Source organism: Bacteroides sp. LFL-34 (genome assembly GCF_027257075.1).
GTDB lineage: Bacteria > Bacteroidota > Bacteroidia > Bacteroidales > Bacteroidaceae > Bacteroides > Bacteroides ovatus.
On sequence record NZ_JAPQKZ010000051.1, the window covers coordinates 1 to 42,889 of the forward strand.

Annotated in this window: 32 protein-coding genes and 2 tRNA genes; 22 read left to right on the top strand and 12 right to left on the bottom strand. The window is 41.0% G+C overall.

Annotation, left to right across the window (positions count from 1 at the left end):
- Positions 1 to 147: 147 nt before the first annotated feature.
- From N5O98_RS22625 to proB, 3 genes are all read right to left on the bottom strand, one after another.
- A complete protein-coding gene (locus N5O98_RS22625; RefSeq protein WP_004299773.1) occupies positions 148 to 1,194 on the bottom strand; it encodes a hypothetical protein in 1,047 nt (348 codons plus the stop codon).
- A gap of 34 nt (positions 1,195 to 1,228) precedes the next feature.
- The gene (locus tag N5O98_RS22630) at positions 1,229 to 2,254 is read right to left on the bottom strand and encodes a hypothetical protein (RefSeq protein ID WP_004310505.1); all 1,026 of its coding nucleotides are present in this window, start codon (positions 2,252 to 2,254) and stop codon (positions 1,229 to 1,231) included.
- Positions 2,255 to 2,724: 470 nt separating this feature from the next.
- Complete coding sequence (gene proB, locus N5O98_RS22635) at positions 2,725 to 3,807, bottom strand: glutamate 5-kinase (RefSeq protein ID WP_004310504.1); 1,083 nt, start codon at positions 3,805 to 3,807, stop codon at positions 2,725 to 2,727.
- A 105-nt stretch (positions 3,808 to 3,912) separates the two neighbouring features.
- On the opposite strand from proB, the gene N5O98_RS22640 reads away from it, so the two are divergent.
- Positions 3,913 to 5,061, top strand: a complete 1,149-nt coding sequence (locus N5O98_RS22640) for a pyridoxal phosphate-dependent aminotransferase (RefSeq protein WP_004310503.1) — start codon at positions 3,913 to 3,915, stop codon at positions 5,059 to 5,061.
- Here the strand turns inward: N5O98_RS22640 and N5O98_RS22645 are convergent.
- The 8 genes from N5O98_RS22645 to ribD all read right to left on the bottom strand — a co-directional run bounded on the left by N5O98_RS22645 (position 5,030) and on the right by ribD (position 13,703).
- Positions 5,030 to 5,263: a DUF2007-related protein gene (locus N5O98_RS22645; protein ID WP_004299777.1), complete on the bottom strand. Its 234-nt coding sequence runs from the start codon at positions 5,261 to 5,263 to the stop codon at positions 5,030 to 5,032. The two genes, N5O98_RS22640 and N5O98_RS22645, sit on opposite strands and share 32 nt — an antisense overlap.
- A gap of 76 nt (positions 5,264 to 5,339) precedes the next feature.
- Positions 5,340 to 6,182 (bottom strand): glutamate racemase, encoded by an 843-nt coding sequence (gene murI, locus N5O98_RS22650; RefSeq protein WP_004310502.1) that lies wholly within the window; start codon positions 6,180 to 6,182, stop codon positions 5,340 to 5,342.
- Positions 6,183 to 6,290: 108 nt separating this feature from the next.
- Positions 6,291 to 6,806, bottom strand: a complete 516-nt coding sequence (locus N5O98_RS22655) for an OmpH family outer membrane protein (RefSeq protein WP_004310501.1) — start codon at positions 6,804 to 6,806, stop codon at positions 6,291 to 6,293.
- A 56-nt stretch (positions 6,807 to 6,862) separates the two neighbouring features.
- Positions 6,863 to 7,378 carry an OmpH family outer membrane protein gene (locus N5O98_RS22660; RefSeq protein ID WP_004310500.1) on the bottom strand — a complete coding sequence of 172 codons (516 nt, stop codon included), beginning with the start codon at positions 7,376 to 7,378 and terminating at the stop codon, positions 6,863 to 6,865.
- Positions 7,379 to 7,401: 23 nt separating this feature from the next.
- On the bottom strand, positions 7,402 to 10,056 hold the full coding sequence (gene bamA, locus N5O98_RS22665) for an outer membrane protein assembly factor BamA (RefSeq protein ID WP_004299781.1): 2,655 nt from the start codon (positions 10,054 to 10,056) through the stop codon (positions 7,402 to 7,404).
- Positions 10,057 to 10,086: 30 nt separating this feature from the next.
- On the bottom strand, positions 10,087 to 10,821 hold the full coding sequence (locus N5O98_RS22670) for an isoprenyl transferase (RefSeq protein WP_004310499.1): 735 nt from the start codon (positions 10,819 to 10,821) through the stop codon (positions 10,087 to 10,089).
- 25 nt (positions 10,822 to 10,846) lie between these two features.
- Positions 10,847 to 12,505, bottom strand: coding sequence for a DUF6242 domain-containing protein (locus N5O98_RS22675; RefSeq protein WP_004310498.1), 1,659 nt, complete (start codon positions 12,503 to 12,505; stop codon positions 10,847 to 10,849).
- A gap of 142 nt (positions 12,506 to 12,647) precedes the next feature.
- Positions 12,648 to 13,703 carry a bifunctional diaminohydroxyphosphoribosylaminopyrimidine deaminase/5-amino-6-(5-phosphoribosylamino)uracil reductase RibD gene (gene ribD, locus N5O98_RS22680; protein ID WP_004310497.1) on the bottom strand — a complete coding sequence of 352 codons (1,056 nt, stop codon included), beginning with the start codon at positions 13,701 to 13,703 and terminating at the stop codon, positions 12,648 to 12,650.
- A 36-nt stretch (positions 13,704 to 13,739) separates the two neighbouring features.
- Between ribD and prmC the strand changes: the two genes are divergently transcribed.
- From prmC to N5O98_RS22785, 21 genes are all read left to right on the top strand, one after another.
- Positions 13,740 to 14,576: a peptide chain release factor N(5)-glutamine methyltransferase gene (gene prmC, locus N5O98_RS22685; RefSeq protein ID WP_004310496.1), complete on the top strand. Its 837-nt coding sequence runs from the start codon at positions 13,740 to 13,742 to the stop codon at positions 14,574 to 14,576.
- Positions 14,573 to 15,055, top strand: a complete 483-nt coding sequence (locus tag N5O98_RS22690) for a regulatory protein RecX (RefSeq protein ID WP_004299786.1) — start codon at positions 14,573 to 14,575, stop codon at positions 15,053 to 15,055. The genes prmC and N5O98_RS22690 overlap by 4 nt, the downstream gene beginning before the upstream one ends.
- 78 nt (positions 15,056 to 15,133) lie before the next feature.
- A complete protein-coding gene (gene pyrE, locus N5O98_RS22695) occupies positions 15,134 to 15,772 on the top strand; it encodes an orotate phosphoribosyltransferase (protein ID WP_004299787.1) in 639 nt (212 codons plus the stop codon).
- Positions 15,773 to 15,867: 95 nt separating this feature from the next.
- Positions 15,868 to 16,278 carry an SRPBCC family protein gene (locus tag N5O98_RS22700; RefSeq protein ID WP_004299788.1) on the top strand — a complete coding sequence of 137 codons (411 nt, stop codon included), beginning with the start codon at positions 15,868 to 15,870 and terminating at the stop codon, positions 16,276 to 16,278.
- 10 nt (positions 16,279 to 16,288) lie between these two features.
- The gene (argH, locus tag N5O98_RS22705) at positions 16,289 to 17,629 is read left to right on the top strand and encodes an argininosuccinate lyase (protein WP_004305025.1); all 1,341 of its coding nucleotides are present in this window, start codon (positions 16,289 to 16,291) and stop codon (positions 17,627 to 17,629) included.
- Positions 17,630 to 17,722: 93 nt separating this feature from the next.
- Positions 17,723 to 17,795, top strand: a tRNA-Gly gene (locus tag N5O98_RS22710).
- A 16-nt stretch (positions 17,796 to 17,811) separates the two neighbouring features.
- A tRNA-Leu gene (locus N5O98_RS22715) sits at positions 17,812 to 17,895 on the top strand.
- Positions 17,896 to 18,176: 281 nt separating this feature from the next.
- Positions 18,177 to 18,719, top strand: a complete 543-nt coding sequence (locus N5O98_RS22720; protein ID WP_004314638.1) for an RNA polymerase sigma-70 factor — start codon at positions 18,177 to 18,179, stop codon at positions 18,717 to 18,719.
- A gap of 70 nt (positions 18,720 to 18,789) precedes the next feature.
- On the top strand, positions 18,790 to 19,776 hold the full coding sequence (locus tag N5O98_RS22725; protein ID WP_008645190.1) for a FecR family protein: 987 nt from the start codon (positions 18,790 to 18,792) through the stop codon (positions 19,774 to 19,776).
- 161 nt (positions 19,777 to 19,937) lie between these two features.
- On the top strand, positions 19,938 to 23,261 hold the full coding sequence (locus N5O98_RS22730) for a TonB-dependent receptor (RefSeq protein ID WP_269496039.1): 3,324 nt from the start codon (positions 19,938 to 19,940) through the stop codon (positions 23,259 to 23,261).
- A 15-nt stretch (positions 23,262 to 23,276) separates the two neighbouring features.
- A complete protein-coding gene (locus N5O98_RS22735; protein ID WP_004310492.1) occupies positions 23,277 to 24,917 on the top strand; it encodes a SusD/RagB family nutrient-binding outer membrane lipoprotein in 1,641 nt (546 codons plus the stop codon).
- Between the two features lie 33 nt (positions 24,918 to 24,950).
- On the top strand, positions 24,951 to 26,072 hold the full coding sequence (locus tag N5O98_RS22740) for a glycoside hydrolase family 18 (protein WP_118161269.1): 1,122 nt from the start codon (positions 24,951 to 24,953) through the stop codon (positions 26,070 to 26,072).
- A 32-nt stretch (positions 26,073 to 26,104) separates the two neighbouring features.
- Positions 26,105 to 27,247 (top strand): DUF1735 and LamG domain-containing protein, encoded by a 1,143-nt coding sequence (locus N5O98_RS22745; RefSeq protein ID WP_004310490.1) that lies wholly within the window; start codon positions 26,105 to 26,107, stop codon positions 27,245 to 27,247.
- 346 nt (positions 27,248 to 27,593) lie between these two features.
- On the top strand, positions 27,594 to 28,136 hold the full coding sequence (locus N5O98_RS22750) for an RNA polymerase sigma-70 factor (RefSeq protein ID WP_008770350.1): 543 nt from the start codon (positions 27,594 to 27,596) through the stop codon (positions 28,134 to 28,136).
- A gap of 149 nt (positions 28,137 to 28,285) precedes the next feature.
- On the top strand, positions 28,286 to 29,257 hold the full coding sequence (locus N5O98_RS22755) for a FecR family protein (protein ID WP_004310488.1): 972 nt from the start codon (positions 28,286 to 28,288) through the stop codon (positions 29,255 to 29,257).
- Between the two features lie 180 nt (positions 29,258 to 29,437).
- Positions 29,438 to 32,800, top strand: a complete 3,363-nt coding sequence (locus N5O98_RS22760; protein ID WP_008770349.1) for a SusC/RagA family TonB-linked outer membrane protein — start codon at positions 29,438 to 29,440, stop codon at positions 32,798 to 32,800.
- Between the two features lie 12 nt (positions 32,801 to 32,812).
- Positions 32,813 to 34,414: a SusD/RagB family nutrient-binding outer membrane lipoprotein gene (locus N5O98_RS22765; RefSeq protein WP_004310486.1), complete on the top strand. Its 1,602-nt coding sequence runs from the start codon at positions 32,813 to 32,815 to the stop codon at positions 34,412 to 34,414.
- A 42-nt stretch (positions 34,415 to 34,456) separates the two neighbouring features.
- Positions 34,457 to 35,470 (top strand): glycoside hydrolase family 18, encoded by a 1,014-nt coding sequence (locus N5O98_RS22770; protein WP_004310485.1) that lies wholly within the window; start codon positions 34,457 to 34,459, stop codon positions 35,468 to 35,470.
- Positions 35,471 to 35,494: 24 nt separating this feature from the next.
- Positions 35,495 to 36,508, top strand: a complete 1,014-nt coding sequence (locus N5O98_RS22775; RefSeq protein WP_004310484.1) for a BT_3987 domain-containing protein — start codon at positions 35,495 to 35,497, stop codon at positions 36,506 to 36,508.
- A gap of 11 nt (positions 36,509 to 36,519) precedes the next feature.
- A complete protein-coding gene (locus N5O98_RS22780) occupies positions 36,520 to 37,734 on the top strand; it encodes a DUF1735 and LamG domain-containing protein (RefSeq protein WP_004310483.1) in 1,215 nt (404 codons plus the stop codon).
- Between the two features lie 128 nt (positions 37,735 to 37,862).
- Complete coding sequence (locus tag N5O98_RS22785) at positions 37,863 to 40,214, top strand: glycoside hydrolase family 3 N-terminal domain-containing protein (protein WP_004310482.1); 2,352 nt, start codon at positions 37,863 to 37,865, stop codon at positions 40,212 to 40,214.
- A gap of 285 nt (positions 40,215 to 40,499) precedes the next feature.
- Here N5O98_RS22785 and N5O98_RS22790 read toward each other — a convergent pair whose 3' ends face one another.
- Positions 40,500 to 42,584: a BT4734/BF3469 family protein gene (locus N5O98_RS22790; protein ID WP_004310481.1), complete on the bottom strand. Its 2,085-nt coding sequence runs from the start codon at positions 42,582 to 42,584 to the stop codon at positions 40,500 to 40,502.
- Positions 42,585 to 42,889: the final 305 nt, after the last annotated feature.

Here is a 42,889-nt window from a genome sequence, read left to right on the forward strand (position 1 = left end):
ATGCTGGGAACACATAAATCAAAGAAATCTTCAAAAGATCGCAGCTTAAAGAAAGTGAACAGATTTGTATAGTGATGAACAAAAAAAGAGGTGCATCGTGCATTACGACACACCTCCTTGTTATTCGAACTCCTATTTGGCATTATCTCATTGCCATGGAATGTCTTGTTCAATATCTTCTCCCATTTCTCCTGATTCGACTTCAATTCCTATGTCACTAGGTGTTCCTATATGTTCAATATTGGTTAGTGCGATAGAATGGGTATAGTTTCTCTTGAATGTGATACTGCTACTGATGATTGTCTTTTCTTCTGCTCCTGGAGTCTCTTCCCAAAATACTTCCACTTTTACATTCTCTGTTAAATGTTGATTATCACCAGTAGGTATATTGGCAGTGAGATTTCTCATGCTGACCATTTTTAATTCAGATTCAACAGTCTTATGAATATCTGCATTAGCATTCAAATAGATGCTTGGTGCGTCTTCAAGTTTTATTCTAAGACGTCCTTTCTCTAAACCTGTTTGTTTGAATTTTACTCCGAAAAAACGGCGATAGAGCATGATGTGATTTTGCATGCCATCTGTCACTTCCACTTTATCGTTTAATCCATGATAACGTTCGATGAACGGGCGGTTGCAGGCGTCTTGTGATCCGTTTCTCGTTTGTATTCTCGGGTTTTCAATGTTGTATAAGAATTTGATTCCATCTGCTTGTTCGGCAGTCAGGAATTTGTTCAGGCATTCCCCTTTGATTTTTCCGCTACGTTCCAAATCGAAAGGGGCTCCGAAGAAGCCTTTTTCGTCTTTTATGATTGAGTCCTTTGCATTTGCAATCATAGAGCAAGAGATGCGGTAAGTGTATCCATCAATAACTTTTATTTTTAGGTTATTGGGATCTTTCGCCTTGTCTAACTGGAAAATACCATAAGCGTATGGTTTTGAAGATGGATTCTGTCCCTCTTTGGGTGTCATGGTAATGGCGATTCCCACTAATGTTTCACTTTCATTAATTTTGGTTGGAGTTGTAGCACGTGCCATGGGCAGTTCGGTTGAGAGGTAGTCTCCGTCCAGTTGTAAGTTAAGTTCGGAATACGTAGTAGGAGGTGCCTGATACAGATCTTTCTCCTTAATACATGATTGTAGAGTAAAAGCTGTGAATAGACAGCCTGCGATCATAAGATGTTTGATTTTCATATGAATCTTTTTTAGTAGTTGTTGAGTATGATAATTATTTCCCTATTTCTTGTTCTGATTCTTCCATTTCTGCTTCTTCACCAAAAGAGATAGTAGCATCCCCTATATGCTCATCTATCTTGACTATTTTGATTATGTTCTTTTTGTTTCTTTTCATTTTAATACTCTGATTGGTATATAGAGAATACCATTTCTCTTCATTGGCCGGGCGGTAGGAAATAGTGAAAGCGATTGTTTCTTCTTCCTTAAGTTTGGCCGTATAATAGTTGGATATATCGTACATAGAGATAATTCGTTCCTCCGTCCGGGATGTTCCATCTTTGGAATATAGTAGATAAAATGGAGCAACGTCCGCTGCTTTAATTTTGATGGAGTCACCCGGTGCAAGTTCGTCTGTAACGAATTGTATAGAATAATAAGCACGTTTCAATGTCATTGAAACGGAGGTATTCATATTGGGATTTGAAAAGTCCAATTGCTCACTGCCGAAAAAGCGTCTGACGGTAGGGTGAGTACTAGTACTATCGCATTTTATATGCATTTCTCCTTTGTAAATATGTTGGTGAAATGCCCCATTGATATTCAGGGGATTGATTGAAATCTTTAAATCGTTGTTGACTAACCCGTTCACCTCTTTCTGCAGAGTAGATGAAAAAGGAAGTCCATAAAGTATGCTGTCACTTTGTATTGTATAATATGGGCGGTCTTTATATCCCAGGAAGCTGCAGTCAAAGCGATACACATATCCTTCGATTAACCCGATTTCTACTCGATATGGATTATCGAAAAGGCCTGAAGCATAGGGCTGAAAAGAAGTCAGGCCTTTTCCTTTCCAAAAAACATTAACTGCATATATTCCGTCAGCCACCGTGGAGGTGGAACGGCTTAAAGGTTGTTCGGCTACTTCAAGAAAAGGAGCTATATTTAAACTGACATTAAACTTTCTGCCGACAGGAAATGACGGTGTACTGTTTACTTCAGGTTCATTCTTACTGCTCTCACAAGATATAATTGAGAATGTTAAAAATATGAGTATAAGGTTCCAATGTTTTAGTAGCATGGGGATTATATTGTTTGTTTAGAGGGCAAATATACTGCTATTAATAGTTTTTTGCAAATAAAGTCCCTGTATTTATGTTGCAGATGTCTATCTATAATACATTATATAACTGAAAATAAAAGCGCTTATCTTCACTAAAGAAGCTAATATTCTACCTGAATAAGAGCTTCATTTGGGTGCAGAAATGAGGTAAACTCATACAATTATAATTCAAAAAAACTTCCGTAAACATTCTCAACTATACTTATCCCTATGAGAAAAAATACTCATAGGGATGAGAAGAAATACTCATTACAATGAGAACTTTTTCTCATTGCAGTGAGAATATCCCCTTGCTAGAATAGGATGAAACAGTTTATTACCGTGCAGTCATGAACAAGATTCACCTCTGTGTACTCTGTGGTGAAAACCGTACAGAAACAAGCTAATTTTAGTCTAAAATCGGATAAAACAGAAATTCTTATTATTAATTATTCAATGTATAGATAGTCATAATGTACTACTGGTTTCTTTCCATGCTTGCCAATCGCTTCTTGTGCCTGTTTGGAGTCACAGTTCACTTTTCCAACGCCAACCTGGTTTCCTTGAAAGTCCATGATACGTACAATGTCATCTTTCTCAAATTCACCTTCAATATGAGTGATTCCGATGGGGAGGATACTGACAGCCTTTTCAGAGTTTAGAACTTCTGTCGCACATTCGTTGATGTGAATTTCCCCTTTGGCAAACCCTTCACTATGGGCAATCCACTTTTTGACGCTGGATACCGGTTCGTCTGATGGTATAAAACGTGTACAAAGAGTTTCTTCAGGATGCTGTAATAAATCTACCAGAATATTATCCCGCTTCCCGTTGGCAATAATCACTGTAATTCCTTCATCAGCAACTTTGCGGGCAATATTGGTTTTCGTCAACATCCCCCCCCGTCCGAAACTGGACTTAGTTGTCTGAATATAGTTGGATAAGTCTTTGCCGTGACCGATCTCCCGGATAACAGAAGAGTTTGGATCGGAAGGAGAACCATTGTAAATCCCATCAATATTACTTAGGATAATGAGTGCCTGCGTGTCCATCATCGAAGCGATGAGTCCGGACAATTCATCATTATCGGTGAACATCAGCTCACTGACGGAAATCGTATCGTTTTCGTTGACAATAGGAATGACATTATTTTCAAGCATTACCGTCATGCAATTTTTCTGATTCAGATAATGGCGGCGAGTTCCAAAACTTTCCTTCGTTGTCAGTACCTGGCCGACAGGTATATTGTGCTCACGGAAAAGTTCGTAGTAACGGTTGATTAGTTTGGCCTGACCCACAGCAGAAAATAATTGGCGCTGATCTACACTATCGAGTTTTTTCTGCGGATGCACTTCACTGCGTCCGGAAGCAACAGCTCCCGAAGAAATCAAAATGATTTCTACCCCGGACTTATGTAATTCCGCTATCTGGTCAACAAGTGCCGACATACGGGTAACGTCCAGCGTTCCGTCGCGGCGTGTCAATACATTGCTTCCTACTTTTACTGCGATTCGTGTAAATTCCTGTTTCATCCTTACTAACGATTTGAAAGCACAAATATAGAGCTTTTTGCCGATATGCTACCTAAACAGGCTAAAAAGAATTATCTTTGCAGCCAGATAGAGAAAAGATAAACAATGAAACATACAAATCCACAAGTAGAACAGATGACCTCCTTCATCGTAATGGATGTGTTGGAGAGGGCAAACGAATTACAGAAACAAGGTGTTGATATTATTCATTTGGAAGTTGGTGAACCCGATTTTGATGTACCGTCTTGTGTGTCGGAAGCAGCAAAAGCGGCTTATGATCGTCATCTTACTCACTATACACATTCTTTGGGGGACCCGGAACTCCGGCGGGAAATTGCTGCTTTTTATCTACGGGAATATGGAGTGACGGTAGATCCGGATTGCATTGTGGTGACTTCCGGCTCTTCTCCATCCATTCTTCTTGCGTTGATGTTGCTCTGTAATACGGATAGTGAAGTGATTCTTTCCAATCCGGGATACGCTTGTTACCGTAATTTTGTGTTGGCTACCCAGGCTAAACCCGTTTTGGTTCCTTTGTCTAAAGAATATCTGCAATACGACATAGAAGCTATTCGTAAATGTGTGAATCCACATACAGCGGCTATCTTTATTAATTCTCCGATGAATCCGACCGGAATGTTGCTGGATGAAAAATTCTTGAGAGAAGTGGCAGCACTGGGAGTTCCTGTTATTTCGGATGAGATTTATCATGGACTTGTCTATGAAGGACGTGCGCACAGCATTCTTGAATATACCGATCAGGCTTTTGTCCTGAACGGATTTTCTAAACGTTTTGCGATGACAGGTCTTCGGCTGGGTTATTTGATTGCACCTAAATCTTGTATGCGTTCTTTGCAGAAGTTGCAGCAAAATCTATTTATTTGTGCGTCCAGCGTTGCCCAACAGGCTGGGATTGCTGCATTGCGGCAGGCTGATTCGGATGTGGAACGGATGAAACAGATTTATGATGAGCGTCGCCGGTACATGATTACTCGTCTTCGGGAAATGGGGTTTGAGATTAAAGTAGAACCTCAAGGAGCATTTTACATTTTTGCCAACGCACACAAATTTACTACCGACTCTTATCGCTTTGCATTCGATGTACTCGAACATGCGCATGTCGGCATTACTCCCGGGGTGGACTTTGGTACGGGAGGTGAAGGATATGTACGCTTCTCCTATGCAAACTCATTGGAGAATATCAAAGAAGGACTGGACCGTATCAATCGCTACCTTTCTCGTCTCGGCTTCTGATTAGCTCGGTGGCTGCTTCGTATTCTTCCTCTGTCACGAGGACGGATACGGAAGGAGCGATATAGGGTGCTAATGTCCCCATAATTCCATCTTTGATTACACAACGGATATTATTGCTTTCTAATAACCCTTTAATGATCTCGGCTTCCCAGGGGGATCCGGAGAATACTTCTATTGCCTTGCTATAATCTTCTTCTTTCATGATCTTACTTATTAGGGGTTGTTATCTACAAATATAACAAAAAAGAGAGAGAAATGGTTATTTATTTTCTTAAAAATTATTCGAGTGTGATATGTTTTACGCTAATCTGCTGTTTCAGGAAAGTAGAGGCCGATTCTGAAAACTTTTCTTCCGCTTCGGTCGTGTAAAACTGGCAGTTGCCATTCTTGGTACATTTGGCATCCATTTCGGGATGTCTTTTCAGATAGTCTTTCAGGCTTTCTGCAACATACTCTCCTTGTGCAATTACACTGATATGATCCGGGATGTATTGCCGGATTTTAGGTAGGAGTATAGGGAAATGGGTACATCCGAGGATGACAGTATCTATTTGAGGATCCTTTGACAGTAATTGGTCGATGTACTTCCGGATAAAATAGTCTGCTCCTTCGTCTTGTGATTCGTTATTCTCAACTAAGGATACCCACATCGGACATGCTGTCCCGCTAACCTGAATTTCAGGAAATAGTTTATGTATTTCTAATGGATACGATTCGGATTTGATGGTGCCTGCTGTTGCCAGTACGCCGATATGCTGATTCTTGCTAATCTCTCCAACACATTCTACAGTGGGGCGGATGACTCCGAGCACACGGCGGGCAGGATCGATTTGGGGTAAATCATTCATCTGAATGCTGCGCAAGGCTTTGGCGGAAGCAGTATTGCAAGCTAATATAACCAGATGGCATCCCATATCAAACAGTTTGTTGACGGCTTGCCGGGTAAATTCGTATACGACTTCGAAAGAACGTGTCCCATAGGGGGCACGTGCATTATCTCCCAAATAGATATAATCATATTCCGGTAATACTTCTCTAATCTTGTCTAAGATGGTCAGACCTCCGTATCCGGAGTCGAATACTCCGATAGGTCCGGGCGTATGGGATAGATGTTGCTTCATGACACACTTGATTTATATACGCAAATGTACACCAAAAAAAGGGAAAGAGAAAGAAGATGATCCTTCTTTCTCTTTCCCTTTTGGTATTTCTTTATTCTTGGTCAGCTCTTATTTGATACCAAGATTTGCTTTTACCTTGCTAGTCAAGTTGATGCTCTGTGATTCGTTTACATAAGGAATCGAAGTTCTTGCCAGGTCGAAGATATAGATCACACCTTCAGCAGCACCTACTGCTTTGATAGCATTGTCCAACTTCTGGTAGATAGGAGCCATGGCATCATTTTGTGCTTTCGCCATTTGCTGTTGAGCATCTTGTTGGAATTGCTCTTGTCTTTGCATCATATCTTGCAATTCTTTTTGTCTTCTTTCAGCGATGTTAGGAGGAAGAGAATCCTTAGCGATAGCTTGTTGGAATTCCTGATATTTCTTGTTGAATTCTTCCTGCGTTCTCTGTAGTTCGGCAGTAAGTTGTTTTTCTAAAGTCTGAATATCATTTTGAGCTTTGGTGAATTCCGGCATCACAGTGATGATTTCCTGTGCATTAATGTGGCCGAATTTCAGGTTCTGTGCAAATACACCCATTGGGAGTGCAAGCAACATTACAAGTGCAATTTTTTTTAGCATAGTTCTATAATTTATTTGAATGATTTTTAGTTATTTCCAGCTGCAAATGTATGAAATTAATTTGAATATCCTAATTTTCTTAGGATTTCATCACTAATATCTATGCGTGGATTTGCAAATATTATACCTGTAGCAGAGGCTCTGTCAATTACCATATCATATCCATGTTGCTGTGATATAGCTTTCACTGCTTCATAAATATCATCCTGAATCGGAGTAATCAACTTGTCTCTCATCTTGGCTAATTCGCCTTCCGGACCGAAGTAGTTACGCTTCAGCTCGGCTGCTTCTTTTTCCTTCGCTACGATTGCATCTTCTGTCTTTGTTTTTTGTGCGGCAGAAAGAGTGGAAGATTTTGCCTGGTAATCCTGGAACATCTTCTGTGCTTCTTTAGCCAGAGCTTCTACTTCACTCTGGTATTTCTTCGTAGCTTCTTGCATTTGCTCATTAGCGCTTTGAGCTGCCGGAATATTCTTCATAATATATTCCGTATCGATCAGTGCAAATTTCTGTGCATTTGCTGCCATGCTGACAGCAAATAGCATCATGATTAATAGAACAGACTTTCTCATAACGTTTAGTTTTTGATGATACATTAGAATTCTTGTCCTAAGATAAAGTGGAACTGGCTTCCTCCATATTGTTTAGAACCAAATACTTTGTCGAAACCGTAACCCCAGTCAATACCCATCATACCAATCATCGGAAGGAAGATACGAACACCGACACCGGCAGAACGTTTCAACTCGAATGGATTGAATTTCTTGATATCATGCCATGCGTTACCTGCTTCAAGGAAACCTAACACATAAATGTTAGTACTTGTTTCCAGCATCAACGGATATCTCAATTCGATACCGAGACGTGCATAGGCATAACCTTCAGAACCGTATGGTGTTAATGAGCTGTTTTCGTAACCACGCAAAGCGATACTTTCAGTTGCATAAGTTGAATAACCGGTCATACCGTCACCACCTACGTCGAATGTACCGAACGGAGATTTCTTGTATTGGTTATAGTGACCTAACAGACCGAATTCCGTACGTGTCATTAATACCAGACATTTAGGATGAGCAACCGGATCCATCAGCGGAGTATATGTTTTGCCTTTGAATTTCCATTTGTGGTATTCTATCCATTTATGAAGTTTATTCATGTTGTCCTGGGTAATGCTACCTGTTTCAGGGTTGCTGTAATATCCCTTATAGTCTTTACCGTCCATCAACGAGTAAGGCGGTGTGAACTGAACTGACAGTGAGAAATCTGAACCCGAACGAGGGAAGATTGGGTTGTCAATAGAGTTACGAGCCAAAGTCAATGAAATGCTAAGGTCATTACATTTACCGTTGGTGACCGGGAAGTATTGCCAGTCGCTCAAGTTATAACGTTGGTAAGCTAATTCTGCAGAAAGAGTGAAATAGTCATCCGGCCATTTCAGACGTTTACCCCAACCTACGGAAAGTCCCCACATCTTGATAGACTTATCAGGGTCATAATAGTTTTCGTAGTTGTTATAGTTACCATAGTTGTACATACCATAACCACCGTAGCCACTATACATACTGTTGTAGTAGTTGTTGAAGTAGCTGGAGTTGTAGTAACGGCTACTGATATCTGTCTGTACAGAGAAGAATGCCGATACAGAGAATGAATTCGGACGTTTACCGCCAAACCATGGATCGAAGAATGAAATACTGTATGATTGGTAGTATTTAGCGTTCGTCTGTCCGCTGATAGTCAATGTCTGACCATCACCTTGAGGAAGTATACCACGGTAGTTTTCACCCGGGTGCAACAAGTTGGCTACAGAGAAGTTGGTAAACTTCAAGCTCAACTTACCGATAATACCCGTCTGTCCCCAACCTGCAGAGAATTCCACCTGGTCGTTAGCTTTGGAAGTCAAAGGCAAACCTATGTCAACAGTTCCGTTCATCGGATCCGGTTGAATATCTGGTTGCAGTTTTTCCGGGTCAAAGTGTCCCATCTGCTGAATTTCACGCAAAGAACGCATCAAGTCTTCTTTGCTGAACAATTGTCCCGGACGAATACGAAGTTCACGGCGAACGACGTTTTCATACAAACGGTCATTACCACTGATCTTGATCTTATTGATAGTAGCCTGACGGCCTTCATAGATTCTCATTTCGAGGTCGATAGAGTCGCCAACGATATTTACTTCTACCGGGTCGAGGTTATAGAACAGGTAACCGTTGTTGTAGTATAAGTTACCGATAGCGTCATCATCTGTAGAAACACGTTCGTTCAATAACTTCTGGTTGTATACGTCACCTTTCTTCATGCGGAGCAGGAAGTTCAACTGTTCTGACGGATAGAGAGTGTTACCTACCCATGTAACGTTACGCAGATAATATTTTTGTCCCTCGTCTATATTCAAATAAACGTTTACAGTCTTTTCGTCATACTGTGAAACGCTGTCTTTTACAATCATTGCATCACGGTATCCCAACTCATTATATTTGTCGATAATCAGTTGCTTGTCTGCCTCGAAGTTCTCCGGCACGAATTTCTTGGTGCGGAACAGGTTACGAAGTTTACCTTTCTCATTGGTTTTCTTCATAACTTTCTTCAGCTTGGAAGTCTTGATCGCATGATTACCAACGATTTGGATTTCGTGTACTTTGATTTTTTCTTTCTTGTCGATATCAATGTCGACGATCACCTGATTTTCGCTGGATGGATCGTCTTTCTGCGAGATGATTACTTCTGCATTTTTGAATCCCTTATCGTCGAAGTAACGTTTGATTAATGTCTTGGCACGGTCTACGGTATTCGGAGTAATCTGCATACCTTTTACCATTCCCAGCTTGCTTTCAAGATCGGTACGTTCCGACTTCTTCACACCATGATAGCGTACATCTGCGATACGCGGGCGTTGTGTCAGACTGATTTTTAACCAGATTTTGTCACCTTCAATTTTCTCGGCTGTGATTTGTACATTTGAGAACAAGCCATGACGCCAATAACGTTTGATTGCTCCAGTAATTTCGTCACCCGGCACAGTAATTGTCTGTCCTACCGATAGTCCGGATAGTCCAATCAATACATAGTCTTCATAATTCTTTACGCCTTCGACTTTAATATCTGCTATCTCATACTTTTTGGGTGTTCCGGAGTATAAGATGACAGGTTTCGAGTCTTCATCAGTGTTAGCATTTTGCGCAATGCCTGTTGTCGCAAAGCAGCACAGGCAGACAAACGTTATGAATATAAAGGAAATACGATAATGCATTTATGTTATAATTTGATGTTTCGAGTTATATTAGCTGATCTGTTCACTGGTTTTGCCGAATCGGCGTTCCCTTTGTTGATATTCCCAAATGGCCTTGTAGAGTTCTTCTTTATCGAAGTCGGGCCAAAAGGTGTCACAAAAATAAAGCTCCGAATAAGCGCATTGCCATAGAAGGTAATTGCTTAGCCGGATTTCTCCTCCCGTGCGGATCAGTAGATCCGGATCGGGCATAAATTTAGTATCCAGATGAGATGAGATACATTCATCCGTTATCTGTTCGGGAGACATTTCTCCTGCTTTTATCAGTGTTGCTATTTGCCGTACAGCTTCGGTTATTTCCCAACGGGATGAGTAACTAAGAGCTAGTACCATATACATTCCACTATTCTTGGATGTGCGTTTTATACATGATGTCAAACTTTTCTGAACTTCAACAGGCAACTTCTTGAAATCACCGATTACGTTGAAGCGAATATTGTTCTTCATCAGTGTCTCTTCTTCAATAGATTCTAGCAATAGATTCATCAAAGCCGCTATCTCGTCTTGCGGCCGATTCCAGTTCTCGGTTGAGAAGGTATAAAGTGTCAGGTACTTAATCCCCAGTCTGGCAGCATCTTCAGTAATCTTCTGTACCGTTTCTGCGCCAGCACGGTGACCGTAAGTACGTTCTTCCCCTCGTTGTTTTGCCCATCGTCCGTTCCCATCCATAATGATGGCTACGTGTTGTGGTATCCGAGTTTTGTCTATTTGTTCTATATAGGACATCTTCTTATTTTAAACGTATACGTTTTTATTTCCCGGCATGTTCCGGATCTTTATCAAACCATAGCTGATTCAAGCGACCACGCCATACTTCTGAATTATGACTATATGGGCGTTTTACTGTGGTAGTAGCTCGTGAGCTGTCTTCTTTTTCTACTTCTTCATCAAAGCTAACATTGTCGTCTTTGCCGAATATGAATACTAAATAATTATTGGCTCTGTTCTGGGCATCTTTTTCTGTGTCCACTACCATGGAAAAGTTCTTTCTGCCTCTAAATTCGGGGAACTTAATAGGATCATATCCAGTGTTCTCTTTAGACCAATTTTGATGAGGGAATGAGAACTTTTTATTAGCTTTTTCCCAATCACGTCCTGACGGTGAAGTATAGAATGCTTCAAATCCGTCTCCAAATAGATAAAATTGAGAATTATAATGAATAATAATAGGGTTTTTTAGTTCCGGGCAATATCTATAGGTTGAACCGGCAGGGAGATCTCCCCATCCGCTTACTATAATATTTTCTTTAATAGGGGTATCATTGTCGTCCAAAACTGGCTCTCTGTTCTCATTCAATTTGTTGACCTCTTGAGATTCTTCAGAATACATCCATGCGACAGCTATCGCAATGTCAGTGCCATCATTTGAAAGAGTGGTAGATTTTTCCGCTTCACCAATTAATAGCACACCTTGAGTTCCATTCCTATTCTCATAATTGGTATATGAGGTGATTTTACTTGGAAATTTTTTTCTGGTTTCTCCATCAAGATATTTTTTGTTGTTGTCATATAGAGCGTATTCCTCATTTACTCCATCAGTACTGGTTGTGAAAATATACTTATTATCATTAACTTTTTTGATATAACTAATCCTTGTATTCTTTTCAGAGTCAAAATTCTCTTTGATAGGCGCTAAGAACAGTTCAATATTGGTTAAAGAAGTTAGCGCACTCCAATTAATACCATCTTCTGATGTATAGGCGTATACAGTATTGTTATTATCTTTAAACGTTGCATACAACATATCTTTGAATTCGATGATAGAGGTGGGTAATGTTTTTATAGAATTCTCTATTCCTACTATCGAATTAGGAGACCAATTGTTTAAACCACTAACTGTGTTCTTGTATACTTTAAGTCCTGATGTCGTTTCTGTATATGTTAAGACATTAGACCCTAAAATAATGGATCTTTGAAGACCAATTATATTATTGTCGCCAGCTCCTTCTATATACTCCCATCTCAACGAATCCGGATCATGCTGATGCACATTTACCTTAATAGTATATTCCTTAGTTTGATTAGGAGATATTCCCGCTAAGGCTTCTGTCGACCATACCTTTATCTTAAGTGGATTCCGAAGATCGATCGAATCATTGATGTTTAAGACGGAATCGTTTCCGCTTTTGTCCTTCATTGTAACGACGCCTGATGCCGTTGTTAATGTTTTGATTAAAATCTTGTCAATGATGGTATCGGCATGAACAGGAAGAGAGTCTTCGTTATAGATTTCACATGATAATTGGTCAATTGTGAATTTATAACTCCCAAGGCCTGCTGTGTCAAGTGCAAACGCATGTATAGTTGCATCCGGGCTATATTCGATGTTATTATCGTCATCAAGACATGACGTTATAACAAATGACACCATGAAAAAACTCGCAATGAATGATAAAAACTTTATTTTCATTTGAAAGATTGTGTTTATTTACAAGTTGCAAAAATAGAAACATTTTTTCCGATAATGAACATTACAGGTAAGTTTTATATAAAATTATAGATAATAACACTGTTTTTATCGACGTAAAACCCCCTGAATAGAACTATCTTAGCTATATTCGACGAACATAATGCCAAATTTGTCTTTCGAAGTGTTCTTCTATCGAATAACTAAAATTATCGTCCATTTGAGGTGCTTTAACACCGGAGTGTAACCGGCCGGGGCACTTTTCGATATAGGCTTCATCCCATAGCTCATTATCAATGAATGATTGCAGCAATTGCCTGCCTCCTTCCACCAATAATGATTGTATTTTTCGTTGATACAATGCTTCCATGATCTGTTTCAATGGGTTATGGTTAAAGTTGATGGTGATATATGTGATGTTCTTTTTTTCTGGCTGTTGCTTTTCAGTAAAGATTAATGTAGGCACGTTGCCATCGAATATTTGTGAATCATTAGGTAGGGATAGCGTGCGATCTAACACAACGCGTATCGGGTTGTGCCCATACCAGTTGCGTACCGTAAGTGACGGATTATCCAATAAGGCAGTTCGCCTGCCTACCATAATCGCATCCGCCTCCGCTCTTTTTTTATGCACTAGCATGGAAGTAAGAGGAGAGGAGAGGCTTACCGGTTTTCCGTCTGTACGTTCTATATCAATAAAGTGATCGGCTGATTCTGCCCATTTCAGTGTAATGAAAGGACGGTGAAGCGTATTAAAAGTGATAAAACGGCGAATCAGCGATTTACATTCTTCCTCTAATACACCGACTGTCACTTCTCGTCCGGCATCCCGTAATTTCTGAATTCCCCGTCCGGCCACTTCTGAAAAAGGGTCTTGACAACCGATAACAATGCGTGGTATCTGCTTCTCTATAATAAGATTAGCACAAGGAGGCGTTTTCCCATAGTGGGAACAAGGCTCCAGACTGACATAAATCGTAGAATGTTTTAATAATGATTCATCTTTGACAGAACGGATCGCATTAACCTCCGCATGCGCCTCGCCACAGCGAATGTGGTAACCTTCGCCGATAATTCGCCCGTCACATACGATAACGGCCCCTACCATCGGGTTTGGAGATACGTTGCATAACCCATTCTTTGCAAGCTCAATGCAACGTTTCATGTATTTTTCTTCTTCCATTTTGGTGCTCTTCGCCATATTATTCTTACTTTTGCACTCCGAAATTGTGAAAATATGAATCGTATCACCGCTTACATTCGCCAATCTTTGCAGGAAATCTATCCACCGGAGGAGGTAAAAGCCCTTTCGATGCTGATTTGTTGCGACATGTTAGGTTTAGATGCGCTCGATATTTACATGGGCAAAGATATAATTTTATCCGAATGCAAACAGCGTGAATTAGAAAACATTATATTCCGTTTACAGAAAAATGAACCTATACAGTACATTCGTGGTGTTGCGGAGTTTTGTGGAAGGAATTTTAAGGTTGCTTCCGGCGTGCTGATTCCCCGGCCGGAGACTGCGGAGCTTGTAGAACTAATAGTAGAGGAGAGTCCGAATGCTCGTCGTCTATTAGATATAGGTACGGGAAGCGGATGTATTGCGATCTCTTTGGATAAAAAACTTCCGGATGCAGAAGTAGAAGCTTGGGATATTTCGGAAGAAGCATTGGCTATTGCTCGTAAAAACAATGACGCCTTGGAAGCCGGGGTGAGATTTCTGCAAAGAGATGTATTGTCTGATGACTGGGAAAAGGTGCCGTCTTTTGATGTGATCGTCAGTAATCCGCCTTATGTGACTGAAACGGAAAAGAATGAAATGGACGCTAATGTCCTTGATTGGGAACCGGGGTTGGCCTTGTTCGTTCCTGACGAGGATCCTTTACGGTTTTATAATCGTATAGCTTGTCTGGGAAGTGATTTGCTATTGCCGGGCGGAAAACTTTATTTTGAAATCAACCAGGCTTATGGCCGGGAAACAGCACACATACTTGAAATGAACCAATATCGTGATGTTCGTGTTATAAAAGACATATTTGGAAAAGATAGAATAGTTACAGCTAACCGATGAGTGCACAATTAACTGATGAAGAGGCTTTAAATCGCGTAGCCTCTTACTGCTCCACTGCCGAGCATTGCCGGGCAGAAATAAATGAGAAGTTACAACGTTGGGGAATTGCCTATGATACCATTGCGCGTATTCTTGACCGACTGGAATCAGAGAAGTTCATTGATGATGAACGTTTCTGCAGGGCTTTTGTGAATGACAAGTTCCGCTTTGCCAAGTGGGGGAAAATGAAAATAGCCCAGGGGCTTTACATGAAGAAGATCCCTTCTGATGTGGCATGGCGTTATCTGAATGAAATTGATGAAGAAGAATACCTTTCTATTCTGCGTGACCTGCTGGCTTCCAAACGGAAAAGTATTCATGCGGCAGACGATTATGAATTGAATGGAAAGCTGATGCGATTTGCCATGAGTCGTGGATTTGAACTGAAAGATATTAAGCGTTGTATCGACATTCCCGATGAAGAGGAACAAATTGACTGAAAAAATAAACGGATTCTTCTTTTTATTCTCGTTCAATTTCTGTACTTTTGCGGCAAATAATTAATAGTTAGTTTAGTTATGAAAAACTTAGAGAGACTATTTGCGGAGAAACTGTTGAAGATTAAAGCTATTAAACTTCAACCCGCTAACCCTTTTACATGGGCTTCTGGATGGAAATCCCCCTTTTACTGTGACAACCGTAAAACTCTGTCCTATCCTTCTCTTCGTAATTTTGTGAAGATTGAAATTACACGTCTGATATTAGAACGATTCGGACAGGTGGATGCGATTGCTGGTGTGGCTACAGGCGCTATTCCGCAGGGAGCTTTGGTGGCTGATGCATTGAATTTGCCGTTCGTGTATGTTCGTTCTACCCCCAAAGATCATGGATTAGAAAACCTGATTGAAGGTGAACTTCGTCCGGGTATGAAAGTCGTAGTCGTAGAGGACTTGATTTCTACTGGTGGTAGTAGTTTGAAGGCTGTTGAAGCAATTCGTCGCGATGGTTGTGAAGTGATCGGTATGGTTGCAGCGTATACATACGGATTCCCGGTAGCTGAAGAGGCGTTCAAAAATGCGAAGGTGACTTTGGTAACGTTGACCAATTATGAAGCCGTGCTTGATGTTGCTCTTCGTACAGGTTATATCGAAGAAGAAGACATACAGACATTGAACGAATGGCGTAAAGACCCTGCTCATTGGGATGCTGGAAAATAAGATTCATTTTTTGATCAAACATATTTGGTAAAAAGAACTGTTCGGGCAATATTTGGCCGGATTGTTCTTTTTTTGTTTTATACTAATAGAAAATTATGAGTAATTTTGAGAGTAGTGTCAAGGTAATACCTTACAGCCAGGAGCGCGTATATAATAAACTTTCAGATTTAAGTAATCTGGAAGCAGTCAAAGACCGTTTGCCAAAAGATAAGGTGCAGGATTTGAGTTTTGATTCGGACACGTTGAGTTTTAGTGTCTCTCCTATCGGAAAGTTGACTTTGCAAATTGTAGAGCGTGATCCTTGTAAATGTATAAAGTTGGCAACAACTAACTCTCCTCTTCCTTTTAATATGTGGATTCAATTGGTTGAAACTGCAGAAGAAGAGTGCAAAGTGAAGGTAACTATCGGAATGGATCTTAATCCATTTATGAAAGCAATGGTACAGAAACCTCTCCAGGAAGGTTTGGAGAAGATGGTTGATATGCTGGCAGTTATTGGATATTAAACTTTTTTTTATGGCACAGAAACTTTGGGAGAAGTCCGTACAGGTAAATAAGGATATCGAACGTTTCACGGTAGGTCGTGATCGTGAGATGGATCTTTATTTGGCCAAGCATGATGTGCTTGGTTCTATGGCTCATATTACGATGCTTGAAAGCATTGGGTTGTTGACAAAAGAAGAACTGGACCAGTTGCTGGTGGAATTGAAGAGTATTTATGCCTCGGCCGAAAAAGGCGAATTTGTGATAGAAGACGGGGTGGAAGATGTACATTCACAGGTAGAATTGATGTTGACCCGTCGTTTGGGAGATATCGGAAAGAAAATACATAGTGGTCGTTCCAGAAATGATCAGGTTCTGTTGGACTTGAAACTTTTTACCCGTACGCAAATAAAAGAGGTTGCCGAAGCGGTAGAACAACTATTTCATGTCTTGATCCGTCAGAGCGAACGGTATAAAAACGTTTTGATGCCGGGATATACACACCTGCAGATTGCAATGCCTTCTTCTTTTGGCTTGTGGTTTGGTGCCTACGCCGAGAGTCTTATGGACGATATGCTGTTTTTGCAGGCAGCATTTAAAATGTGCAATCGTAATCCATTAGGTTCAGCAGCCGGATATGGTTCGTCTTTTCCTTTGAACCGTACCATGACGACTGACTTATTAGGTTTTGATTCAATGAATTACAATGTTGTATATGCTCAAATGGGGCGTGGAAAGATGGAACGCAATGTTGCTTTTGCATTGGCTACGATTGCCGGGACGATTTCCAAATTAGCTTTTGACGCCTGTATGTTTAACAGTCAAAACTTCGGTTTCGTTAAGTTGCCTGATGACTGTACCACGGGGTCCAGCATTATGCCTCATAAGAAGAATCCCGATGTCTTTGAACTGACACGTGCTAAATGTAATAAACTGCAATCGCTTCCCCAACAGATCATGATGATTGCGAATAATTTGCCTTCTGGCTATTTCCGTGATTTGCAGATTATCAAAGAAGTTTTCCTTCCTGCTTTTCAGGAACTGAAAGACTGTTTGCAGATGACAACCTATATCATGAATGAAATAAAGGTAAATGAACATATTCTTGATGATGACAAATACCTCCTTATTTTTAGCGTGGAAGAGGTAAATCGTTTGGCACGTGAAGGTATGCCTTTCCGTGATGCATATAAGAAGGTTGGTTTGGATATTGAAGCAGGTAAATTCTCGCATACTAAAGAAGTACACCATACTCATGAAGGTAGTATCGGCAACCTCTGTAATGCAGAAATCTCCGCATTGATGCAGCAAGTGATTGATGGATTCAACTTTTGTGGAATGGAGAAAGCGGAGAAAGCACTGCTTGGAAGATAAAATAGACTTTCGGAGGATAGTTTTTTAAACTTTCCTCCGAAAAGATTTGGCAGAAACAAGTAAACTACTTATCTTTGCACCCGTTGAAAAAACGCGGAAATAGCTCAGTTGGTAGAGCATAACCTTGCCAAGGTTAGGGTCGCGAGTTCGAGTCTCGTTTTCCGCTCTTTCTTTGAAAGGATGCTCGAATGGTGGAATGGTAGACACGAAGGACTTAAAATCCTTTGGCCATTGCGGCTGTGCGGGTTCAAGTCCCGCTTCGAGTACGAGTATTCTTTATAAGGCTTCATGAATCATTGATTCATGAAGCCTTTTTATTTTTATGGGTGTATAATATACATTTTATTTATTTTCTGGAAAGCTCTATATGATAGCTGCTTGGAAGAAATAAACCAAAAAAGAGTTATAATATTTTTTTATTGTGTTATTAATCTTTTATTTTGCTTTTAGATTATGATTTAATGTATAATATTATATTGAATCATTCCTTAGACCTAAATATATGTAATATTTGATTTAACCGCTAACACTGAAAAATACTAGAGAGATGGAGAATAATGACAGGCAGATTGAATTAAAGTTTCAGAGGTTTTTCACTGTAAATTTTCCAAAGGTAAAGAACTTTGCTCAAATGCTGCTAAAATCGGAAGCGGATGCAGAAGATGTGGCTCAAGATGTTTTCTGTAAGCTCTGGTTGCAGCCTGAGTTGTGGCTGGATAATGATAAAGAACTAGACAATTATATTTTTATAATGACTAGAAATATAGTTCTGAATATCTTTAAACATCAACAAGTAGAACAGGAATATCAGTCGGAAGTTATAGAGAAGACTCTTCTTTATGAATTAACAGAAAAGGAAGAGATCTTGAATAACGTATATTATAAGGAGATGTTGATGATTATTCAACTCACCCTGGAGAAAATGCCGAAGCGTCGGAGGTTGATATTCGAACTTAGTCGTTTCAGGGGATTAAGTCATAAAGAAATAGCTGATAAACTCGATGTTTCTATCCGAACAATAGAGCATCAGGTTTATTTGGCATTGATCGAATTAAAGAAGGTACTCCTCTTTTTTATTTTTTTTCTCTAATATTTTTAAGTAGTATGTATGTAGTAGTTGTATTTAGTGTATAAAGCCCAAAAAAGAAAGAAAAAGATTCATGAAAAATTATATTCAACAACTCGTAGAATTATTCGGCCATAATAGCTATTCAGCCGGAACACAGAAGAAAGTGCAACAGTGGTTGGCTGATGAGGAGCATGTTGATGAAAAGAGTGAGGCTCTTCGTGAGCTTTGGAAACAAGCAGGAGAACAGAAAGTGCCTGATGGCATGCAACAATCAATACAACGAATGCGGCAGAATCTGGGAATGCAGTCTATCACTTCACGTAGAAATTACCAGTTGCTTATATGGAGAGCTGCAGCTATTTTCTTGTTAGCAGTCTCATCCGTTTCTATTTATTTGATGTTGGAAAAGGAACGGCCGGAAAAAGATTTAGTTGAATGCTATATACCGACAGCGGAAATTCGTGAACTTACATTACCGGATGGTACAAATGTCATGCTGAATTCGAAGAGTATACTACTATATCCGGAAAAATTTACAGGAGAGACTAGAAGTGTATATTTGATTGGTGAGGCCAACTTTAAAGTGAAACCGGATAAGAAGCATCCTTTCATTGTAAAGGCCAATGATTATCAAGTTACTGCTTTAGGTACTGAATTTAATGTAAATGCTTATCCGGAAAATAGCGAACTGATGGCTACTTTGCTGGAAGGTAGTGTGAAAGTTGAATTCAATAACTTGCTGTCCAATATTATTTTAAAGCCTAATGAACAGTTGGTATATGACAAACATACGAAAGCGCACAATCTGCGGATGCCTGAGATAGATGATGTGACGGCATGGCAACGTGGGGAATTGGTTTTTAGTAATATGTATCTGGAGGATATTTTTACAAGTCTTGAACGCAAATTTCCTTATGCTTTTGTATATAGCCTTCATAGCTTGAAAAAGAATACATATAGTTTCCGCTTCTCCAAACAGGCGAATCTGGAGGAAGTTATGAAGATTATATCGCAAGTTGTAGGAAATGTAAACTATGTTATCAAGGGAAATAAGTGCTATGTAACTAGTAAAGAATAAATATATTGTAGAACCTTTTAAATTTAATACGTAATGCAAAAAAATACCCGGAAGGAATGGCCGTTCCTCCCGGATATGAAATCAATCTCTTTTAATATTAGCGTAATATTGACGCTATTCTGAATGATCCTAGAATAATAACCAATTAACTAATACTAAAGATGCTACAAATCTACGAAAAAATAGCAGAAAAAATAGCTCATAAGCGGGTCTTTCTCACTTTTTTAAGTCTTATTCTTATACAGACTTTCGCTTTGGCTCAAAATGATAGTAAAATAACTATCCAGCAGAAGAACATCACTGTCATTGATGCCTTAAAAACTGTGGAAAAACAGTCCAAAAAGTCTATAAATTATAGTGATTCCGAATTAAAAGGAAAAGTAATAGCCCAGTTAAACTTGCAGAATGCATCCCTCGAGACCGCACTTGATACCATCTTAAAAGGGACGGGCTTTTCATTCCAGATTCAAGGTAACTACATCATAATAGCTGAAAAGAAGCCTGTAGTTGCACAAACCCTTAAAAATATCAAAGGAAAGGTTACTGATGAAAGCGGTGAACCGTTGATTGGAGTAAATATATCTGTGGATGGTAGTTCTACAGGTACGATTACCGATTTCGATGGTAACTTTACGATCAAGGCGGCAGAGAAATCTATTCTCAAAGTATCTTATATCGGATATGCTGCACAGATAATTCCTGTTTCCAAGAAAGATTTCTATCCGGTTGTAATGAAGCAGGATACAGAAGTGCTCGATGAAGTTGTTGTGACGGCATTGGGTATCAAACGTGCAGAAAAGGCGTTGTCTTACAATGTACAACAAGTCAAGGGAGATGCTCTGACTACGGTAAAAGATGCTAACTTCGTAAACTCGCTGAACGGTAAGATAGCCGGAGTGAATATAAACAAAAGTGCTAGTGGAGTTGGTGGTGCGACACGTGTTGTAATGCGTGGTGCAAAATCTATTGAAGGTGATAATAATGCTTTGTATGTGGTGGACGGTATTCCTTTGTTCAATACCAATATGGGAAATACCGACAGTGGTATTATGGGTGAAGGTAAGGCCGGAACAGAAGGAATCGCCGACTTCAATCCCGAAGATATTGAAAGTCTTTCTGTTTTGAGTGGTCCTTCGGCTGCTGCGTTGTATGGTAGTAGTGCCGCTAACGGTGTAATTTTGATTACCACTAAAAAAGGAAAAGAAGGAAAACTTTCAGTGCAGTTCTCTTCTTCTTCAGAGTTCAGCAAAGCTTATATGACTCCTGAGTTTCAAAATACGTATGGTAACAAAAAAGATATGTATGAAAGCTGGGGTGAGAAACTGTTGACTCCTACAAGTTATGATCCTAAGAAGGATTTCTTTAATACCGGAACAAACTTTATTAATTCGGTTACGTTGACCACCGGTACGAAATCGAATCAGACTTTTGCTTCTGTTTCTTCTACCAATTCCAAAGGTATTGTACCTAATAATGAATATGATCGTTTGAATTTCACAATCCGTAATACGGCAACTTTCCTTAATGATAAATTACAACTCGATTTAGGTGCGTCGTATGTGAAACAGAAAGACAAGAATATGGTATCGCAAGGACAATATTGGAATCCGGTGATGGCCGCCTATTTGTTCCCTCGTGGTGAAGACTTTGATGGAATTAAGTCATTCGAACATTTCGATGAAAGTCGCCAACTTCCGGTTCAGTATTGGCCGGTGGCAGATCCGGTATATGCTTCACAGAACCCTTACTGGACTGCTTATCGCAATGTAGCTACGAATGAAAAGAGTCGTTATATGTTCAACGTAGGGTTGACTTATAATATTACCGATTGGTTGAATGCGACAGCCCGTTTCAGAATGGATGACACACATGTATTGTTTGAACGCAAGATTTACGCTTCATCCGACGATAAATTTGCGGAAGGAAAGAAAGGACTGTATGGATACAATAACTATGAAGACCGTCAGGAATATGCCGACTTTATGTTGAACGTAAATAAACATATAGCTGATTTCAGTATTTCTGCCAATGCGGGTTGGAACTATTCTAACTATTGGGCATTGGAGAGAGGATACAAAGGGACATTATTGGGAGTGCCCAATAAATTTGCGGCTTCTAATATCGATCCGGCTAATGGTCGTATCTCAGAAAAGGGTGGTGATAGTCGTGTACGTAATCATGCTGTTTTTGCCAATTTGGAACTTGGTTGGAAGAGTATGCTTTATTTGACGCTGACCGGACGTAATGACTGGAATTCACGTTTGGTGAATACCGATGAAGAATCTTTCTTCTATCCCTCAATCGGTCTGTCCGGGATTATTTCCGAGATGGTCAAATTGCCCGAATTTATCTCTTACCTGAAAGTTCGCGGTTCGTATACGGAAGTCGGTGCGCCTGTATCCCGTTCGGGACTGACTCCGGGTACGGTAACTACCCCTATTGTGGGTGGTGCATTAGATCCTACCGGTATCTATCCGTTTACTGATTTCAAGGCAGAGCGTACAAAGTCATACGAATTTGGATTAAGTCTGAAGTTGTGGAATAAATTAAGTGCGGAGGTAACCTACTATCATTCTAATACATACAATCAGACCTTCTTGGGTGATCTTCCGGAATATACCGGATACAAGCAGATTTATTTGCAGGCCGGTAATGTGGAAAATCGTGGTTGGGAGGCTTCATTAAGCTATTCCGATCGGTTTAAGTTCGGATTAGGAATCTCTTCAACATTGACATTCTCTCGTAATATAAATGAGATTAAGGAGATGGTTGAAAACTATCATACGGATTTGATGGATGAACCGATTAATATTCCGGAGGTTTTGAAGGATGGTGGTCGTGTCATCTTGAAAGAAGGCGGAAGTATCCACGATATTTATGCCAACACCTTCTTAAAGAAAGACCACTTGGGATATGTTGAGGTAAAGAGCGACGGAACCTTTGGAATGGAAAAGGGGGAACCTGTTTATTTGGGAAAAACTTCTCCTGACTTTAATATGGGATGGAGTAATATGTTGACATACAAAGGCTTTGGACTCGGATTCCAAATCAACGGGCGTTTTGGTGGTGTGGTGACCTCTTCTACAGAGGCATTGCTTGATCGTTACGGTGTGTCCAAACGTTCGGCTGAGGCTCGTGAAGCGGGAGGCGTATTGTTGAAGGGACAAGGTCTGGTAGATGCGAAGTCTTATTATCAGATGACAGGTACGGGAAATTATGAAACTTCCGGTTACTATGTATACAGTGCCACCAATATTCGTTTGCAAGAACTTACCTTTAGCTATACTATGCCTAATAAGTGGTTTGGTAACGTGTTGAAAGATGTTACAGTTTCGTTTATAACCAACAATCCTTGGATGTTGTATTGCGAAGCTCCGTTCGATCCGGAACTGACTCCTTCCACTAGTACTTACGGACAAGGTAATGATTATTTTATGCAACCGAGTGTTCGTAGCTTTGGCTTCGGTATTAAATTTAAATTATAATACACCTTCTTTATTATGAGAAAAATGAATCATTTTAAACTATTAGCGGTGATATGCGCAATGGCGCTATTTGCCTCATGCAATTTTGAAGAAATCAATACCAACCAATTTGAGATGAGCGACGGAGAAGGTGCGATGGATGGTTTTGAAGTCGGAGGGCTGATTACAGCTATGCAACGGACAGTGATTCCCGTAGGCACACAGGCTGATGATACAGATGTTATCAATGAATATCAAATAGCTTATCATCTGTCGGCCGATAATTGGAGTGGATTTTTTGGTGAGAACAACAGTAACGGTTGGAACGCAGGTAGTAACAATACTACTTATTATTTGTTGGACAATTGGATAAAAGCGACCTATACACAGTCTTATACCAATGCTCTTGATCCTTGGAAGAAATTGAAAATAGCGTCCGAGAAAAATGGTACGCCCGAAGTCTTTGCTTTGGCTCAAATTCTGAAGATTTCCGCTTGGCACAAGACACTTGAAAGTTTCGGTCCGATGCCTTATTCTCATGCGGCGGACGCTACAATGAACATTCCGTTCGATTCGGAGAAAGAGGTGTATACGGCGATGTTTGAAGAATTGACCGCAGCCATTGAAGAATTAACAGAAAAGGCGGCAAATGGGGTGAATGTAATGGGCGCTTATGATGCGGTATATGCCGGAGATGCTACCAAATGGGTGAAATACGGCAATTCGCTGATGCTTCGTTTGGCTATGCGTGTCCGCTTCGCTGATGCGGAACTGGCGAAAAAGTATGCTACTCAAGCAGTAAATCATTCTATCGGTGTGATGACGGCTAAGGATGATGCGGCTCAAATGAGTCAAGGAGCGGGTATGACTTTCCGCAACAACATTGAATGGCTGGCAGGCAACTATAATGAAGCTCGTATGGGTTCTTCCATCTTTTCTTATCTGATGGGATATGAAGACCCGCGTTTGAGCGTTTATTTTTTGCCGATGGATGGTAATGTCTCTTATGGTGTTGAGGCTTTCGACGGAAAAACGTATCAAGCGGTGCCGGCAGGGCATGCCAATGCGCAGAATGATATCTACAAATCTTGCTCAAAGCCCAATATTCAAAGTGGAACTCCTACATATTGGCTGCGTGCATCGGAAGTTTATTTTTTGCGTGCGGAAGCAGCTTTAGTGTGGGAAGGTTTCGGCAGTGCGGATTCATGGTATAAACAGGGCATTGATATGTCTTTTCAGGAGAATGGTGTGACCGATCCTGTAGACGATTATATGAATTCCAATTTGGCACCTCGGGCATATGTTTTTTCCCATTATCAGTATGGGCAAACACTTTCTGCTCCGTGTGAGACTACTGTCAAGTTTGAAGGAACAACAGAGCAGAAGTTGGAAAAAATTATGATTCAGAAATGGATTGCTTTGTTTCCTAACGGGCAGGAAGCGTGGACGGAATGGAGAAGAACCGGTTATCCGAAGTTGAATGTCATTAAGACTTTGAAAGGAGCAGTGCAAGGCGCAACTCTTGAGGGTGGTATTCGCCGTATGATTTATCCCACTAGTTTTTCTCAGACTAACGAGGGAAAGGCTATTTATGAAGCAGCCTTGAAGTTGTTCAATAACGGTGCAGGTGGCGAAGATAAGTCTTCTACCCGTTTGTGGTGGGATTGTAAGAGATAACCTACATGTATCATTTTAATACAGATGAAGAATATGAAATCATTAAGAAAATTGTTATATATTATTCCATTGACAGGCATGATGGTAACTTCTTGCATGGATGTGGAGAATATTGAGATAGACCATATAGGCGGGTATGCCACAATGAACAATGCGGAGAGTGAGGCATATTATGCCAATCTGCGCGCCTATAAGGCGACTGCTTGGAATTACAATCGTCCCGTAGCTTTCGGATGGTATTCCAATTGGGCGCCTGCTGGAGCTTATCGAAGAGGATATCTCTCTGCTATGCCCGATAGTATGGATTTTGTTTCAATGTGGAGTGGCGCTCCAGGACGTTATGAAATCACTCCGGAGCAGAAGGCAGATAAAGAGTTTGTGCAAAAGGTGAAAGGAACGAAACTGTTGCAGGTAAGTCTGCTTTCTTATCTTGGTAAGGGTGCGACACCAAATTCGGTATACCTCGAAGTGGAAAAACAAGCGGAGGAAGAAGGCTGGTCGGCGGCTCAATTGGAAACGGCGAAGAAACAAGCCCGTTGGAAATATTGGGGATTTGAAGGTCAGTTTGAAAGTGAAAACCATTATGCATGTCTGGCGAAGTTTGCCAAAGCTCTGTGCGATTCTTTGTATGCAAACGAATGGGACGGTTATGATGTAGACTGGGAAATCGGTAGTGGTGTGTTTGATATGGATGGCACATTGAGTCAGAATAAGCATTTGATTCATTTGGTTAAAGAAATGAACAATTACATTGGCCCGAAAAGCGATCCGGAAGGTAAAGGACATAAAATGATCTGTATTGATGGAAATATTTATAGGCTTACCCATGAATTGGATGAGTATGTCGATTATTGGATTATACAAAGTTATGGTAGTTCCAATCCCGGTTTTGATGGTTATGGCGTTGATCCTAAGAAAATAATCTGCACAGAGAACTTTGAAAAGTATGCCACTAATGGAGGTCAATTGCTGAAGCAGGCTGCTGCTATGCCGCGAGAAGGTTATAAAGGTGGAGTAGGAGCTTATCGCTTCGATAATGATTATGACAATACGCCAAATTATAAATGGATGCGTCAGGCTATTCAAATCAATCAGCGGGTTTTCAATGAATGGAAAGCGAAACAAAACGAAGCGGAAAATAAACCGCAGGAATAAGTGGACTTATAAAATTCTAAAACAGTAAAAAGATGATGAATAAACATATATTCTATTATTTGATGGTAGGTAGTATGGCGTTATTGTTGGGCGCTTGCAACGACAGCATGAATGACCTGCTGGAGCCTAAGGTTTATTTCGAAAGCAAGGAATATAATTTCTCGGTGGAAGATGAAATGGATGTAATGACATTTGATCTGGTTTCAAGACTCTCGTCAGCAACTTCCTCTCAGGTAGACGTATCATATAGTGTAGCCGAACCAAGTGTAGTAGACGAATACAATGCAAAGTATGGCACAAATTATGAGATGCTTGATGTTTCGCAGGTAAAGCTAAGCAGTACGACATCTTCTATTTCGAGTGGAAAATTGTATGCGGATAATGTAGAAGTCGAACTTTCCGGGTTAGAAGCCTTGAAAGCCGGGAACTCGTATGTTTTGCCTATGCGGGTGCATTCGTCTTCGGTGTCGACTCTTTCCGGAACAAACATTGCATATTTCTTTTTCTCCAAACCGTTGAAAATTACCAAAGCTGGTAACTTCAGTAATCACTATATTTCTGTGAAGTTCCCTGTCGGTACTTTCTTCTCGTCATTCACTTACGAAGCATTGATTAATGTGGATTATTTCCTCGATAATAATACGATTATGGGAACCGAAGGTGTGATGATCCTCCGTATCGGTGATGCGGGAGGAGGAATTACTCCTAAAGATTATTTGGAAGTGGCCGGAAGACAGAACTACCGTGTAACGAAACCGTTGTTAACAAATCGTTGGTATCATGTAGCGTTGACTTATGATCAACCGACAGGAAAAACAGGCATTTATGTAAATGGTGAGAAATGGGCTGGTTCAGATTGGGGGATTGACGGTTTTGATCCGAATTCGGATATGGGTTTTTATATTGGTAGAATCTATGGTTTCAAATGGGGTGAACGTCCATTCCATGGTAAAATGAGTGAAGTCCGTGTTTGGAGTGTAGCCCGTACGGAAAATCAACTTAAGCAGAATATGCTGGGTGTTGACCCTGCTTCAGAAGGCTTGGCACTTTATTATAAACTAGACGGATCGGAGACTCAGGAAGGTGGAGTTATCAAAGATGCCACAGGGCGTATAAACGGTACTACAAATGGAATTACTATTAAGACGTTGGATGCTCCGATAGCTATCAATTAATGGAACACACAAATTTGTGAGAGATTTTGCTCTTTGCATTTTTGAATATGAGTGAAAGCCTGCTTACTGAAAAGATAATATTCTTTGGGTAAGCAGGTTTCTTTTATTTATGTTTGTTTTATGAAGAAGTTACTATTTACCCTGTTTATATCTTTTCCATCTAAATGTTTTTGCCAGTACCTCAGAAGGAAGATTAATGCTGACGTGCAAATTATAATCAAGGCATTTCTTTTCTTCTTTATAAGGAAAAGGTATTTTAGCTAAATTTAAATTTTCTCTAAAAAGTTTCCTTTTTATGAGTAAAATGTATTTCTTTGCAGCGTTTAATACTTATGGATATACTGGAATGGCTCAAATCAATTTCAACTCGATATATACTGCTTATTATAGGAAAGCCTTCCTATTTACCTTGTCCTATGTCCATAATGATTTAGTAGCAGAAGATATTGTATCAGAAGCCATTATCCATTTATGGGAACTAAGTAAAGAACGGGAAATCCCAAGTGTTGAAGCGATTTTGATTACTTATATTCGCAGCAAATCACTCAATTACCTGAAACATATACAAGCACAAGAGAATGTTTTTCAAACTTTGCTTGATAAGGGACAGCGTGAATTGGAAATTCGTATATCAACATTGGAAGCATGTGACCCGAAGGAAATATTATCAGAAGAATTACGGGCAAAAGTGCATGCATTACTAGAGAGTATGCCGGAAAAAACTCGTATTGCTTTCATCCACGATCGCCTAGATGGAAAATCCCATAAAGAAATAGCCGAAGAACTGGGCATTAGTGTAAAAGGAGTAGAATATCATATCAGCAGAGCAGTTAAAATGCTGCGTGATAATCTAAAAGATTATGCTCCATTCCTTTTCTTTTTCATCTGAAAAGAAGGAAAAGGCCTCCTTGTTTGCTATTTTTTTAAGCACTAACAAAAAAATCACATTTCTTACTAGGGAATCTCTTTAGTGAGTGGTATTCTTAATGAAAGGGGGAATAATACCCCTATTCTCATAACTTATAAATTATTTATTGTATGGATAAGGAATTACTATTAAAATATATTGCAGGCAAGGCATCCCAAAAGGAAAAGGAAGACGTTGCTACATGGATTGATGCAGATGCAGCCAATCTTAAAGAATTCATTTCTCTTCGTAAGAGTTATGATGCATTCATATGGCAAGACACAGACGCATTCTCAAAGAAGACAAAAAAGACAATTTCATTGCATCCTGTTACACAACGAATCTTGCGGATTGCGGCAGTATTTGTTGTAGCTTTCGGATTAAGTTATGCAATGATACAGGTTCTCCAAAAAGAGGATATAGAAATGCAGACTGTTTACGTTCCTGCCGGACAACGCACATTGGTGACACTTGCTGACGGAACTACAGTATGGGTGAATGGGAAAAGTACATTAACTTTTCCGAATTGTTTTTCTTCCCGTACACGTAAGGTGGAACTTGACGGAGAAGCCTATTTTGATGTTCGGAAAGATCCGGAAAAACAGTTTATAGTCTCTACGGCTCACCAGTCTGCCATAAAAGTTCTGGGCACAAAGTTCAATGTAAAGGCATACAAAGAAGCCGATGAGGTAATTACTACATTAGTTGAAGGAAAAGTTAATTTTGAATTTAACAACGCTAGTCAGCAACCGCAGTATATTGTGATGGCTCCGGGACAGAAGCTGGTCTATTATTTCCAGGATGGAAAGACTGAACTCTATACAACTTCCGGTGAAAGGGAGCTTTCATGGAAAGATGGCAAAATCATTTTCCGGCAGACCTCCCTACGGGATGCACTGGATATCTTAGCGGATAGATACAATGCTGAATTTGTCGTTCGGGAGAATGTTCCTCATGACGACTCATTCTCCGGTACATTTACCAACCGGAATCTAGAACAGATACTCAATTTTATCAGTGTCTCTTCAAAAGTACGTTGGCGTTATCTGAACAATAATGGAACTGCCGGTAAAGAAAAGATAAAAATAGAGATATTTATTTAGTATTGGAAAATATAAAACCTTAAAAAACAAAACTTATTGCCATGAAAAACAAAGATCCTTAAAGACAAAAATACGGGACGATATTGGCCGTATCTTCCCGTATGAGCCTCAGTAATTGTGAACTACTTGTTTGCAGACAAGTATAACTACCAATTTTCTAATTAAACTCGTTACAAATCTATGCAAAATTATTGTATCGTCCAATTTCTTGGAGGATTAAAGTCGCTTAGACGAACCTTAAAAGAAATATCATTGGCTATGAAATTACTATTAATGCTGCTCGTTTGTTCTGTTGGGCTGACTTATGCGTCTGACGGATATGCACAAAGAAACTCTATTTCGTTGAACGTGAAGAACAGTACTATCGAAGAAGTGCTGCACACGATTGAACGTGAATCCGGATTCGGCTTTTTTATTAACAGCAAGAATCTGAATCTCAATCGCCGGATAACGGTTTCCGTATCGGATAAAAATATTTTTCAAGTACTGAAGCAAGTCTTTGAAGGTACCAATATTGAATATAAAATACTGGATAATCAAATTGTACTGACAGCTAAGGAAACGGAAGTTGCCCAGCAAAAGGTACAAAACGTTAAAGGTACGGTAGTTGATAAAAATGGAGAACCGCTAATTGGCGTTTCCATTGTGGAGAAAGGAACTACTAACGGAACAGTGACGGATCTTGATGGAAATTATACGTTGACTGTTCAGACTGCCAATCCGGTGTTGTTATTTTCATATGTGGGTTATCAGAAAAAAGAACTGCCTGTTGTCGGTTCGGTCTTGAATGTTACTTTGGAAGATGATTCGCAAGTGTTGAACGAAGTAGTGGTCACCGCCCTTGGTATTAGAAAAGAAGCGAAAGCACTTTCTTATAATGTGCAGGAAGTATCTGCCAGTGAAATTGTTGGTGTTAAAGATGCCAACTTTGTAAACAGCTTGTCCGGTAAAATAGCCGGTGTGGTTATCAATTCCAGTTCATCTGGTATAGGTGGCGGAGCAAAGGTGGTGATGCGTGGTGCAAAATCTCTTTCCGGAAATAATAATGCATTATATGTAATTGACGGCATTCCGATGCCTTCATTGGAAACGACACAGCCGGATGACTTTATGACTGGTATGGGGCAGTCCGGTGACGGTGCTTCCATGATTAATCCCGAAGATATTGAAACGATGTCTGTATTAAGTGGTGCTGCCGCTTCTGCACTTTATGGAAGCGATGCAGCTAATGGGGTTATTATGATTACCACGAAAAAAGGTACGAAAGATAAACTCCGTGTCAGTTATGCTAATAACACCTCGTTCTTCAATCCGTTTGTAACTCCGGAGTTTCAAAATACTTATGGTGCAACGACAGGTGAACTGAAAAGTTGGGGGCAGAAAATGGGACAACCCAGTAATTACGATCCGTTAGATTTCTATCAGACAGGATGGAATGAAACTAACTCGTTGACTATCAGTAATGGTAATGAGAAGAACCAGACATTCCTTTCTATGGCTGCTACCAATGCAGCGGGCATTGTTCCGAATAACACGTTGGATCGTTACAATTTCACGATCCGGAATACAACTAGTATGCTCAATGATCGTTTACGCCTTGACTTGAGTGCTAGCTATATGAACGTACGCGAACAGAATATGGTATCACAGGGTCAGTACTTTAATCCGATAGTTCCGGTCTATCTGATGTCACCGAGCTACAGCCTGGATATGCTTCAACAGTTCGAAATGTATAATGAGACTCGTAACTTCAAGACACAATATTGGCCGTGGGGTAATCAAGGGATTGCTTTGCAGAATCCCTATTGGATTGTCAACCGCGACAATTTTGTCAATCATAAGAATCGTTTTCTTATAAGCGGGGGCTTGAACTTTGAAATCACTAAAGGTATAACATTAGGTGCACGTGCTAAAATGGATTATACCTCGGCTCTGTTTGAAAAGAAATATTCGGCATCTACCGATAATATCTTTTGCCAGGACTTTGGTGGTTATTACAAAGGCGATGCCTCTACCCGTCAGCTTTATGGTGATGTGATGTTGAATATAGATAAATATTTTGGTGATTTCTCATTAACAGCTACGCTGGGAACCAGCATTCAAGATGTCAACTACCAGTATTTCGATGTCGGTGGTAGTTTGAACTCGGTAGCCAATAGCTTTACAACGCTTAATTTGATGCAGTCTACCGTGAAGTTTCAGCAAGATGGTTATCATGACCAGACGCAGTCTATTTTTGCTACCGCACAGTTAGGATGGAAAAGCAAACTTTATTTGGATGTAACTGGGCGTGTCGACTGGTCTTCTGCTTTGGCATGGACCGATGCGAAGTCAGTCGCTTATCCATCGGTAGGTCTTTCCGCAATTCTGACTGAACTGTTGCCTATCAAGAACGATGTATTTACTTTCTTGAAAGTGCGTGGCTCGTATAGTGAGGTAGGAAATGCTCCTACACGTTATATTGCTTATCAGACCTATCCGTATGAGTCGGCTTCTCCCACGACAGCTACTACGTATCCTAACACAGATATTAAGCCGGAACGTACCAAGGCGTGGGAGGTCGGTTTGCAGTCTCATTTTTGGAACGATAAATTAGAGTTGAACGTATCTTTATATAAGACATCCACCTACAACCAATTGTTCAATCCTTCACTCCCTTCATCTTCCGGTTATTCTTCCATTTATATCAATGGTGGACAAGTGGATAACAAAGGTATTGAAGCCAGTCTGACATTGAATCAGCCTCTCGGACCGGTGAAATGGAACTCTACGTTCACTTACACTCTCAATCGCAACAAAATTAAAAAGTTGTTGAAGCCCACCACTCTGTCAGGCGGAGAAGTTGTTAGCCAGGACATGATGGATCTTGGGGGGCTTGAAATCGTGAAGTCACGTCTTTTTGAGGGTGGTTCTATCGGTGACTTGTATGTGACTGCTCTTCGCACAGACCATCACGGGTATATTGACGTGGATTATGTCAATAATACAGTGGCTATCGACGACAAAGCCGGTGAACGTAAGGATGGTTGGATTTATGCTGGTAATTCTCAAGCTAAATACATGATGGGATGGCGTAACTCCTTCTCTTGGAAAGGGCTGACATTGAGCTGTTTGATTAATGCTCGTATCGGTGGTGTGGTTGTTTCGCAGACCCAAGCATTGATGGATGCTTACGGTGTTTCCAAAGCTACGGCTACAGCGCGCGATTTAGGATATGTATTGATTGACGGTCACGAAGTGCCAGCCGTGCAGAAATATTACAGTACTGTGGGAAGTGGTGTAGGCTCGATGTATGTCTACAGTGCTACAAATGTCCGTCTTGCAGAATTGTCTCTCGGTTATGATGTTCCCGTTCAAAAGATAATTCCTTGGATTCAGAGCATGAACGTCGCCTTCACCGGACGCAACTTGTTCATGTTCTATTGTAAGGCCCCTTATGATCCTGAACTGACGGCAAGTACAGGTACACACTTCAGCGGTATGGACTATTTTATGTTGCCGAGCCTGCGTAATTTAGGCTTCTCTGTTAAACTTAACTTCTAAAGAATCGACAAGATGAAACAGATATCAAAATATATAAAAGTTGTTAATGGTACGTTGCTTGCCGGAGGCTTGCTGCTTACAGCCTGCACCAGCCATTTTGAAAGTTGGAATATTAATCCGAATGAGGTAACTCCGGAGCAGATGGAACGCGATAACCTTAAAACGGGAGCTTACTTTACACAGATGGAGAGGGGCATTTTTGTGGTAGGTAAGGATAAAGGCGGTTTGTTTGAGGAAACTCAGATGCTGACCGGTGACATATTTGCCAGCTACTTTGCTCCTGTCAAGACGTGGGATTATGCCGGAACAGAAGATAACGACTGTTATAAACTTTATCGCCAATGGTATAATTCACCGTTCAATAACGCTTATACCGAAGTGATGCAGCCGTGGCAAAGTATCGTAGAGAATACCGATGAGGTTTCACCTGCACGTGCTTTGGCTACTATTGTCAAGGTGTTTGGTATGAGTCGTATTACGGATAAGTATGGTCCCATTCCTTATTCTAAGTTTGGTACAGGTATTCATGTGGCTTATGACAGCCAGAAGGATGTGTATTATCGCTTCTTTGAAGAATTGGCAGATGCCATTGATGTGCTTACTGGTTATAACAGCCGAACGTCCGAACCGTATATGGAACGTTATGACTATATTTATAATGGTAGAGTAGAGAAGTGGATAAAGTTTGCCAATACACTCCGTCTCCGTTTGGCAATGCGTATTTCTTATGTGGATGAGACAAAAGCTCGGACAGAAATAGAGGCTGCGATTGGTCACAGTATAGGACTGATGACGTCTGTTGATGATAATGCGGTTTTAAAACAGTCTGCATCGTTCACTTTCATCAATGAGTGGTGGGAAGCATTTGAAAGTTTTAATGATTTTCGCATGAGTGCTACTATGGATTGTTATTTGAAAGGTTTGCAAGATCCGCGTTTGGCATGTTACTTTAAGGCTGCGGTGAAAGATGGAGCATATCATGGAGTCCGGAATGGACAAACTAGCCGTAATCAAGGAACATTGTCGGAGGCTGCTTCCAGTATGAATGTGGAACAAAACGATAATATAGAGTGGATGGGCGCCGCTGAAACTTATTTTTTACTGGCAGAAGCTAAATTGCGTTTGAACTTGGGGGATAAGACCGTGCAGGAGTATTATGAAGAAGGTGTGAGAATTTCTTTCTCTTCCAAAGGTGCTACGGGGGCAGATACTTACCTCGCGGATGATACTAATGTACCGGCTACGTCTTTTGTAGATCCGACAACCGAACGTAGTACTGATGTAAGTAGTATGGTTTCAAACTTGACTGTGAAGTGGAACGATAATGCTACTGAAAGCAAGAAACTGGAGCGTATTATGGTTCAGAAATGGATTGCTCTTTTTCCTGACGGGCAGGAGGCATGGAGTGAGATGCGTCGTACAGGTTATCCGGGAATTGTTACTATCAGTTCGAATCGTTCCGGTGGTGAAGTGCCTGAAGGAGAACTTATTAGTCGTCTGAAGTTTCCGACAACAGAGTATTCAGACAATGGCGAGAATACGCAAGCTGCTGTCTCCCTATTGAAGGGTACGGACATTGCCGGTACACGTCTTTGGTGGGATGTAAAAAGGTAATCAGATATATAATGTAGAACAATCTAACTAAGTAATTAGAATATGAAAACAATGAAATACTTATTGGTCGCGCTAGCCACAGGCAGCTTGATGGCTGCGTGTAACACGGACATTGAATCGTTGACCATTCAGCGACCGTTGACTTACGACGACCAGTACTACCAAAACCTGCGCGATTACAAAGCAAGCGACCATGAAATTGCTTTTGGATGGTTTGCGCAGTATGGAGCTCAAAACTCAGCGGCTGTTCGATTTATGGGATTGCCCGACAGTCTCGATATTTGTTCTATGTGGGGTGGTATTCCTGCAAAGGAAAATACTGAGATATGGGACGAAATTCGTTTTGTGCAGAAAGTGAAAGGTACCAAAATGCTCTGTGTGGCAATTACACGTATTGATGCGGAAACTGACGAACACGATTTTAAGAAGGCTTACAATGAAGCAAAGGCAATGCCGGAGGGTGATGAACGAACCGTTGCACTTAATCGTTCCTTTGAAATGTATGCTGAATATTTCCTTGACCAGGTGTTCCTGAATGATCTTGACGGCTTCGATGCCGACTATGAACCGGAAGGTGACTTTTTGAGTGGTTCAAATTTTGAGTACTTCTACAAGCATATGGCTAAATATATGGGACCGAATCCGGATATCACTAAAGAAGAGCGTCTACAACTCATTGAAGAGCGTTATGGTAAAGAAATAGCTTCGCAAGAAGGCATTTGTGACAAAATGTTGAATATTGACCAGACATCTACTAGTATGACAAGTCTTGTTCCATATAGTAATTATTGTTTCCTTCAGGCGTATAGTGGTGGAACTGGCGCTGGTGGATGGCCTGATGAAAAGGTGGTATACTGCTGTAATATGGGTGACGGCTGGCAGGGTGATATGCAGTCCATGTACAATCAGGCACGTTATAAACCGGCGAATGGCAAACGCAAAGGAGGTTTTGGAGCATTCTTTATCCATCGTGACTATAATGTACACGAATACAATCCTGAGCCTTACTATCGGTTCCGTCAATGTATCCAAATACAGAATCCGGCTGTCCATTAATTAACTTTTTAATGAAAGATGACTATGAAAAATAGAAAGAATCTGTTTTATATAAGTATGTTCGCCATCTGTGTGCTTGTTTTTACTGCCTGTGGCGATGATGAGACTTACGATGTTTATGGAGATCCGTATAATAGAGTGTACGTTTTGGATAATTCCAAGGAGTATAAGATAGTACAGACTCCCATCAGTACAGTCAGTAATGTAGATTTCACATGGGAAGCAAAATGCTCAAAGAAAGCGAGTGGTGACATTAGAGTAACGGTAGCGGTTGATAACTCCTTGATTGATGCTTATAATGAAGAACATGACACCGAGTTTGAAGCCTTGCCTGTTGAGGCTATTGTACTGGAGAATAAAGAAATGACTATTCCTGCAGGAGAAATGGTAGTGGCAGATGCTGTACATCTAAAATTGACTGATGACGTGAATGTTCTCTCTACTCTTAAGAGTGAAAAAGGATATATTGTTCCTTTGCGTCTTGTTTCGGCAGAAGGTGGTAATTCGCAGTTGAGCACTAATATGCTGGCGCCTTCTTTCTTGACTATTACTGTGACTGAGGATAATATGAATCATGAAGCTACCCAATATACAGGTACTGGTACATTAGTGGCAGACCAAACAGGATGGACCGCTACCACCAATGGAACTGTTCAGTCTTGGTATGAACCGATTGAAGCCATTTTTGATGGAAATTATGAAACTTATTGTTCTATCTCTAATCGGTCGGGTGAGCTTTTGCTGGATATTGATATGGGGAAAGCATATTCTTTTGATAGTATCAAAATGACAAGTTCCGGATATGATTATGAAACTTGGACTGAAAAAGAGGTCGGTGCGTTCAGTGCCGGTATGACTGTCAGCACAAGTGATAATGGTACGGATTGGAAAACACAAGGAGAAATTGAACGTAATGCCGAAGATTGTGTTTTCTATGCTCCGTTGACTGCCCGATATATTCGGATAACTGTTCCGAATGCCGGTGGTTGGTATGGTGCTTCTTTGGAATGTGGTGTATTTAATGTTTATGCTAAATAATAATTGAAGTTATGAAGAAATATACGCTCTTATCTTTATTAGCTTTGTTGCTTTGTGTGTCAGGTTGCAAGACTGAACCTGATTACAGCGATGCTGTCTATATGACTGGCACGTTGACTTCTTCAAATGTGAAATTTCTCGTTGAGGGGCAGTCTACATTAGGTTTGACCGTGACTTCAACCGATAAGACGGACACTGATGTGAAAGTTGGTGTGCAGGTGGCTCCTCAGCTACTTGAGTCTTTTAATGCCTCTACCGGTCGTAACTGCCAAATGCCTCCCGAAGGTAGTTATAGTTTTGAAGGTGGTGAAGTGGTGATTCCAGCAGGGCAAAACCAGTCTACGCAAATCAAGGTGACTGCTGATTCCGAGAAATTACAGGAGGGGGTATCCTACTGCCTTCCTGTATCTATTACCTCTGTGTCAAATAGCGATCTGAAAGTGATGGAAACTTCCCGTACCGCTTATGTTATGTTGACTAAGGTTATTAATATCAAGGCTGCTTACCTGGCACGCCGGGGATATTTCAATATTCCTTCGTTCGGCGATCAGGAAAAAAGTCCGGTGAAAGCACTCGGACAGATGACATTAGAAATGAAGGTGCTTCCTGTATCCTTCCCTGTCGGTTCTGAAAGAAGTGCTAATGGTATCAGTTCGTTGTGTGGATGTGAGGAGAACTTCCTCTTCCGTTTTGGCGACGGTGCCGGTAATCCTGTTAATAAATTGCAGTTCGTGAAAGGGTCAATTGGTACGGCATCGCATCCTGATAAGAAAGACCATTATGAGTCATGGGTAGAAAAGGAATTTCCTACAGGGCATTGGTTGCACTTTGCTGCCGTATATGACGGTCAGTATTTACGTCTTTATTTGGATGGTGAGCAGATTCACTTTGTGGAAACTAAGAATGGCGGAACCATTAATTTGAGCATGGCTTATGACGGTCATACATGGGAGGACACATTCTCTATTGGTCGTTCTGCAGGTAATGCACGTTTCTTTGATGGTTACATCAGTGAATGTCGTGTATGGAATGTGGCACGTACGGCTGCCCAGATTGAGGATGGCGTTTGCTATGTAGACCCCACAAGTGAAGGACTAATCGCTTATTGGCGTTTTGATGGTGAAACGCAAGATGACGGTACGGTGCTTGATATGACTGGACATGGACATAATGCTGTACCGGGTGGTACTGTTACTTATGTCGACAATCAGAAATGTCCGTTCTAAAATAGGGTAGAATAGAGGTTGTTTTTTACTCAAATGAAGCCTGCTGTCAAATCAGCTTTGCCACAAGGCATTGCGGGATGATAGCAGGTTTCTCTTTTTAATATCTTATTCGTTTATAAAAAATAGTTATGCTAAATAGAGTCTATAAATCATTACTGTTTATGGCTATGATGACAGGAGTTTCTTATTCCTTTGCACAGCCGCTTCCGACAGTAACCTATAAAAATCCGACTTTGCCGGTAGCAACGCGAGTAGCCGACTTGCTATCCCGTATGACATTGGAAGAAAAAGTCGGCCAACTCCTTTGTCCTTTGGGGTGGGAGATGTATGAAATCAAAGAAGACGATGTTTTTCCTTCTGATAAATTCAAGCAACTCATAAAAGACAGAAAGGCCGGTATGCTTTGGGCAACCTATCGCGCCGACCCGTGGACAAAGAAAACATTGTCAACCGGATTGAATCCCGCTTTGGCTGCAAAGGCTGGAAATGCCTTGCAAAAGTACGTAATAGAGAATACCCGTTTGGGAATTCCCTTATTCCTTGCCGAAGAAGCACCGCACGGTCACATGGCAATTGGTGCAACCGTTTTTCCAACCGGAATCGGAATGGCTGCTACTTGGTCGCCCCAACTCATCCGTGAAGTAGGAAAAGCAATCGGCAAAGAGATACGTTTGCAGGGCGGACATATCAGCTATGGACCAGTGCTCGATTTGGCTCGTGACCCGCGTTGGTCTCGTGTAGAAGAAACCTTTGGTGAAGATCCGGTATTGACGGGTGAAATAGGAAAAGCGATAGTGGAAGGATTAGGAGGCGGTGATTTGTCACGCCCATACAGCACATTAGCTACCCTCAAACACTTTCTCGCCTACGGTATCTCGGAAAGCGGACAGAACGGAAATCCCTCTTTTGCCGGTATACGTGAGCTGCACGAAAACTTCCTGCCACCGTTTAGGCAAGCTATCGATGCCGGAGCATTATCAGTAATGACTTCTTATAATTCGATGGACGGTGTTCCCTGCACAGCCAATCACTCTCTGTTGACCGAACTTCTTCGGAATGAATGGAAATTCAGCGGAATCGTCGTTTCTGATTTATACAGCATAGAAGGTATTCATCAAAGCCATTTTGTTGCGCCCACTATGGAAGAAGCAGCAGTTCTTGCATTATCAGCCGGAGTGGATGTGGATTTGGGAGGCGATGCATATATGAATCTGATGAATGCTGTAAACACAGGTCGTATCGGTAAAACAGCACTTGACGCTTCTGTCGCCCGTGTTCTACGGTTGAAATTTGAGATGGGGCTGTTTGAAAATCCTTATGTAGATCCTGAAAAAGCAAAGAAAGAAGTGCGCAGTGAAGAATCTGTAACTTTGGCACGCCGGGTAGCACAAGCTTCAATCACGTTGTTGAAGAATGAGCACTCTTTGCTTCCGTTGAACAAAAATAGGAAAGTAGCATTAATCGGACCTAATGCAGATAATCGCTATAATATGTTGGGGGATTATACCGCTCCGCAGGAAGAAGCAAATATAAAGACTGTCTTGGATGGAATCAGGACCAAACTTTCTTCGTCGCAAGTGGAATACGTGAAAGGCTGTTCCATTCGTGATACTGTGACAACTGATATTGAACAGGCCGTTGCAGCCGCCCAGCGTTCCGAAATCATTATTGCCGTAGTGGGAGGCTCCAGTGCTCGTGATTTCAAGACCAGTTATAAAGAAACGGGTGCGGCCATTGCCAACGAAAAGACGATCAGCGATATGGAATGTGGCGAAGGGTTCGACCGCGCAACACTCTCTTTATTAGGAAAGCAACAGGAACTGCTCAAAGCCTTAAAAACTACCGGAAAGCCATTGGTAGTCGTTTATATTGAAGGCCGTCCCTTGGATAAAAACTGGGCATCAGAAAATGCAGATGCAGTATTAACTGCTTATTACCCGGGACAAGAAGGAGGGATTGCTATTGCCGATGTTTTATTTGGTGATTTTAATCCGGCAGGACGATTGCCATTCTCTGTGCCTCGTTCCGTTGGACAAATTCCACTCTATTATAATAAGAAAGCTCCTCAAAGCCATGATTATGTAGAAATGTCTGCTTCTCCGCTTTATCCTTTCGGATACGGTTTGAGTTATACCTCTTTTGATTACTCGGATTTGCATCTGTCAGCCTTGACGCCACGTTCTTTTGAAGTTTCATTCAAAGTCCGGAACACAGGAAAGTACGACGGTGAAGAAGTAGCTCAACTTTATTTGAGAGATGAATACGCTTCAGTAGTGCAACCGTTGAAGCAACTGAAACATTTCGCACGTTTCTATTTGAAGCGTGGTGAAGAACGGGAAGTGAAGTTTATTTTATCCGAAGAGGATTTCTCGCTTGTCGATCGGAATTTAAAGAGTATTGTGGAGCCGGGAACTTTTCAGATAATGATCGGTGCTGCTTCCGATGACATAAGATTACAGACGAAAGTGGAGATAAAATAGGAGATACTTCGCAAGGAGGAGTAGATAAGGATACAACTATCCGGAAAAACCAGATAGTTCAAAAAGAAGGTAATCGGATGATATTAAATAAGATTGCCCCTATTCATCTATGAAACAAAACTCTCAAATTTAGATCTCATAATGATTGGTACCTGTTTTATTGTCATACTGTCAGGATTATGCGCAAGTAGGTGAATATCAACGTTCTATCACCTGACAATAACCATTGATAATAGGCTGACAATAAAATATCCAGACTTTTATTGTCAGCCTTGCTTTTATCTCTTATGATAGCTTTATTACCTGATAAACAGTACCTTTATAAGTATGCTTCGAAGGAATACCGCATTTTTGCAGCAATCTCCCGAAGTGATATACTTTGTTATCAGACAATGACATACCGCTTTTCTTCTTCAGATAATTCAATATTTCAACCGGAGTAAGAAATTCCCCTTCCTCTTTCGTTTGTGCAGTCTTGAAATACTGGTAAAACAATTGCAACATAGCCGGTGTCTGCTCAAACTCACGGTTGTTTTCAGTCATAATCTGCTCATCCTCACTGTCAAACCAGTAGCGTTCGCCATGATGAATCTCGTGCATGGCTTGTGCATAAAGCTGTTCATAATCTATCGGCTGTGTAGTGTCGATGTTTCCCGTCACTTCAATACAAATGAAACGGCGGCTTCCCGAAGGATCAGTCAACAAATCCTTCTGATTGCTTGTGCCGATAAATGAAGCATACCGTTGCAATTCAAGTACCGAGCGACCGTGCGGTTTCCGTAGATTGACCACAGGCTTTTGAAGAATATGTTTCAGAAATCCTTGTTGTGGCAGCGTTATCTGGTCAAACTCATCGATATTGATGAGCGCAAACCGATTCAGATACAGTTCTGCATCCCGTTTATGGCTGAAATCAATGCTGTCTGTATAGTAAGCGCGAAGCGCAGGCGGAATCATTTCACGGCAGAAAGTTGATTTATGAGTTCCCTGTCGGCCCACTAATATGGGCGACGTATTGTTCGCGTGCATTTTATCTACTCCTCTCCAATGTGAAACCATATTCAGGAACCAACGGTGGAAAAGCAATTCCCAATGCGGATTTTTGCAAGGCACCCTGTTTGCCAAAGCATGAATACGGTCTTTGCCGTCCCAATGAGGCAGATGAAACAGGAACTCTTCCAACGGATTGTAGATTGGCACACGGTTGGAATGTAAGTATCGGTCTATGTCCCTGTCCCATACGCCAATACCTTCGGATTGGGCATCAAGCATGATACTGTTTTGTGCCCGTTTGTCAATAGGATGAAAATAAAACTGAAACGAGAAACGCTCCCGGTATTCCACTTCCCCGATCTGCGTATTATAGCGGAACTCATAACGACGGTTCATAAATTCGTCCATCTGCAGGCTAAGGCGTTGCTCTTTAGTCAGGCAGTTGCTTTTGGGCACTCCCTTACATTCCTTATATACGTTTCTTATCATTTCGCGTATCAGCATCGGATTTTTTCTTTTGTAATAACGCATGATGGTCCGTCGGGTTACCTCCTCTTCCGGGATGCCGGAGTAGTAACAATTTTCGGCAAGCGGGACTACTAACGTTTGCAAATCATGATCGTTCCGATGCCAGTCTGTTTCCATTTCTTCAAATGTCTTCCGCAATGCTGCTTCATAAAGCAATGCTACAGTATCTTCCGTGTCATACCCTGGCAGTGCTCGATTCAGTGGAGATGTTTCAGTGCTCGATTTCTCATGATAAGTCATCTCGCCGGGCATACCGATGGGTTGTGAAAGATAGAAAGGGACAGGGGTGGGACGGTAAATCAAGTCCGGATCATAACTAAGACGTGAGAATTGTTCCAGTTTCGGCTCTTTTAATAGAATGTTGAAGGGAAGTTGAGGCTGATAACATTTAATGGCAAGCCGGTAAGCATGTGCCTGAAACACTTCGGCTTCTTCCGTTGTTTGCGGTAAAGTACCATCCGGACGGGTGAAGCAAGTCCATATCTTGACACTTTTACCACTTGCACCCATAAAAGCCAGCATTGTTTGGGGAAGTTCGGCTGCCTTTTGCTTCACGATTTCCACTTCTGTCTTTCCGGCTAGCGGGCCGATGGTCAGTTCTACAATGCCATTGTAGGTTTTCATTCGTTTCACTCCGTTCACTCGCCCGAAGGCTGCTGCGGGAATCACTCGTGGTAGTTTGTTGGCGAGGGAACAAGGCTCGTCGGGTAGAACAAAATGCAGGGCCTGACGTAATCCGGTTACCGGGCGGAGCTTGGTTTCTTTTTTCATTTTTTCTATCAGCAAGTCGATGTCTGTCACGCTTAGTGCCTCCGTATCTCCGTTTTCCCTGATTTGTGTAATCTTCATTTTTCTTCTCTTGATATTAATGAGAGTAAGTGTTTGTTATTGGTTTCAAAGGTACGGATAAGGTACTTGTAAAACAAACTATTTGCGCTTTATCGCGATAAAGAATGTGCTTTCTTGTTATACTCTATTCAAGAAGGCGGACTTGAAACATTAACAAGTAAGTAAAGATATGCTCGCCACTGTGTATTGTTGCCGGAAGTTACTAAAAGAGTGTAAACCGCTGGAAATGAGCGTGTGTTAATTGCTCATTATGGTAATAGGTTACGGATTAGTAAGTTATCTACTACATTATTCTTCTGCGTATT

Excerpts from the sequence above, each read along its gene's own strand:
- N5O98_RS22745 (WP_004310490.1), top strand. The coding sequence starts at position 26,105 with ATGATGAATAAACATATATTCTATTATTTGATGGTAGGTAGTATGGCG.
- N5O98_RS22725 (WP_008645190.1), top strand. The coding sequence starts at position 18,790 with ATGAAAAATTATATTCAACAACTCGTAGAATTATTCGGCCATAATAGC.
- N5O98_RS22765 (WP_004310486.1), top strand. The coding sequence starts at position 32,813 with ATGAAACAGATATCAAAATATATAAAAGTTGTTAATGGTACGTTGCTT.
- N5O98_RS22790 (WP_004310481.1), bottom strand. The coding sequence starts at position 42,584 with ATGAAGATTACACAAATCAGGGAAAACGGAGATACGGAGGCACTAAGC.
- N5O98_RS22670 (WP_004310499.1), bottom strand. The coding sequence starts at position 10,821 with ATGTCCTATATAGAACAAATAGACAAAACTCGGATACCACAACACGTA.
- N5O98_RS22775 (WP_004310484.1), top strand. The coding sequence starts at position 35,495 with ATGAAAAATAGAAAGAATCTGTTTTATATAAGTATGTTCGCCATCTGT.
- N5O98_RS22735 (WP_004310492.1), top strand. The coding sequence starts at position 23,277 with ATGAGAAAAATGAATCATTTTAAACTATTAGCGGTGATATGCGCAATG.
- argH (WP_004305025.1), top strand. The coding sequence starts at position 16,289 with ATGGCACAGAAACTTTGGGAGAAGTCCGTACAGGTAAATAAGGATATC.
- pyrE (WP_004299787.1), top strand. The coding sequence starts at position 15,134 with ATGAAAAACTTAGAGAGACTATTTGCGGAGAAACTGTTGAAGATTAAA.
- bamA (WP_004299781.1), bottom strand. The coding sequence starts at position 10,056 with ATGCATTATCGTATTTCCTTTATATTCATAACGTTTGTCTGCCTGTGC.
- N5O98_RS22785 (WP_004310482.1), top strand. The coding sequence starts at position 37,863 with ATGCTAAATAGAGTCTATAAATCATTACTGTTTATGGCTATGATGACA.
- N5O98_RS22780 (WP_004310483.1), top strand. The coding sequence starts at position 36,520 with ATGAAGAAATATACGCTCTTATCTTTATTAGCTTTGTTGCTTTGTGTG.
- N5O98_RS22760 (WP_008770349.1), top strand. The coding sequence starts at position 29,438 with ATGCAAAATTATTGTATCGTCCAATTTCTTGGAGGATTAAAGTCGCTT.
- N5O98_RS22640 (WP_004310503.1), top strand. The coding sequence starts at position 3,913 with ATGAAACATACAAATCCACAAGTAGAACAGATGACCTCCTTCATCGTA.
- N5O98_RS22690 (WP_004299786.1), top strand. The coding sequence starts at position 14,573 with ATGAGTGCACAATTAACTGATGAAGAGGCTTTAAATCGCGTAGCCTCT.
- N5O98_RS22675 (WP_004310498.1), bottom strand. The coding sequence starts at position 12,505 with ATGAAAATAAAGTTTTTATCATTCATTGCGAGTTTTTTCATGGTGTCA.
- N5O98_RS22770 (WP_004310485.1), top strand. The coding sequence starts at position 34,457 with ATGAAAACAATGAAATACTTATTGGTCGCGCTAGCCACAGGCAGCTTG.
- ribD (WP_004310497.1), bottom strand. The coding sequence starts at position 13,703 with ATGGCGAAGAGCACCAAAATGGAAGAAGAAAAATACATGAAACGTTGC.
- N5O98_RS22755 (WP_004310488.1), top strand. The coding sequence starts at position 28,286 with ATGGATAAGGAATTACTATTAAAATATATTGCAGGCAAGGCATCCCAA.
- proB (WP_004310504.1), bottom strand. The coding sequence starts at position 3,807 with ATGAAACAGGAATTTACACGAATCGCAGTAAAAGTAGGAAGCAATGTA.
- N5O98_RS22700 (WP_004299788.1), top strand. The coding sequence starts at position 15,868 with ATGAGTAATTTTGAGAGTAGTGTCAAGGTAATACCTTACAGCCAGGAG.
- N5O98_RS22655 (WP_004310501.1), bottom strand. The coding sequence starts at position 6,806 with ATGCTAAAAAAAATTGCACTTGTAATGTTGCTTGCACTCCCAATGGGT.
- N5O98_RS22740 (WP_118161269.1), top strand. The coding sequence starts at position 24,951 with ATGAAATCATTAAGAAAATTGTTATATATTATTCCATTGACAGGCATG.
- N5O98_RS22645 (WP_004299777.1), bottom strand. The coding sequence starts at position 5,263 with ATGAAAGAAGAAGATTATAGCAAGGCAATAGAAGTATTCTCCGGATCC.
- N5O98_RS22625 (WP_004299773.1), bottom strand. The coding sequence starts at position 1,194 with ATGAAAATCAAACATCTTATGATCGCAGGCTGTCTATTCACAGCTTTT.
- murI (WP_004310502.1), bottom strand. The coding sequence starts at position 6,182 with ATGAAGCAACATCTATCCCATACGCCCGGACCTATCGGAGTATTCGAC.
- N5O98_RS22720 (WP_004314638.1), top strand. The coding sequence starts at position 18,177 with ATGGAGAATAATGACAGGCAGATTGAATTAAAGTTTCAGAGGTTTTTC.
- N5O98_RS22630 (WP_004310505.1), bottom strand. The coding sequence starts at position 2,254 with ATGCTACTAAAACATTGGAACCTTATACTCATATTTTTAACATTCTCA.
- N5O98_RS22750 (WP_008770350.1), top strand. The coding sequence starts at position 27,594 with ATGGCTCAAATCAATTTCAACTCGATATATACTGCTTATTATAGGAAA.
- N5O98_RS22730 (WP_269496039.1), top strand. The coding sequence starts at position 19,938 with ATGCTACAAATCTACGAAAAAATAGCAGAAAAAATAGCTCATAAGCGG.
- prmC (WP_004310496.1), top strand. The coding sequence starts at position 13,740 with ATGAATCGTATCACCGCTTACATTCGCCAATCTTTGCAGGAAATCTAT.
- N5O98_RS22660 (WP_004310500.1), bottom strand. The coding sequence starts at position 7,378 with ATGAGAAAGTCTGTTCTATTAATCATGATGCTATTTGCTGTCAGCATG.